Genomic DNA, 51,266 nt, shown 5'->3' with positions numbered 1-51,266 from the left:
AAACCAAATAGTCTGGTGGCGATGGCGAGAAGGTCACACCCGTTCCCATACCGAACACGGAAGTTAAGCTTCTCAGCGCCGATGGTAGTTGGGGGTTTCCCCCTGTGAGAGTAGGACGCCGCCGGGCTGTTTGAACAATTTAAATGGATTACTAATATTATCGACGCGGGGTGGAGCAGCCCGGTAGCTCGTCGGGCTCATAACCCGAAGGTCGCAGGTTCAAATCCTGCCCCCGCAATAATCCATCTTTTCTTTACATAATGGTCCCGTGGTGTAGCGGTTAACATGCCTGCCTGTCACGCAGGAGATCGCCGGTTCGATCCCGGTCGGGACCGCCATTTTTTTAGATTAATAGAATCATCAAACGAAACATGGTTTCGTTTTTTTTATTGTCTAAAAATGAAATTCGGCTGGTTTTTTTGCCCGTACTGCTTAAATCGTGTACACTACATATAGAATCGTCATCCTTAGGAGGCATCCTAAGGTTTTTTTATATTTAAGGATTGAAACATTCAGTTATATAAAGCAAAGGTGATAATAGATGGCCACTTATCAATTAATATCTGAACAGCCTGAGCAGACGAAGGATTTTGCCAAGAGGCTTGGGGGTTTATTAAAAGCCGGTGATGTGATTGCACTTGAAGGTGATTTAGGTGCGGGAAAGACTACTTTTACAAAAGGGCTTGCCGAAGGCCTGGGGATTACTCGCAATGTGAATAGTCCAACGTTCACAATCATTAAAGAGTACCAGGGAAGACTTCCACTGTATCATATGGATGTATATCGCGTGGAGGATGCGTTTGAAGATCTTGGATTTGAAGAATACTTTGAAGGTAATGGTGTGACTGTTGTTGAATGGGCTCATTTGATTGAAGCACAATTGCCTGAAGAAATCCTCCTTATCCAGCTTTATTTAGAGGATAATGGGGCAAGGAAGATCGTTGCTGAGCCAAAAGGCGAGCGGTATGAAGAATTGTGTAAGGAGATTTTTTAAATGAAAGTATTATCGATCGATACGTCCAATTATGTTCTGGGGATTGGCCTCTTGGATGGCGAAACCGTGATGGGCGAGTATATTTCTAATATAAAGAAGAATCATTCCGTCAGGGTCATGCCTGCGATTCAGACGCTGATGAATGAATGTGGCATCAAGCCTGGTGATTTATCTAAAATTGTTGTGGCAGAAGGTCCTGGATCATACACAGGTGTCCGCATTGGCGTGACGATTGCTAAAACATTGGCTTGGACACTGAAGATTCCTTTGTCTGGTGTATCGAGTCTTGAGGTCGCAGCTGCATCGGCAGGGCGTTATTTTAATGGATATGTTTCTCCTTTCTTTGATGCGAGGAGAGGGCAGATTTATACAGGGCTGTATAAGTTTGAGGATCAGATTTTACAGGCGGTAAAAGAAGACCAGCTTGTCATGTCTGTTGATTGGGTGCAAACGCTAAATGAAATGAATAGCAAAGTTTTATTCACAAGCAATGATTTGCATTTGCATGAAAAGGTCATAAGTGAAGGATTAGCTGACAAAGCTGTTTTTGCTGCAATCACAGAGCATAACCCAAGGCCAGCTGAATTAGCGTTATTGGGAAGGGATAAAGAAAGTGTTGACTTGCATACATTTGTCCCTAACTATATTCGAATGGCAGAAGCTGAGGCCAACTGGCTTAAATCGCAAGAGAATAATAAATAAGTGGGAAGATGAAATGAATAAGACAATAACTTTCCGTAAAATGACCGTAGAGGATCTTGATGATGTAATAGAAGTAGAAGTAAATTCCTTTGCGACACCATGGAGCAGAGAAGCCTTTTTCAATGAATTGACGAAGAATCAATTTGCCCAGTATCTCGTTGTTGAAGTCGACCAAAAGGTAGTTGGCTATTGTGGGGTTTGGATCATTGTCGATGAAGCGCATATAACGAACATCGCACTCTTGCCGGATTATCGGGGGATGAAGCTTGGTGAAGCGCTTATGGAGAGGGTAATAGAGCTTACACGTGAACTGGGAGCTTTAAGGGTTACTTTGGAGGTCCGTGTGAGCAACGAAAGGGCACAGAAGCTTTATCGCAAGTTCGGATTTGAAGCTGGTGCTTTACGGAAGCAATATTATACTGACAATATGGAAGATGCTTTAGTAATGTGGGTGAATTTATAATGACAACAAAAGACCAATTAATAATGGGAATTGAAACGAGCTGTGATGAAACGGCTGTTTCAATTGTTAAAAACGGCCGGAAGATACTTGCCAATGTGGTGGCTTCACAGATTGAGAGTCATAAAAGATTTGGCGGGGTAGTTCCAGAAATTGCTTCCAGGCATCATGTAGAACAAATTACAATCGTATTAGAAGAAGCTTTGGCGCAGGCAAATATTGAATTAAAAGATTTGGATGCCATCGCTGTAACGGAAGGTCCAGGACTTGTAGGTGCCTTATTGATCGGGGTAAATGCAGCCAAGGCGCTTGCTTTTGCTAATGATATCCCGCTTGTGGGCGTTCATCATATTGCTGGGCATATTTATGCTAACCGACTTGTAGCGGAGATGAAGTTCCCGCTGATCTCTCTTGTTGTATCAGGTGGCCATACAGAACTAGTCTATATGAAAGAGCATGGCCACTTTGAGGTAATAGGCGAGACACGTGATGACGCGGCAGGAGAAGCGTATGACAAGGTCGCGCGCACATTGCATCTCCCATATCCGGGTGGACCTCATATCGACAGGCTGGCACAGGAGGGACAAGCAACAATCGACTTGCCTCGTGCATGGCTCGAGGAAGGTTCATATGATTTTAGCTTCAGCGGATTGAAATCGGCTGTCATCAATGTTGTGCATAACGCACAGCAGCGAGGGGAAGAAATTGTCCCAGCCGAGCTGGCGGCGAGCTTCCAGGAGAGTGTTATTGATGTGCTTGTGACAAAAACGCTGAAGGCTGTTAAACAGTATGGCGTTAAGCAAGTACTGCTTGCAGGGGGTGTTGCAGCGAATAAAGGGCTTAGAGAGGCCTTATCCACAGCATTCGTTGATTTGGATGTTGATATTGTCATCCCACCGCTAGCTTTATGCACGGATAATGCCGCTATGATTGCAGCTGCAGGAAGTGTATTATATGAAAAAGGCGAGCGCGCAGATTTAACTTTAAACGGAAATCCCGGTCTAGAGATAACTATCCACAACGATAGTCGGAAGTAAAAAAGTAATTTTTAAATTGATCTGTGGATATGTTAGCGTTTTTAACATGATTCTGTGGATAGTGTGGATAAAAACAGCTTATTTTGTGGATAATGTGGAAAAGTCTATGGATAAGCTATAAAACAGTCTTTGGTATGTGAATAAGTTTGTGAACAAAAAGTCCCGGATTTAAACCGGGACTTTTTTTGTGGATTATTTTGAGTATAAAATAGGTTTTTGAGCTAAATTGTTTAGTTTTTTTAACTTTTAAGAATAAATTAGGATTTTGAGAGGGAATTTCTATTTAGAATTGAGAAGCTTAAAGAAGAATTTAGAGTTGAATTATTTTTTATAGCGAAAAAATGAATTTAATAGCGAAAAACATTTTTTTATAGCGAAAAATCAATTTTTATAGCGAAATCAGTACATTTAATAGCGAAAAATAAAATTTAATAGCGAACTGGAAATTTCATGCCCTTTTTTCCAGTTCGCTGATCCAAAAACCGGCATGATGCCCGGTCCAATGTCCAATCTAAGCCCACTCAGTCCACTCTTCCATCAATTCATCGAGTTTCTCTTTGGCTAATTCAATCTTGTTATTAATGTCGGCTACTTTTGCGTGGTCTTGGAAGACTTCCGGGTTACATAGCAGCTCCTCGTATTCTGCGACTTCGAGTTCCAGCTGTTCAATAGTTGCTTCGACTTCCTCCATGCGCCGCTTGCGCTGGCGTTCGAGCTTTTTGGCTTCTTTGTCCTGCTGGTACGAGTTTTTATCTTGCTTTGAGGAGTCTGTAACGCTCCCTGATGCTTTAGCTGCCTGTTCGGCCAGTGCCTTCAGCTCTTCCTGCTCGAGTTTCTTTTCCAGGTAATAATCATAATCCCCTAGATATTCCGTTGCTCCAGTGCGGTCAAGTTCAATCACCTTGGTGGCAATTCTGTTAATAAAGTAACGGTCATGGGAAACAAAAAGGATTGTGCCTGGATAATCAATCAATGCGTTTTCAAGGACTTCCTTGCTGTCCAAGTCTAAATGGTTGGTCGGCTCGTCTAAAATTAAGAAGTTGGATTGTTGCAGCATCAGCTTGGCAAGTGCCAGCCGCGCTTTTTCGCCGCCGCTCAGGGTTGAGACGATTTTGAGCACATCGTCTCCAGAGAATAGGAAATTCCCCAAAACGGTACGAATATCTTTTTCTGATTTCAGCGGATACTCATCCCATAGCTCATTCAATACTTTTTTGTTAGAGCTCAGTTCAGCTTGCTCCTGATCATAGTAACCAATCATTACATTAGAGCCATAATGGATGCTGCCAGCGATTGAAGGAAGCTTTTCAACAATCGTCTTCAGCAAGGTTGATTTGCCAACCCCATTAGGACCGACAAGGGCAGTACTGTCACCGCGTGAAAGATGAAAAGTGATATTCTCGGAAACCACATCCTCATGGTAGCCTACGGCGAGTGAGGATGCTTTCAGGACATCGTTGCCGCTCTGGCGCTCAATCTGGAAGCTGAAGGACGCGGATTTTTCATCACCAAGGGGCCTGTCCATCCGGTCAATCTTATCAAGCTGCTTTCTGCGGCTTTGGGCCCGCTTGGTCGTGGAAGCACGCGCAAGGTTCCTCTGAATGAAGTCCTGCAGCTTGGCGATTTCGTCCTGCTGCTTTTCAAACAGCTTCATGTCACGTTCATAGTTCTCGGCTTTTTGATCCAGATAGGAGCTGTAGTTGCCAGGGAACTTTGCCAGCTGATGACGGGAAATTTCATATACCTGGTTGACGACCTTATCAAGGAAGTAGCGATCATGGGAAACAATCAGGATCGCGCCTGCGTAGCCCTGCAAATACTGTTCAAGCCAGGAAAGTGTGTCAATGTCCAGGTGATTCGTTGGTTCGTCCAGGATTAAAATATCAGGACGTGTCAACAACAGTTTCGCCAAAGCAAGCCTTGTTTTCTGTCCACCGCTTAAAGTCGATATTTTTGTGGAATAATCAAAAGAATGAAAGTTCAGGCCGTGCAGGACGGAGCGGATGTCGGCTTCATATTGATAGCCGCCTTTGTCCTTGAATTCGACCTGGAGAAGGTCATATTCCTTCAATACCCTGTCGTATTCTGTCTGGTTTGTCAGTATATCAGGATCCGACATTTTTTCTTCAAGCCGGCGCAAGTCCCTTTCCATGCTTTGAAGATGGGCGAAAACGGCGAGCATTTCTTCCCAGATGCTTTTCTCAGACTCAAGTCCGGTATTCTGTGCCAGGTAGCCGATCGTCGTTCCCTTAGGGCGGATGATCTCTCCGCCGTCATGGGATTCGTAGCCTGCGATGATTTTAAGCAAGGTGGATTTGCCTGCACCATTCCGCCCGACTAGCGCAACTCGGTCGTTGGTCTGTATTTCAAACTTAATATTCGATAAAATAAGATCAGCAGCAAAATATTTTGATAGCTGATTAACTTGTAATAATATCATTATTTTTCACCTCAATAGCCTTAGGAATAGTGTAACGCATTACTATAGGCACGGCAATATATGCGGGCTTTCCAGCAGGTAAATGGATTGATAAGTTATTTGTGAAGATAGAAACAAAGTTCACACACAAATTTCACAAAATAGTGTATCATTTGGTTGAAAGGAGCTTGAACATGGCAGAATTTACGCATTTTAATGAAGAAGGCAGAGCGAAAATGGTTGATGTCAGCGACAAACCTGAGACGGTTCGCACGGCAATCGCCCATTCAAGCATAACTGTGAATGAAGATATATATGTAAGAATCACTGAAAACAAAATGAAAAAAGGGGATGTGCTGGCGGTAGCGCAGGTAGCCGGAATCATGGCAGCCAAAAAAACATCGGAAATTATCCCGATGTGCCATCCACTTCCATTAACAGGCATTGACCTTTCGTTCGATTGGGAGCAAAATGGAAATGACTATAGTTTAAATATCACGGCATCTGTGAAAACAAAAGGGAATACAGGTGTGGAAATGGAAGCGTTAACAGCAGCTTCAGCATGTGCGCTGACTGTTTATGATATGTGCAAGGCCGTGGACAAAGGCATGGTGATCGGCAAGACGTATTTAGTCGAAAAAACCGGCGGGAAAAACGGCGATTTTAAGAGAGAAGAGAAGCTGAAGTAGAAATTTGGACAGGGTGGAGGATGGAGAATGACGAACGAAACTATGAAGATTCCGCAGGCAACCGCAAAACGCTTGCCGCTGTATTACCGATTTTTATTGAACCTGCATTCTTCAGGAAAGCAAAGAGTGTCATCTGCAGAGTTAAGTGAAGCGGTAAAAGTTGATTCTGCGACAATTAGAAGGGATTTTTCTTACTTTGGGGCCTTGGGGAAAAAGGGGTATGGCTACAATGTGAATTATCTGCTGACATTTTTCCGGAAGACATTGGATCAGGATGAGCTGACAAAAGTGGCGCTGATTGGCGTCGGAAATCTCGGCACGGCTTTTTTGAATTATAATTTCTCGAAAAATAATAATACAAAAATCGAGATTGCTTTTGATGTTGATGCGGGAAAAGTAGGTACAGTAATGGGTGACGTGCCTGTGTATCACATGGATGAGCTGGACAAAAAGGTCGTTGAGGAAGGAATCCAGGTGGCGATCCTTACCGTACCATCTGCGGTAGCACAGCCTATCACCGACAGATTGGTTCAGGCGAATATTAAAGGAATCCTTAATTTTACACCTGCACGATTGAATGTGCCAAATTCCATCAGGATTCACCATATTGACCTGTCTGTAGAGCTACAGTCATTGATTTATTTCCTGAAGCATTATCCAACTGATACTGAAACGGAAGAAGCATAAGAAATAGCCCCTTCTTAATGAAGGGACTATTTTTTTTGAATTTGTTTTAGTTTGAAATGGAACAAGATCATTCGGATACCAGAACCAAAGTCAAATGTGGCAAGCGCAACGAGCAGATAGGAGAAAAATCCCCAGCCTGACTCGTTTACATTCTGGATGGCGAAATAGGTGAATAAGCTGCCTAGCAAGATGTAGACAATGCCTGAAAATATAGGCGATTGCTTCATAACTTAAAATTCCCCAATAAAGCTTTGAATTTTTTCTGCTTCTTTTATCATTCTCTCAATGTCTTCCCTGAATACGGATTGAAGCAGGACAACCATTGTATTCATCGTAACATGTGCAATAATCGGCACGATGATCCGCTTCGTTTTCACATATAGGAAAGCAAAGGTAAAGCCCATAGCGGAGTAAAGAATCACATGCTCAGGTTCAAAGTGCGCCAGCGCAAAAATTACGGAACTAATCAATGCCGCAAAAAAGAAGTTCATCTTTTTATGCAGACTGCCGAAAATGATTTTCCTGAAGACGATTTCTTCTAAAATTGGCCCGATGATCGAGCTGACAAGGATGACAATCGGGAAATTTTCAATCAGTTTAATTATTTCCTGTGTATTTTCAGAGCCCATTTCAATTCCGAGCATATTTTCAATGCTTGCAGCAACGGATTGAGCCATCAAGGCAAGAAATACACCGGCTGCTGCCCAGGCAGCTGAGCTTGCCGGGGTTGCCGCACCGCGCAAATCAGCCTGCAATTTGGACTCCTTCCTTAATATCAGCAGAACGATCAGAAGTGTTAGAGTGAAGCTGATCACAAGCCAGTATGGAATCGAGAGTGTTTCCATTTCCTTCAGGCTTTTCCCCATTGCTGCCCCAATGAAGGCTACGAGCGGAATGCCGATCAGGCTAGAAAGCTGCATGGCAATATAGGCAATAATGACGTACCAGTATTCCTTCTTCAATATGATAATCTCCTTTGATCAGATAGGCTCTATTTTATGAATATGCGTCACAATGATTAATGAATGCTATCTATCCATTTTACTAGTAAACATCTTAAAAGTTCAAATCGGAGGCTGCTTGGGTAAAAATTAGTGGTTAAGATTCCGCGTATGCAGCATACTCTTTAAGGTGGCTTTTTTTAGCCTGGCCCTAATAGAAATCTGCTGTCGAAGCAGAGAGGTTTTTTACGAGAAATGCCGGTTAATGTCACTATATTGGTGGCCAGAATTAAAGAAGCATTTTTATAAAAAAATTTGGACTTCATGCTTGCAAAAAAAATCCAGATTCATTAATATATAAATTGTGTTAGCACTCGATTGAGGAGAGTGCTAATAAAAAACTAATTACATATAATTTGAGGAGGTTGATTCACTTGATCAAGCCATTAGGTGATCGCATTATTATCGAGCTTGTTGAGTCTGAAGAAAAAACTGCAAGCGGTATCGTTTTACCCGACACAGCGAAAGAAAAACCTCAAGAAGGTAAAGTCGTAGCTGTTGGAACTGGCCGTGTCCTTGACAACGGAGAGCGCGTTGCTCTAGAACTTACAGTTGGCGACCGTATTATCTTCTCAAAATACGCAGGTACAGAAGTGAAGTACCAGGGAACTGAGTACCTGATCTTGCGTGAAAACGACATTCTAGCAGTAGTGGAATAATCACTGCGATCTTAAACGGAACGTTATAAAATAGTTAAAATTCGAGGAGGTTTTTTTACGATGGCAAAAGACATTAAGTTCAGTGAAGAAGCACGCCGTTCGATGCTTCGCGGAGTTGACGCTCTTGCAAACGCAGTAAAAGTTACTCTTGGACCAAAAGGACGCAACGTGGTACTTGAGAAGAAATTCGGTTCTCCACTAATCACAAACGATGGTGTGACAATCGCAAAAGAAATCGAGCTTGAAGATGCATTTGAAAACATGGGTGCTAAGCTTGTTGCTGAAGTAGCAAGCAAGACAAACGATGTTGCTGGTGACGGAACAACTACTGCAACTGTTCTTGCTCAAGCAATGATCCGTGAAGGTCTAAAGAACGTAACTGCCGGTGCTAACCCAATGGGTATCCGCAAAGGTATGGAAAAGGCTGTTGTAACAGCCGTTGAAGAATTAAAAGCGATCTCTAAGCCAATTGAAGGCAAAGCATCAATCGCTCAGGTAGCATCTATTTCTGCTGCTGACGAAGAAGTTGGCCAATTGATTGCTGAAGCGATGGAGCGCGTTGGCAACGACGGCGTTATCACAATCGAAGAATCTAAAGGCTTCACAACAGAATTGGACGTTGTAGAAGGTATGCAGTTCGACCGCGGATATGCATCTCCATACATGGTAACTGATTCTGACAAAATGGAAGCAATTCTTGAAAATCCATATATCCTGATTACTGATAAGAAGATTGCAAGCATCCAGGAAATCCTTCCTGTACTTGAGCAAGTTGTCCAGCAAGGCAAGCCATTATTGATGATTGCTGAAGATGTTGAAGGTGAAGCTCTTGCTACATTAGTAGTCAACAAGCTTCGCGGAACATTCAATGCAGTGGCTGTTAAGGCTCCTGGCTTCGGTGACCGCCGTAAAGCTATGCTTGAAGACATCGCTGCATTAACTGGCGGTGAAGTAATCACTGAAGAGCTTGGCCGTGACCTTAAATCTGCTACAATCACATCTTTAGGACGCGCTTCTAAAGTTGTTGTTACTAAAGAGAACACGACGATCGTTGAAGGTGCTGGAGACAGCGCTCAAATCGCTGGCCGTGTGAACCAGATCCGCGTTCAAATGGAAGAAACAACTTCTGAATTTGACCGTGAAAAATTACAAGAGCGCCTTGCTAAGCTAGCTGGCGGCGTTGCAGTCATCAAAGTTGGTGCTGCTACTGAAACTGAATTGAAAGAACGCAAGCTTCGCATTGAAGATGCATTGAACTCAACTCGCGCTGCAGTTGAAGAAGGTATCGTATCCGGTGGTGGAGTTGCACTTCTAAACGTATACAACAAAGTATCTGAAATCCAGGCTGAAGGCGACGAAGCAACAGGTGTGAACATCGTCCTTCGTGCAATGGAAGAACCAGTTCGCCAGATCGCTCACAACGCAGGCCTTGAAGGCTCTGTAATCGTTGAGCGCCTAAAGCGCGAAGAAGTCGGCACAGGCTTCAACGCTGCTACAGGCCAGTGGGTAAACATGATCGAAGCTGGTATCGTTGACCCAACTAAAGTTACTCGTTCTGCACTTCAAAACGCAGCATCCGTATCTGCTATGTTCTTGACTACTGAAGCAGTAGTTGCTGACCTACCAGAACCAGCTGGTTCAGGTATGCCTGACATGAGCGGTATGGGCGGCATGGGTGGAATGATGTAATAAATGCTAATAACCTTTATTTATAAAGGTTTATAGGCCCTGATGCTCTTTTGAGTGTCCAGAAAAGTGACCGATATAATTATCATAATAACTGGAAAGAGACCTTTCATAAGTTACTGAAACTTAAGAAAGGCCTCTTTTTTTATGTCTATCTTAAGCTTTGTATTTCTCCACATAAAACCATTTTTATCTATTTCTCACTTCTTTGGTGTCAGGTACATAGAAAAAATCATAAAAATTAAAATTAGTGCAGGAAAAGTAATATTGATGTAGAATATAGCAAAGACAGCAAGAGTAACTTCTAGAATATATAAAGTAATCCTAGGAGATATAAAAGTATGTATAAGTTTAATCTAAGACTAAATAATAAATTCACGCGTGAAATTCAAAGCATTTTATTACGTAACAATATAATCGTTCGTCATGTAGATAAGGTTTTGCGCGATTTAATCATTGTTGAAACACAACAAGAGATGAATTTTGCTCAGTTTGCTTTTGTTAGGTCTGTAAAAAAGACAAGAATAGGTAAGTTGTTAGATATTCCTAAAACTAATAAGTCTAACTTAATGAAAGCAATTCCTTCTCCTAATATTGATCTTAGTAGCCTGCGTGAAAGAGGTATTTACGGTTTAGGGAGTAAAATAGCTGTACTTGATTCAGGACATGATATTGAGAGTTGTGGAGAAGTTGAAATGGCCAAGAACTTTACATCTTACTCGAATTACTATGACACTTGTGGTCATGGTAGCCTTGTCATAACGTTAATAAAACAAATAATACCCGCAGCAATGATTTATTCCGGTAAGGTTTGTATAGAGGACGATTTTGTAGATGAAGAAGATGTTTTTAGAGCGTTAGATTGGATTAGGGAACTTCCTGATGTTAAGGTGATTAATCTATCTCTTGGAATGGATGCTAAGTGCCAAGGAGATTGTGATTTAGCAGAAAAAATAAATGCAATGACTGAACTTGGATATATTATTATAGCTGCAATGGGGAACAAAGAAAATAGTACAGCGCATTGCCCAGCATGTGCCGAAGGTGCTATTTCAGTTGGTGCATTAGATCAAAAAGGAATAAAAGTGGCATCGTTCAGTTCTGTAGGTCATATAAATTCTAATAAACCTGATTTAGTCGCACCTGGTCATGGAGTACAATCTTTTTTAGGACGTACTACCCCATATTTTGGAACTTCTTTTGCGGCCCCAGTTGTAACAGGAATTTTAGGTGCTACATATAATATGTTTAAACCTAGTGCAAATGTGAAACAATATATAATACAAAGCTGTGATAATTTAATTGACGAGCCTACTATAAAACAAGGTTACGGAAAGGTTAACCTTCCAAAATTATTGGAGGTAATAAAACATGAAAAAAATGAAGGTAAAGGTTAATGATTTAGGCAAAGTATATTTATTGGAGGATTTTGGGCAAATAACTTATGTGGACAAAATGGTAAAAGTAGTATTTATTTTATTAGAAGAGAAAAATATCGAAAATGTAAAAGAGTTACCCTTTGTCCTTAGGGTAACCGAGAGTAGGAATGGAACATTATTAGCTGTGTAGCACCCCCCTCCAAAAAGGAGTGGGGATTTTTATTTCCCCCTATTTTAAAGAGGATATTTTGCAGATTAGTCAATAAGATGTAATGAGAGGTCTTTCATTAGATTACAAAACCTATTAGAAGCCTCTTTCTTTATGTTTTTTGTCATATGGGCATAAATATCCATAGTAGTATTAATGTCACTATGTCCCAGCCTTTCTTGTATTTCCTTAATATGGACATTTGCTTCAATCAGTAAGGATGTGTGTGTGTGTCTAAATGAATGGGGCGTCACTTGCTTATTAATTGTTGTTTTCTTTAGAATTCGCTGCATTCTGATTGATAGATGTTTAATAGTCTTTGGGTATCCTTCATTATTGGCAAAAATAAAACCATTGTCATTATAAAAATGCTTTTTATCTTTCATAATCTTTGCTTGTTCTTTTTTATGTTTTTCGAGCAAGTTTACCACTAAAATGTCGATTGTTATGGTCCGAATTGAACCTAGAGTTTTAGGTGTAAGTAATTTGAATTTTGATTTGTTGTTAGTTGGGTTGTAGTATGTTTTAATAACCCTTAATGTATGATTTTCGAAATCGATATCAGACCATTTTAAAGCAATCATTTCACCTATCCTTAACCCTGTATATGCTAACATTGTAAAAGCTAATAAGTCACCTTCTAGGCCATCATTCTTTGTTACCGTAAGAAATTCTTCTAGCTCTTCTTTTTCAAGAAACTTATCGAATAATGAATCCCCTTTTTCGAGGTCAGAAACATTTATTTTTTTCTTGGGTAATTTGATTTCTTTGGTAGGTATTTCACTAATCAATTTAAGGGAAGATGCGTATTCAAAGACCATGTTTGCTGACGTATGGATACTTGAAATATAATTAGAACTAAATTGATTTGAAAGTTTATCGATTGTATCTTGATATGATTTCTTAGTGATCTTTTGGATGGGGATTTGCCCATACTCCTTAATTATATGTTTTAATGCAATACGTCTTGCTCTTAAGCTGCTCTCTTTTGCATCTTGGCTATAATGCCTTTCCCAGTCATTACAAACCTCTTCAAACAGCATTTTTGAAGGTTGGATATATTCGTTCTGGTGTATCTGCCTTTCAAATAAAGCTGCAGCAAGTTTTGCATCTTTTTGTGTAGAGAACCCTTCTTTACTTTTCCGTATATCTTTCCCTGTTATAGGATCGGTACCTACATAAACTCGATATCCCCAGCTAATCCCTTTTTTATTTTTTTTCTTGTATATTCGAGCCATTCCTTCACCTATTCAAAAAAAGTTTTTAGTAATGTTTTAATTTTTTCTTTATCTTGTATAGAGAGTACTCTGTCTTTGTAAAATAAATCTATATCTGATTCAATAAGTAAATGTAAGTCAATATGATCCTTATTTGAAATGGGACTAGAAGATTTGATGTTCTTTAAAGATTTTAGTTGTGCTCTTTGTTCATCTAATTCTTTTAAAGTGAAGCTATATTCTTTTATTTTCTCTGCTTTTTCCTGGAAGGATTCATCTGAAGGCTTATCTTCATTTTCTAAATAACCTGCTAAAAACATCAGGTCGGAATAACTAACCTTATAAAATCTTGCAAGTTTTTGTAGAACTTCTGGATTCGGCTTTCTTTGTTTTTTTGTTCTGGGATCATAACCTTTTTCTAATGTACTTAAGTAAGTATGGCTTATACCTGTTCCTTCTTGAACCTCTCTTAAGGAAAGATTTCCGCGTAAATCCTTTAAAAAATCACCAAGGTAATTCATTTTATCCCCCTTTTCATAAGAATCGATACCCTTATTGTACATCATGGTTGACAAAGAAGCCAAGTTCATTGTACATTAGTTTCAGATATTTGTAAATCATGGTTAACAAAAAGGAGGAGGATGGGCATATTTAAATTGTATACAATACTCTAATCGAAGAATGAATAAGGTTTACACCTTTTATTTTTTAAAAAATATGTAAACCATGAATTACTAATTGGGAGGGTAAGGTGGAATGTTAGATATTAAAGTTGATGAAAACACTATTAAAATGTTAGTTGAAAAGGCAATTAGTGATCGAGTAGATGAGATAGTAAAACAAAAGTATTTTCTTACCTATAATGAGTTATCCTCATATTTAAATATTAGCAAACCAATTATTGAGGAGAGGTTAATAAAAAGCGGCCTTCCCTATTACAGGGTAGGAAGTAAATATCTATTCAAAAGAGATGAAATAGATGATTTTTTAGATAATATGACCGCTATGATGACTACAACTAATAGAGATATAAAATTTTTCAATAAGTTAGTAGAAAGTACTACTGGAGAAAAAAAAGGGTCTTCTGCTGAGAAAAGAACTACATTTAGTAGCTTAGCACTTTAATGTATGGAGTATAAGCAGTTGGAGGTGTGATTATTGCAGGCTGCTATTTTACAAGATGAGAAAAAACTGAATTCTTTACTAGTGGAAACGAAAAATCAAGAAGATTTTGATTCAGAAGAAGGCATGAAAATCCCTAAACCATTTGTTATTGTGAATGGATCACTTTACAAAAGAGAGATAAAAAGAGAAGAAACTTTAAAAATGATTTCTCGTAAAGTGCCTACTATTACAAAGGAATTTCTAAATATTGAAAAACCACATGTAATGTATGAAATTGAATGGAATGAACGCAATAAAAAAGTTAAGGAAATTGTACCGGCATCTACAATAGCAATTAAGAAAGAATTATTAGAATTAAGCTTAAAAGGCTTTTCAGTTAATGAAAACAATGCTAAACCGCTAATTGAATACTTAGATCTCTTTTTAAACTGTAATGTAATAGAACAGTATGCTGCGGTTGAAAGATTGGGTTTGATAAAGAATCACTTTGTTCATCCCTTGTTAAGAAATGATATTGAAGTCGTAGCGGGGGATGAGGGAGACTACCAGCTTAAAGATGGATTCGAAATTAAAGGAACGAGCAATAGTTGGAAATTAGAAGTGTTCGAACGAATAAAAAAATATCCAAAGGCGGTTTTTTTTGTACTGGCTAGCTTTGCAAGTGTAATTATTAAAGACTTAGGTATTCAACCATTTATAGTTGATTTAAGTGGTGCTACGTCACAAGGTAAGACAACTACTTTAAAGGTAGCAGCTAGCGTTTGGGGTAATGATGGGTTAATAAATGAATGGAATGCGACTAAGGTGTCAATAGAACGTAAAGCTGCCTATTTAAATAGCTTTCCATTACTTATGGATGATACGAGAAAGGCAGATGAAAAAGTATTGAACATAATTATTTATCAATTTTCGGGAGGGAAGTCTAAGGGAAGAGGTAGTTTGAATGGAAATCAAAAAGAGTATACCTGGAACAATATTTTATTGAGTACAGGAGAGGTTTCATTAAACGAGTATGCTAAAAATCAGGGCGGTGTAGCAGCCAGGGTGATTCCGCTAGTAGACCAACCATTAAAAAGTAACCACGCAGATATTATGCAATTAGTGGAGGGAGTAAGAAATAATTATGGGGCAATCGGTATTGATTTTTTAATACTATGGTTGAAAGAAAAAAAAGAATTAATACCTGAATATCATAAGGTTAGAATGCACTTTATTAATAGAGCAAAAGGAAATGAAGTGCTAAATAGGTTGGCTGGCTATTATGCAGCGGTGTACTTTACGGGTAGTATATTAAAAACTAATCTTGGAATCGATGTGAACTTAGAAGAGCTATTATATTTATTTGAAGAAATAGCGCACGAAAATAAATCAATTGACATGCCAATGCAGTTTTTTGAAGAAATATTAACAGATTTAGATAGTAATAGAATAAGTATTTATTATGCAGGCTCTTACAAACCTAATGTGATGAATGCTATATATAGAAACAATACACTATATTTACATCCAAAGTACATTAAGGGCATGTTAGCGGTAGAAGATAGACAAATAAGAAGGGAATGGTTAAAACGCGGTTTATCCATTGGGAAATTAGAAAAGGGATCTTTGGTTGATTACAAAGCAATTAAACATGAGGGACAGACTTACCGAGTTGTTGAAGTAAATATGGATTATGTGAAGAAATTGGGATTCGATTTTAATGATGATAAATACGGAAGATAATAAAAAGCTAATTTATAAGTGGTTACAATGGTTACAAGTAGAATTAGAATTTGTAACCAGGTAAATATATTGATTAGCATAAGCTTGAAAAGGAGAGGTTACAAAGTTACATGAAAGTAAATACAGTCTTAATAAACATAATCAAAAAGATTTTTATAAAGATATAAAAATTAATCTTATGAAAATGTGTAACTTTGTAACCAATAATGAACAAACAGTTGATAAATCAAAGGGAATCTGAGTTACGTATATTTTTTAGTTTTGTATCTTTTGTAACATTTCATCGATTTAATTTTATGAAAGAACAATATACGAAGTGATTTATTTCTAATTAATTGAAGGTGTGAAAATGTTGATAATTAATTGATCACGAGGTCGGTAAGAAGACGGAGTGCCCATTTATACACTGACAGTTGTCAGTCAGTGCAATGGGTTTTTTCGTAAACGAAAAAGGGACGTTCAGCTTGCTGAATAACCTTCGGGAAAAGGAGGATAAAACAATGAGTGAATTTCCAAAACTACTAACGATATCAGATTTATCTACAAGATGGAAAATGCCACGACAAAGTATACACGATAGGATAAACTATAGAGATTTTCCTGAACCAGTAATGTTTGTATCGAACGGAAGAACTGCGATATTTTTAGAAAGAGATATCTTACTATTTGAGCAGAAAAACCCATGGATCACAACACCGGAAAAAAGAGAAAGACGACAACGTTTTATTTATTCTTTAATAAATAAGTAAACAGGTATGAACGAAATAGATTGGTTCAATATATTAAATGCTATGTACTTTGCATCCTCATAGTCTATTGAGTCCAAAAGAAATGCAGGGACTTTGCTTATGGTAAAGTCCTTGGATTGAATACAGCCAAGAGATTTCACCACCTTTGCCATCTTTTTTACCACTTTACGCCAAGGATTTTACCAGGCTACGCCAATGTATTTACCAATAGAAGTATGTCAATGGTATTGAAATAAAAAAGCCTAATCCTCCATATTCTTACCGAGGAAATAGGCGTAGGTTTTACACAATCGTACTAATTATGGAATTATTTTCAATTGAATAGTTTCGTTGTGTTATGCAGTAAGAGAGTTTATTTTTTCTCCTTTAAAATTATTCTATTTAATAATAATATCTCATTTAAGAATATCAGATTAGCGGACTTATATGTAAATTAAACCCAAACATCTCCTCCGGCTTCTAATTCCTTTATTCTATAAATTATTCTTTTTGCCATCAAATCTGCTCGTCTCTGTGTAATAGTTATAATGTTTTTAATACACTCTTCTATTTCTTCGTTTTTTCTAGGAATTGGATATGACAATTTTTGGTTTTTGAACAATGGTTTCCCCTTAATTCTTCCCTTTTCATAATCTATAACATAATAATCTTCAAGGAAATAATTTTTATAATTAACTTCAAACCATTCTTTCCATTCTTTTATTGTACATAATGAAACCTCATCTTCTTCCCCATTAACAAAATATTTTAAAGGCTGATTACTATCAATACACTGTTGAATTTTATCAATCATTAATGGTAGATAGTCTCGTACATCAGCCAAAATACCTTTTAATTGATTATAAGATTTTTTTCCTTTCTCATATTTTGAAGGGCAAGGCATAAAATTAGCAGCACTGTGGCATAATAAAGCAAATTTATTTATATATTGAATCTCTCTACTTTCATTTATAATTTTTATAAAATCTTGATTCAGCTTATCTTTTCTTGTTAAATATTCTTTGGGGTATGTTCGCTTATTTTCACCTTTGGAATATTTTGGATACGGTAACCTCGGAAGATTATCTGTAAATTTATAATGGTCCTTAAAGTCCTTACTCCCAGTGTTAACTATTGAACAAGCAAAAGTTATCCAAAAAGAATTAATAACATCATAGTAGTTTGAATTCCAGCCTAGCTTCTCATAGATCGCTTTAGCAACGGGCCTATCCTCCAAATCTTTGTTATTAGAGTCACTTGCAAAAAAATACATTATCCTATCAAAAGAATCACTAGGTTTGCCATAGAAAAGCTCTTCAATGAATTCTTTGTGATCTCGAAGTAAGACTGAGAGCCAATAATTATATGAGTGTTCCTCTTGAAAACGGAGAATCTCATTTTTTTCATTTATTCTTATTTGCATTATAAAATCGTCCTATTCATTTTAAATAATCAACCTTTTTTTATGAATATACCATAAAACATATTATTTAATATCCAAGATATTGGTACGCAGTCATGTAGTGGTAAACAGTCTGTCATTCTGTGGTAAATAATATGTCACGGGTGACATTTCAATGGCTGTAATCACTTGGATTCTTAATTATGTGTGTAATCACTTTTCCTTAAGCTCCTTGGAATTCTTTTTCTAAATAAACTTCACTGTCCTTTTATCTAATAAAAAATTTTCTGAAAGATACTTTCCTCAACACATTTTTTTCGATTATATCTCCTGCATTGAATAACATATACTAATTAAATAATGTTTATGTATAGAAACCTTTAATAAAAGTAGAGATTTTAAAGATTTGTACTTATTAATGCTAAATCTGTTTAGGGTTGTGTATTAAAATCATCAAATAATTCATGTTATAATATTATTACCAAAACCCTCCAATTTTAGAGCGCCTCTAATACATTGAGAATAATAGGAGTGGTGGTGAATTTATTTTCTATATCAAGTTATAAATCTGTTTTTCGTATCATGAAGGAGGATATCATGAATAAAGTAATTGATATGGATCTAATCCAAATGAAAGAGCTTTGGTTAAATCCAATGGTTAGAGAAGAGTTGGAAAAGATAAATAGATATAAAATGGCACTAAAATCATTTTATGAGGATCAATACCATGTTGGTGTAGATACAAACATACTCTTAGATTTTCCTATCATACTTTTCTTATATAAAAATATCTCAAAGCTTTTAATTAGTAGAAAAGTTTATGAAGAACTAGATCGGTTAAAACAATCTAACGATGAGGTAGGAAAAAAAGCAAGGTATGCCCTAAAAAAACTCGAGGATGCTCAGTTATCAGGGATAAAATTTAACCTTGTGTCTAGTGACTTTGCATATCTAAAAAGTATCAATCTACAGCCGGATACTCCAGATGATGTTATTATAGCTAGTTATCACAAAGAACATTTTATTAATAGTAAGAAGGTAGCTTTTCTTTCAAATGATAGAGGAGCAAGAATTATTGCGAGAAATACAGGAATGGAAGTAATTGATTTCAATGAACTATTACAAATTCCAACTGAATTAGAAGAAATAGCTCTTCTTGATTATGGTATGCTTAAAAAAAAATTTAACAAAACTATAAAAAAAGATACAGGGTTACCAATGGATTCTAATATTCATGAAGAAGTGATAGACATGGATTTCTTCTTACAATATTATAAGAATTTTAGATTTTCGAATCAGATTACATATAGAAAGACAATCCATGAAATTTTAAATTTAAATAAAGAGGATATTAAGAATAAAATTAAAGCAGAGCTGTTTGGGAAAAATCATATTGAAGGATATTATGGAAACTGGTTGAGAATTGATAAACAATTTCAAACAAGCTTTCAAAAAAAGAACATTAAATTAGATTACTCTTATGATGAGAGTTTTGTCTCAGCTTATGAAGGTATTATGAATATGAAGTATAATTTAGAAGCCCAAGGCGGCATCTCTGCTCTTGAAGAAGTTGAAAACAATCGTAAGTTCCTATTAGACGTCACTACCAATCATGGGTATGTTGCATTAGATTATCAAAGTACAGATAGCTTCTTTAATCATTTATGTGCATTTATTAATCAAGATAGAATTTTAATAAGTTCCTCTATCAAAGATAAAATGTCTCAAGAAGATGATAGGCGTCACGAAATGATATTCGAATATGGACCTAAGTATGCTGGGCATAATCCAAATGTTGTTGAGACTCAACCTAAGTTGGTCAAAAAAGGACTATTTTCAAAGCCAACATATGAAGAGTTAGTTGTGTCTTCGTACTTACCATATAAAAGAAATAATGTAATGATTTTAATAACAAATGATGAAAAATTCGAAAAAATCGGTCGTGATAAAGGGCTTAAAGTTATGAAGGTTAGTCCAGAATTAATGAGCTTCTTTGCATGGTCCGAGGATGAACTAAGAGCCATCCTTACAAGTGACTTATACGTGGAACCCACTCTATATGAAGAATTGAAAAGTAAGATTAATCCCTAAATAAGTATAAAGAATGGTAGATTCAGTTCGATGGTGGCAAGCAGAGTGAAATTTGGTTTTTGGGAAGGTTTTGTAGTTGGACAATTTCTTTTTGGTAAAAGAGAGAATGATAAACATCAAGGGTCTAACGGTGGATGTTGTAGTTTAATATTATTGACCTTAGGGATGGTTGGTAATTTACAGAGACTTCTATGAAAGATGGGAGTCTCTTTTATTTTCTAAAAAAAGTTATCAGTTTCCTAGTAAGATTAAGTCTAATGAAAAGTCCACCAATGACATTCTATTTACCACCTAATGACAAGAAATGTTCTAGCAAATTACAGGTTATATACCACTTATAACCGTCAAGTATTTTTGAACAATTTTCGCCCCCGAAAATTGTGCTTATGTGTTTGATTCTGTGAGTGGAATTACTTAATTGAATCACTTCCACTCTTTGGGTCCGGTCTAGTGATCGTTGATGACTTTAAGTACCTGACTATGGATCAGCGAGAGGTAAATCTGGTCTTTCAGCTGTGAACAGCCTTTATGAACCAGGTTTGATTCTTTTTAGCTGCCTTTGAGCCTTTGTTAACTTCTGTGTAACAATTGAACGAGCTCTCACATATTTAAGAAAGAGACCTTGAACCCTTTTTCAATGGCTTCCAAGCCTAATCCCAATATTCATAAGCCGCCAAGTATGCTATGACGGCTTATTATTTATGTGTAAAAGCTCATGTTAAACAATAGGAATCTCTTCAACTTGGGTTAACTTAAGAATTTTGACCAATTCAGGTTGATTTTCAAAAAATTTATTTTCAAAATCAAAATTAACAGGGCCATCAAAAGCTGCATAAATAATATCTTCTTTTCCTCTATAAAACCCCAACATCCTGAGGCCAAGTTCCTGGGATCTGGATTTTACAAAGCTTTGCACTATAGATTCAGGAAAATAGTTATTGATCAACTTGAAACGTGTATCATAATAAATATCATGATCTTTTCCGTTTATTAAATCAGAAAATAAAGCTGATTTTATTGAGTTCATTAATTCAGGTGTAGGATTTGTGTCAGTTTTGTTATTAGTTTGTGCATCTTCAACTTTATATAAAATTTCAATCAAGTTTGAAAATCCACTATCCATGGAAGACCGAGTGTCTTTAATATCTTGTTTTATAATGTTTATTTCTTCTGCGCTTTTACTAATTTTATGAAGAGTTTCAGTTACTATTATTGACTGCTGTGATGATTGCTCTCCTTTAACTATAGAATAAAAAATAGCTATTACGGATAAGAACAAAGAACTTAATCCCATAGCAAAAGTTATTTTATCGAGTAATTCCGTAGATGTATCAATTCTGATGGTCCAGCTTAATATTAACGCAAATAACAAAAACGCTATCCAATAGATATAGTCTTTCTTCTCAATTCTGTTTAAGAAGCCTTTTACACTTTCCATACTTATCCTCCGTTAATAATATCTTTAGTACCTTTTATTCTACTATAACTATCCATTTTTAAATTATCTAGGTACTAGTTATCCCGCTAATAAAATAATCAACATAGGATTTTTTAGTAAAAGATAAAATGTAGGCTGTGAATAGTTTGATATAATGATAAAAGAGTTATGTAAAGTATTGGAAGATGCATCTTGGGAAAGACATCATATAAATAATAGAGTAATAGGAGTAGGTAGGTATGGATTTAGGTTTTTTTGAAGGCTTTAAAATGGGGTTAGACTTACTATGGTCTATGTTAACTGCCGAACCTTTATTAACACTAGGGATAATAGTATTTTTTGGTGGTCTCCTAATAATTTCGTTAATAGTAAATGTTCTTAGAGAACAAAAGCTCAGGAAGTCAGGTATTTTAGAAGTTGATAAGATGTCAGGAAGGAAGTTTGAAGAATATCTTCAGGCTTTGTTAAAAACAAAAGGCTATTATGTGCAATTAACACCAGCAAGTGGAGACTATGGTGCGGACCTTATTTTATCAACAAAAGATATGAAAATTATTGTACAAGCTAAAAGGTATAAGAAAAATGTTGGAGTAAAAGCTGTACAAGAAATAGCATCAGCTAAAAGCCATTACAAAGCGGATGAGTGCTGGGTGGTTACCAATAGTTTTTTTACTGAACAAGCTAGAAAACTAGCAAGCTCAAATCAAGTTAGGTTGGTTGATCGTAAACAATTGATGGATTGGATGCTAAAGGATAACAAAGGCGTATTGTAGGTCAAGTTATTTTTAATGGGGTGAATCCAATGGGTAGCAAAAAACTTACCATTCAGGAAATGCAATTACTTGCGTTTTCACGTGGAGGAAAGTGTTTATCAAAAATATATGTAAAAAGCCGAACCAAACTGAAATGGGAATGTGCAGAAGGTCATAGATGGGAGGCTACTCCAGCAAAAGTTAAGTTCGGTCAATGGTGTCCTAGTTGTGGTGGTAATAAAAAGAAGACAATATTTGATATGCAAAAACTTGCGGAGTCTCATGGTGGTAAGTGTTTATCCGAAAGATATCAAAGTAATCATAAACCATTAATATGGAAATGCGATAAGGGCCATATATTTGAAACATCTTATGTAGGAATTCAATCGGCAATTGCTAAAGGTGGATTTTGCACAAAATGTGGGGTCTTAAGAAGTGCAGAAAAAAAGAAGTTAACGATTGAAGAAATGAGAGAATTAGCAGCCATTAAAGGTGGTACCTGTATATCAGATAAATATGTAAATGCTCACCACAAACTAACTTGGAAATGTGTAAATGAACATATATTTGATATGAAAGCAAATGTTGTAAAAAATGGCCATTGGTGCCCACATTGCCACTTTTATCTTAATGAAAATAAGTGTCGATATATTCTGGAAAAACTTACTGGGGAAAGATTTAAGAGTACGAAGAAAGTTTTAAATGGATTAGAATTAGATGGCTATAATAGTGAGTTGAATGTAGGCTTTGAGTACAATGGGATTCAACATTATGAATACATAGAGTTTTTTCATAGAACATATGATCAATTCTTAAAAAGACAAAAATATGATGAACAGAAACGCCTTTTTTGCAATGAAAAAGGAATTAAATTAATTGTCATACCCTATACAATAACAGATGATACTGAACTAGTAACCTTCATTTATAATAGACTAATTGACTTTGGTATTAGTCCAAATATTGAAGTAAAAAATTTTCACTTTAAAAGGTTTTATCGAAAATCACCCATGATAAAAGAACTTTCTGATATTGCTACAGTGAGAAATGGAAAATTACTTTCTAATCGATATCATAACAATAAAACAAAGTTAGAATGGGAATGTGAGTATGGACACCATTGGGAAATGCGCCCCAATGATGTTAAGAACGGACAATGGTGTCCAACTTGTAACGGAAATCCTAAACTATCGATAAAGGAAATGGATCAGATCGCTAAAGAGAGAAATGGAGTTTGTCTTTCGGTAGCTTATATTAATAATAAGCATAAATTAAGATGGAGATGTGCCAAGGGCCATGAGTGGAATGCTGCTCCTGATATGGTGAAACAAGGTACTTGGTGTGAGAAATGTTCTAAAAAAGAAAGTGGGAAAAACCGTAGACTAAAAATAGAAGAAATGCACTCTATTGCTAAGGAACGGAGGGGTAGGTGCCTTTCAAAAGAGTATGAAAATAATAGGACTCGATTATTGTGGGAATGTTCTAGTGGCCATACTTGGATGGCCAATGCAAACAACATTAAAAGCGGAACGTGGTGTCCGCGCTGTAAAAATAAAAATGCCAAGACAACAAGTAAATCAGAACAGTTAAGTTTGTTTTAGTAGAGGAATCTATAGGGGGAAATTTTAGTGGGAGTTAAATTTATACCGGAAAGTATAGAAAATGAAATTAGGGACTTATTGACTTTTTGTAATAATTACAAGATTGAGTATGATTTTGAACATGGGTATGTATTTGATGAGGAATATGATTACACGGAGGAAGATGAAGACGAGGATATAATTATTAATAGTGAAATTGACTTTAATTTATATCTACCACTTTCGGATTATGAAGAAAGTACATTTACATTAGAGGAAGTCCTTGAAATGGCAAGAGAAGCAAAAAACTGCATAAGGGTAGATGAAGAAGGATTTGTCGGTAAAAAAATAGCTTTAGTACGAATTGATAGTTATCATAGAGAAGTTTTGACAAGAATAAATGATGAAAATCCTCATGTTACTGCTCTTACTGAAATAATCGATGACCAAGAATATATGTTAAATATTGTTGAAGGGATAACAAGTTATGGCCTAGCTTTAACAATAGAGAATAAATATAACAAATATACCCCGCCAGTTGATTATGATGATATGTTTATTGAAATCCGTGCAGAAAGTGATTTGAACCATAATATAATCAATAGCCTTGTACAAGCCTATATGTTTGAGATTAAATCTTCATTAAAGGTTGAAATTCATAAATCTCCACGCCCATATTATGATCCTTGGGAAGTTGATGAAATTGATATCTCATCAACTCCTCTAAAATTAAGGCCTTTGTTAAGAGGTAAGGGGATAAGTGAATTATTAGATTTATATAATTCAACTTTATCCACCCAAAATGCTGAGATATTATTACTAACCTATGTAAAAGTAATAGAGTATGTTTCGCAAAGTGTTATCCAGAAAGATCTTATTGCAACTACACTAACCAAATTGTCTAGTCGAAGAGCGCTATCACCAGATGCTACATATATTCTAGAATTGAATAAGATATTCGATAACCACAGAAACAATAAAAAAGACCATCAGGCAATAAAACTCACAATTGAAACTTGTTGCGATATTCATGAGATTGTTCCCTCTGCTCCCGAATTTTTAAAAGTAACAAATCGACTTACAGTAGATAGTAACCAAGATGTTAAACAAAAGGCAATAGAAGAAGTGGCTTCTGCAATTAGTCAGACGAGAAATATGTTTGCCCATGCAAAAACTAATTATGATCATAAGGGATTGGAATGTCCAGTTGACCAACTATATGAATTTGCTGAATGTGTAGATATTCTAGCACAACAAATAATCAGATGGTTTGCTAGAGAACATGAGGATAATAGGGTGGTTTAATTTAAGGTAATCTTTGAGCCGGAAATTCTTAGAGGGAGGTATTTGTGAAAAAATGGGGCATTATGCTACATTGTCTGTAAATAGCTTTGCGCTTTATTCATCTAAAAGCTTTGTACATCCCGAACTCATGACTTTGTTTAGGGAATCAGATAAACAAATACAAAACTGGATAGACGAAGATAATGAAGAATTTGTTTCCTATAGATATATTAATTCAGTAAAAAATATCAAGTTGCGTTTAGATATTATGGGATTTAACTTAAACAATTCTCATAATGATTTTATAACGAATAATGACTATGAGTATTATGTACCCGTTTTTGAAGTACAAAAAATAGATGATCAATTGCTTTTGGGGTATACATTTGATAGCTGGCTAAAAGCAATGGAAAGGATTATTTTTAATAAGCTCAGTATTTATGAATTAAAAGATAAATTTTGTAATTATAAAAAGAACAATAGCCCTATCGAAACCTATATTTTGAATGAGCATTTTGATGGTGAATCATTTTTTGGTTTTGAATCATCAGATATAAGGTTTGTAATTAGAAGTCTATTGGAATTATTCAGCGACCAGGATAAATTTATTTTAGATTATACTGATCTTATAGATGGTGGATATTGTGATGAAACTGATGAGCTTAGTCAGGAATCAATAGATTTATTATCTAAATCTTCCTTAGCTAATCAGAAGACCATTATAATAACAGAAGGATCTTCGGACATAGCAATAATCAAAAGAACGATGAAGGTATTGTATCCGGATGTTTTAGATTATTATTCCTTTATGGATTTTAGTACCCCAAAAGCATCGGGTAGTGCATCATCACTTGTAAATTACCTAAAAGGATTTATCGGTTCAGGTATTAATAACAAAGTTATTGGTCTTTTTGATAACGACACTGCTGCAATTGATGCAGTAAAAAATCTAAAAAATATTAAGATACCCTCAAATATAAAAATCTTGCATTACCCAGAGTTAGATTTAGCAAACCACTATCCTACATTAGGACCCACCGGAACTATAAAAACAAATGTCAATGGTTTAGCAGGTAGTATCGAATTATATTTGGGGACAGATATTTTAATGGATAATCAAAATAATTTTACGCCTATCCAGTGGAAAGGGTACAATTCATCATTGAATCAGTATCAAGGAGAAATTGTTGATAAGGAACATTTACTAAAGAAATATTATGATTTACTAGATGATATAGAAAAAGGTAAAATACCTAATTTAGAAATACATGATTGGTCAGGAATGGAGAAAATCTTTGATATGATATTTAAGGCATTTGATTAAGTGTAATGAATATATAATAGCTCGTCGCTTTTATTTGCTTATTTTTTGTCCTTCTTTAAATACTTCTACACCGCATAGTAATCAAAATTGCATTTTGAAGATGACAAAAAGATAAAAAACGGTAATTTTGCACAAGATTTAGGGTTTTAAATTTGCAGAGAATCTAAACAATGATTTATTATCTTTTTGAATCAACGGGGAGGAACCAGTTACTTATAGCAGGACTGGGCAGGATATTTATGAAGGATCTGGAAAGATAGTCTTGGATTATTTCATTAACTTTCTAAGTGATTTATCAACAATAAAAGCCTCACAAGATTCCTTAAATGTTAGTCTGTAGGGCTTTTTTATTCATTGGTAAATGTGTTAGCGTAACCTGGTAAATTCCGTGGCGAACAGGGGTAAAAAAGATGGCAAGGGTGGTGGAATCTCTTGGCTGTAATCAGGTATAGGGGTAAATGAAAAGGGTTATGTTATTAGTAGGCTTTTGAAGATATCACATAAGTGAAAGAGGAGAACAGATGTTTATAGGTATGAATGATATTCATAAAAAATATCTGAAGGGAAAGCTAATTCTCGATAATCAATACAGATATGATTTTGTGAATATTGAAACCTCAGGAATTCTTACGATTGAATCTAAAGTTGCAATAGCACCATATTTTTTTGTATTTACCACATACCAGAATCATCCGTTTACTATCTCCCTTAATATACTACCTAACTCGTGTCTTGATCCTATTCAAATTACTTACCATAAACAATGTTATTTTCATTATATTTCTACCGCAGCAGTACATATAGAACCATATAAGGTCAATAATAATTTGACTATATATAAAAAAGCTAGTGAGGTATTCGTAACCTTGTCTAATCGAAAATATTGGAATGTTATCAAAGGTGAAGAAGAGTTAATATCAGAAATGAGTTATCTACTGTTTTTTAAGTCTATATTTACTAATGAGAAAATAATATTAGCAGAAAGATTTCTTTTACAGTTGAATATAATAAAGAAGATTCTTAATTTTAATGATATAAGTTGCTGTGATTACAATTGTCTAATGGAAAAATTAGATAACATTTTATCAGAAGATAAATATATCCCTATTTGAATAGACATTAAAGAAATACTCCCCGATAAAAATAAGTGCAATTGCAATTAAAATTATTGATGCGAAACCGTTGAAACCTAGAGCGTTTTTTTTAGTTAAAAAATCTGTACATTAAGACAGTGTTTTAAAAAACTTCCTTAGATACCCCATATCAGTTTTAATCATCCTTTTATATTTTATAAGAAGTATTAACCAGTTCAAGAAAACTATTATTCAATAGGTATATTATACCGCTTATGTTTTTTCTGGGCACTTCAACATGAGTAGGATTTGTTTAGTTCTTAATCCCTTTACCAGAATGGTTGATACATTAGTAATTTTAGGCTAGATACATTCTATTTTTAGTGACCGATTAGTGTCCGGAAATAATTAGAATCAGTGATTTTTATTTAAGTAAATTTGAAGAAACATTGGATTTTCAGCATTATTAAGTTGCATTTTTTTGTGTTGATAAGGTTATTAAATGGGCGGAATGATGTAATAGCTGTTGAATCCCTTGGTATATAAGGGGTTTGAAAGTGATTTGCAACATAATGCAAATTTAAAGAGGCTTTCTCATTAGTTGAAAAACTTTTGGGAAGCTTCTTTTTTCATTTCTTGCGTTTTATGGAGATAGACATTTTTTGTCATTTGGTCATCTGTATGACCAAGGAAGTGGATCTCTGCTGAGACAGAGATTATGGCAAGAAACAAAAATATGAGTGTATTAAGCTTTACGGCTGTTCAATCATGATATAAGCTCCTAGCGGAAGTGAGTTTTAAATGAAAGCAGTTTAAACCGCTAAACAAAGAAGAAAGACCAGATTCCCCAAAAGCAGAATCTGGTCTTATATTTTTCCTGCAAAAAATCCATTATAATTTTGCCATTAAACGTTTTTTGATTATTTCATAATCGTCCCTTGTAATACCAGGAGCAAATTCTTCAGGTAATTCTTCTAAGTCTGGAATCGGTCCGCCTTCAGGAGTACCTATTTTCACTTCAAGCGGTTGCCCATTTTCCGGATTTGTTCCTTTCCAAATCATTCCGATATCCCTGTATTCTGTTTCGCTCCATGTGAATAGCACATTGCTTAAGCCTTTTTCTATGAACGGTCTTGCATAATCAAATTTAGAGTTATCAAGATTTGGAACTGGAAGCATTTTCGTCAAGTCTACCCCTGTAGCAATTTCGATTGCTTTCGCATAGGCGAGGATATGTGTTCCTCCACGAACAAGTAAATACCCAATCATGGTTCTAGCAACTGGGTTATCAGTCATCTCATAAACTCTCATTTTATGTGTACGTGCACCAATCTCTAGAAAAAAGTTATGTGTTAAATCTAAAACCAGATTACCACTATTAAAAACATTATCACCAGTCCAAGGTCTTCCCATTGAATCACCTGGTATAGCCGTTTGAGCTGTAGAAATAAAATGGTGGGTGTTTCTTGCATCCTTCCCATTTTGAAGTGGAGTGATATCCGGATCCCCAGGGAAAGTATTACCTACCGATAACAAATTAATCGTATTAGAAACAAGTTCTACATGACCAAATTCTTCTGCTGTAATGCTTGCCACTAACTCATAGAATGGCTTTAGCTTTTTTTTATTTCTGAAGTTAAAAGACTGAAACATATAGTTATTTAAGGTAGACATCTCCCCAAACTTGCCACCCAGGAGCTCTTGTACTGCTGCTGCAGCATTCATGTCGCCGTGTGCGGGTATAGGAAGTTCAATTGCCAATTTATTTATTCTTTTAAACATTATCTCCCCTCCACTTCTTTTTTTGTTAACCAGGAAAGACCCAAATAATTTGCTGGGTACGAATAAAAAAGGGAGTTCCGTTAGATTCGACAACAATGTGATCTGGCAATACATTTTTCAAGGAGCCACGAACGCTACCTCTTATGGTTTGAACAGTAACCATATTACCAACAATGGTTGCTAATGTCTGATAAACATAGGGATCATAGAAGCTTAACAGGTCGTTGTTTGTCATTTATATCCTCCTATATTAAAGTCATTCTTACCGAGTATATGATTCTCGATATCAAAAAAGACTGACAAACAACTGTTCAATTTGATTCTTTTTGTTAAATACTATTCTGAAAATAATAAACGGTAATAGCACTTTCTTGGCAATACGAAACTAGACCTAGCAAAATCAAATTTATAAAATGGACCTAGGCATGACTAGGAATTGTGGAGTATGTGACAGTCTATTACAGACTGTCTGTTTGAAATGCTAACATTTTGCTAACACAATCAAATGAAAAATGGTAAATATCCGTTAAAGATGTTACAACTACAATATGCTGAAACCTTGATATACAACATTTTTAGCACACATCGTTAAAGATATTACACACTCTCACCTTACGGGCGGAATGATGTAATTCCGCAAAATGCACTTATAAAAGGATCTGTCCCTTTTGGGATGGGTCCTTTTTGTATATAAAAAAGGCAATTACTTAAGGACGGAGCTATATGCCCGCTCAAATGATATGGAGAGTAGTTCGGATACCATTGATTTTAGAAATAGGAAATACTAACGGATCTATCCCTTTGGGGATGGGTCCTTTTTGTTTTGTTCAATAAGGCATGAGGATGGAGGACATTTTTATTAATGAAAGCTCGTTAGAATCTTTGATATTATAAATCCTTTTGTTGATTTTAAAAAATTAGGTTTTTAAAGTGTTGACAAACAACGTTTACGGTTGTAAACTAAAAACATGAATTGATTACAACTGTAAACGATTTAATAGAGGTGCTGTTATATGACAAATGAAGAAAAGTTTGAAATAACCGATTCTGAATGGGAAGTCATGAGAGTGGTCTGGACGCGCACGAAGGCAACCAGCAAAGAAATCATTAATGTGCTGCAGGATAAGAAAGACTGGAAGCCGGCGACTACCAAAACATTCATTGGCCGCCTCGTCAAAAAAGGTGCGCTGAACACAGAGACCGTAGGGAACAAGTTTATTTACACAGCTGCTGTCACTGAGGAAGAAAGCCTAAAATCGCTGAAAGCTGGATTATTTAATCACATCTGCAATACGGCGGTGGGAAAAACAATTGCTGATCTGATAAAAGAAGCGACGCTGAGCCATGACGATATTGCGATGATCGAGGAAATTTTAAAGTCGAAGAAAAAAGATGCTGTAGACGTAATTGTCTGCAATTGCGTTCCAGGCCAGTGCCATTGCAAAGAAAATCATAATATGAATTGTCATTAAAGGAGTGTTTATAGATGGAAAAGATCGTATTAAAGGTAAACGGAATGACTTGCGGCCATTGTGCAGGGAAGGTGGAAAAGGCTTTGAAGTCGCTTCAGGGCGTAGAGGTAGCTAAAGTTGATTTGAAAAAGGAAACTGCAAAAGTGAAATATGATGAATCAATACAGACAATAGATGGTTTGAATGAAGCAGTTCGTGAAGCTGGTTATGAATCAGAATCAACACATAAAAGGTGGCTGATATGATATGACTGAGAAAACCTTGACGATTGAAGGGATGACCTGCGCATCCTGTGCACAGTCTGTTGAAAAAGCGACGAAAAAACTTCCAGGCATGCAGGAAGCAAGCGTGAACCTGGCCACTGAAAAATTAAAAGTCAATTTTGATGAAAATATTTTATCGATAAAGGAAATCCAGGATGCAGTCGAGGAAGCAGGCTACAAGCCGATCACCGATGCTGTTAAAAAGAACTTCATCATTACCGGCATGACCTGTGCTTCCTGTGTACAATCCGTTGAGAAGGCGACAAGGAAGTTAGATGGTGTCATTGAATCGAACGTAAATATGGCCACTGAAAAAATGGTGATTCAATATGATTCAACCATGGTGACGGTTGCAGACATCAAGAATGCAGTTGCAGATGCCGGCTATGAAGCTCAGGAAGACGTCGAAGCCGGGAATTCTGTTGATGAAGACAGGGAAAAGAAGGAACTGCATATCAAGGAAATGTGGCGGCGTTTCTGGATTTCCGGTGTATTTACTATTCCTTTGCTGCTCGTTTCGATGGGGCATATGCTAGGGATGCCGCTTCCGGAAATGATTGACCCGATGCATAATCCGGCTGCATTTGCGATAGTCCAGCTGATCTTGACGATTCCAGTTATGTATTTAGGAAAGCCGTTTTTCACAGTTGGCTTCAAGACATTGGTCAAACGCCACCCTAACATGGATTCACTGGTCGCGCTGGGAACAAGCGCAGCATTTCTCTATAGCCTGTTCGCAACCATCATGATCACATTAGGAAATTATGAATATGCGGGCAAGTTATACTATGAATCAGCGGCAGTTATATTAACGTTGATTACGTTAGGAAAATATTTCGAAGCTCTGTCGAAGGGGAAAACGTCTGAAGCAATCAAAAAGCTGATGGGGCTTGCTCCTAAGACAGCGACAATTTTAAAAGACGGAGAAGAAGCAGCAATCTCTGTTGACGAGGTGCAAGTTGGTGACATTGTCATCGTAAAACCAGGCGAAAAGATGCCTGTCGATGGCGTTGTTGTTGAAGGAACAACTTCTGTAGACGAAGCGATGCTGACTGGGGAAAGCATCCCGGTAGAAAAAACAGTTGGCTCTAAAATCATCGGAGCCAGCATCAATAAAAACGGCACGATCCGCTACGAAGCTACCAAAGTCGGAAAGGATACAGCACTGTCCCAAATCATTAAGCTGGTAGAGGATGCCCAGGGATCCAAAGCTCCGATCGCGAAAATGGCGGATATCATTTCAGGCTACTTTGTGCCAATCGTCATCGTGTTAGCCGTTCTTACCGGCTTTGCCTGGTACTTTGCAGGGCAATCGGGTCTGTTCGCCTTCACAATTGCGATTTCAATTCTTGTCATTGCCTGCCCGTGTGCGCTTGGATTGGCAACCCCGACAGCGATCATGGTCGGTACAGGTAAAGGCGCAGAGAATGGCGTACTGATCAAGAGCGGCGGAGCCCTTGAGACAACGCATAAAGTCGATACGATTGTATTTGATAAAACAGGTACCATCACTGAAGGAAAACCGAAAGTAACGGATATTGTCACTGCGAACGGAATCTCTGAGGAGGAACTGTTAATTCTTGCTGCTTCTGCTGAAAAAGGTTCTGAGCATCCGCTGGGTGAAGCGATTGTCAGAGATGCCGAAGAGAAAGGGCACAAATTGTTAAAAACTGAAACCTTTAACGCAATCGTCGGACACGGAATTGAAGTTGCAATTGAAGGCAAAAACCTGCTGCTGGGAAACCGTAAATTAATGGATGACCGTGGAGTCGAACTTGAAGGCTTGGCAGAAACATCTGATAATCTGGCAAACGAAGGCAAAACGCCAATGTATATCACGATTGATGGGAAAATTGCCGGCATTATCGGGGTAGCAGACACTGTAAAAGAAACTAGTCTCAAAGCGATTGAAAAGCTCCATAAAATGGGCATTGAAGTCGCCATGATCACGGGCGACAACAAGCGCACAGCTGAAGCAATCGCCAAGCAAGTAGGCATTGACCGCGTATTAAGCGAAGTTTTACCGGAAGACAAAGCAAATAAAGTCAAGAAGCTGCAGGATGAAGGTAAAACGGTAGCGATGGTAGGAGACGGCATCAATGACGCTCCAGCCCTTGCACAGGCCGACATTGGAATCGCGATTGGCTCCGGCACAGACGTTGCCATGGAATCTGCAGACATCGTCCTGATGAGAAGCGACCTCATGGACGTACCAACTGCAGTTCAATTAAGTAAAGCAACAATCCGCAACGTAAAGCAAAACCTCTTCTGGGCTTTTGCTTATAACGTAATAGGAATTCCGATTGCGATGGGCGTCCTGTACTTGTTCGGCGGACCATTGCTTAATCCAATGATTGCAGGTGCGGCCATGAGTTTAAGCTCTGTTTCTGTATTGCTAAATGCTTTAAGGCTGAAGGGTTTTAAACCTTCGAAAATCTAAAATTTTGGACCTGTCCTTTGGGATGGGTCCTTTTTAGTCTAAGGGAAGACCTCCAAGTATGTGATGCGGAATACAATGCCATTACTATAGGGTGGGTCAAAGTGGCTGCAAGCGATATGGAGTGTATCGAGAAATATCAGCACCAGGATTTATTTGGGCGATATGACTCTTGCAAAAAAGGTTGAAAGCCTTCATATTTAAAGGACAGGAGGTGCGATATGCGAAACGATATACAACCGAATGAACGGGCTTTTTCTACCAAGGAAGTGGCTGAAGAAGTGGGAATTGCAACTCCCACAGTTCGAAAGTACGGCCAAATACTAGAGCGCAATGGATATGAGTTTATGAAAGATGGCGATAGACGCATCTTTGTTGAATCTGATATTAGAGCGCTTATAGCGCTGCGCGATACGGACAAGCCACTGGATGATACAGCCAAAGACCTGGTGGATCAGCAAAAAGAAAGAATAGAAGGAACTAATGGAACAGAGATAGCGACCAGCGATACATATGGAAATTTGCCGCAGGACCCTGATCAATTAAAAGAGGTCTTAATGTTTTTAGCTAATGAACTGGCAGCGACACGTGAAATGAATGTCCAGCTGACAAACGATATGTCCCAGCTTAAAACGAAGGTATCCCAGCTCCAGCAGGACCATCATATTATTAGTTCAAGTATTGGGAATTCAGCGCAAAGAACGAATGCTAAAATCGAAAGATTAACTGAACAACAAAACACTCATTATGAAAACTTGCTGGAACAAGAAAAGCAAAGAAGTGAGCTCTTGCAAAAAGAATTGCAAAAAATGCAGGACGAACTGAAAAAAGAATGGGTTTCACAAAATGAGTTTAATAAACGTTTAGAAGAAGAGATTGAAAAACAAAATAAAAAACCGGGATGGCTTTTCTCCTTGTTCAAAAAATAACGGGGACAGGTACAGATAATTTTCCAAAATATTAAGCGATATACATAAGGGTGAAATGGAAGTCAGTTCAGTATTAAATACTAAAAGTTTGATTAACTTTGTATTATGCGGCGTATCGCCCGGCGATATAAACTTATTTAATGAACAGACGAGCACCATCTTACATATCGCTCAACGATACACCAATCAATTTATAGGCATGAAACCTTTTTATCCAGAATCGCCATCGCTAATAGCGTCAGGCGATATGGAAGGGCATTGAGACGATATAATCAAATACCTAACAACGAAAGAAATGATTAGCGGGGCAAATGCGGCTTAGCTAATCTCCTTTTGTTCTGCCTTTTCCCAACTCCTCATTTTTTCAACATTTAACATTTCCCGAGAAATATCGACAAAATCCATTTAGAAATCGACATCCTAATCGATACTTTGATTTTTATTAGATTTTGAGAACACTAAATAGCTATTTTATTAATATAAAAAAACACCCCGTAAAGCAGCCGTCTTTCAAAGGCTCTGCTCCATGGGGTGTTTGTTAATAACGATATTCTATAAAGCTCTTTTCTTAATGCGTCCCACAAGCGGCACAACAATAAGACCAGCTATGACAACCTGCATAATGTTGCCCGGGATAGATCCGAATGGCTGGACCCAGTTTCCGTAAAGGACGACTTCGGCGAAATAATAGCCTACGACTTTAATAAGAGTGGCAACGACCACAGCCACTGAGAAGACCATCACTTTTTTGCCAGGCATCTTTTCGGCTAGAAGTCCGGCTACATAACCCATTGCACCGACGATTACAAAGGTGAATGGAGCCCACAATGCCCATCCGGAAAGGATATCAAACAAGCCCATACCGAAGGCGCCAGCAATCGCACCTGTTTTCCTGCCGAACACGAATGCTGCGATAAAGAGAGGAACATTCCCCAAGTGGATCAGGCCACCGTTCCCCATAATCGGGAGCCTTATGTTAATGAACATTGTGGCTACAACTGTCAAAGCGATGAAAAGCGCATTGATGACTAAAGTTCTCGTTTTAGTCGATTCTTTTGCTGTGAATACTGCATTCATAGATAGATAAACCTCTTTCTATTTTTAATATTATGATACTTCTTATTTAGTATTTAATAAATATGTATTTGCTATATTTACAATGGTATTATAAGTAACTTTTTAAAGAATCAGTAATTTTGGTGATAAATCCCTAAATTCTGCTATTGTCCAAGTTGGTTGCTCGTGTTAATATCAGAATATTAAAAATAATATAAAAGATTTAACTTAAGGGGGATAGTCTGATTTTCCATTCAACAAGACGATACATAACGATTTTCGTGAATTTGGGGAGGATGAAGGATGAAGAAGAGGTTGGCGGTATTAATAAGTGGCGCGATGCTGCTGCTTGCTGCGTGCGGCGGCAGTGACCAGGCGAGCGGAGAGAAAAAAGAGAAGACGGTGAAAATCGGGATTACCCAGATTGTCGAGCACCCATCACTTGATGCAGCAAGAGAGGGCTTTATTGCCGCTCTTAAGGATGCTGGCTATGAGGAAGGAAAGAACCTGAAGCTGGATTATCAGAATGCCCAGGGTGACATGAACAATAATGCGTCGATTGCGCAGAAGCTGGTTTCGGACAAGAATGACCTGATTTTAGCGATTGCGACACCGAGCGCCCAGGCAGCTGTCCAGGCAACAAAGGATATTCCAATCTTGTTCACTGCGATTACGGACCCGGTTGGGGCTGAACTTGTCCAGAGTCTTGAAAAGCCGGGGAGCAATGCTACTGGAACATCAGATACACACCCTGATGCGATCGAGAAAACAATCGCTGCGATTAAAACCTTTATTCCTGATGCCAAGAAGGTCGGTATTATATATAACAATGGGGAACCAAACTCTGTCGTGAATGTTAAAAATGCGAAGGAAGCGCTTGAGGCTGCTGGACTGGAAGCAGTTGAAACAACGATTTCCACGAGTTCTGAAGTGAAGCAGGCAGCAGAATCCATGGTAGGCCGTGTTGATGTTCTGTATATTCCAAAAGACAACACGGTTGTTGCGGCTCTAGAGTCGGTTATAACAGTGGCCAATGATAAAGATATTCCAACTTTTGTGGGGGAAGGTGATTCTGTAAAACGCGGTACTTTTGCGTCATACGGATTCGACTATCATGACCTTGGCTACACGACCGGTAAAATGGCTGTAGAAATTCTCAAAGGCAAGAAGCCAAGTGACATGCCTGTGGGCTTCCCGGAAAACCTTGAACTGATCGTCAACAAAAAAGCAGCGAAGGAGGAAGGAATCACCTTAACCGATGAGATGCTGAAGGACGCAAAGATAGTAGGAGAATAACAGGAGTAACCTGCTGATTTTTTGGCAGGTTATTCTTTTGGATTTTTAAAGATAATACTATTTTCTCAATCTAAATGAACCTATTTACCCTGCATACTATTCAAGAGATTTAATACCTTTTAAAGATGGCTAATAATGGGGGGATGGGTTTGCGGAGGAGTAAGAGAATAATGTCTTTATTATTTGTTTTATTGCTGATGGTGCCTGCTGCGGCAAGGGCGGGTGATTTGGGCGGTGGTTCTTCCGGGGTTCCGGGTACGTGGTATTCAGGGGCTGATCCGGCATATATTGATCCGGGAAAGTCACCGATTGTCTTCATTCATGGGTATAACAGTTCGGCATCTGTGTGGTGGGAAGGCAATGATATGTATGAAACCGCGCTTGCGAATGGCTACCAAACTGCATTTATTGACTTGTACCCGGAAAGGGATATGTGGGACAACGGGGCAATGCTGGCTGGAAAGCTGAAGGTAATCTATGAGTATTTCGGAAATAAGAAGCTGGTGGTCGTTGGCCACAGTAAAGGCGGGGTGGATACGCAGACCGCACTCGTCCATTATGGTGCGCATCAGTATGTATCAAATGTCATCACTCTGTCATCACCACATCATGGGACACAGCTGTCAGATCTTGCCCATAGCAGCTCGGCTTGGTGGCTGGCAGCGCTCCTTGGCAACAATAATGATGCGACGCGTTCGCTCCAGACAGGAAATATGAGTTATTTCCGCAGCATTACGGATTCTCATGCAAATGCCAAGTTGAATCGCTACTATACACTTGGCGGAACCAAATGGGGTTCGTTCGGCAGTGCCCTTTATTGGGGAGGTCTGTATTTAAGCAGCTATGGAGCGAATGACGGAGTGGTAACTGTCGCAAACTCTCGTGTCCCTGGAGGAACGATTGTCCGGGAAGCATCATGGAACCATACAATGATCCGCGAAGGCTCCTATACATTTTCAGTTTTCAAGCCATACACAATGGCAGCACAGCAATCTGTCGCCGCAATATCATCTAGTTTTGCCACCGTAACAGAACCAGAAACAAATCAAATTGTCAGAGGCGGTAAAGGTGAAAAAGCAATAAAGGATAGCTTTGTTGTTGAAGACGGAGCCGATGGGTTTAAGCTGGCATTCCTGAGCGACCGGCAATTGCCATCACTTAAGCTTAAAGGGCCTGATGGTAAAGAGTATGATGTGCAAAAAACGGAACAGGATACAGGTGAGTTTTTCAAAGGTGCCTGGGTACACCAGTTCGAGATTGGCCAGCCTCAGGCCGGGAAGTGGACGGTGACAGGCCCGGCGGCAGCCTATTTATATATTGTCGGCATCGATAGCCCAATAGGAGCGGAGCTGAAAAAGGAAAAAAACAAGAATCTTAAAGCATCCTATAAAACAAAGTGGGTCAAATTCAGCTTGGATTCCCATAAAAAACTCAAGGAAGCAGGCAAAGGGTCTAAAGCAGGACTTGTGTCCGATGGAGATTTTACCGATGCAGGAGTCTACAACCTGACGACGGAAGTGTCTGGCTTAGGCGTCAATGGAAAACCTTTTGAACGAACAATCATTGAATCGATCTATGTGGATGAAACAGGGAAGATTCATAGATAATGATGAAGGCGGCTGCAAATTTTATTCTCAGCCGCCTTTTTTTTAGCGTTAGTAACGCCGCTATAGTAACGTTAAACGGACTTGATGATCGCAAAGCTGTCCCAAGTTCTATTGAGACGCGTAAATGAATCATTGAGCGAAATATTCCTGCTGCTGGGCACCAAACTAAAAACGGGACCAATTGAACTGAATTTCCTATTCATAAGTCTAATTTACTAATTTTTACATAGACTGTTGAGTGGCTGGATTCCTTACCGATATAGAAGGTAAGCAGATATGTACATCAGGAGGAGAAGGCAATGCACGTATTGGATTTGGTTGCTAGAATTAACAACAGTGTCGAGGAGCTCGACTTTGCTGCTGCGAGAATGTATATGGAAGAGAACATTGAGATTCTGAACAAGAATCGGAATTATTTAAAGACGAATGCCAGGGACTTGCTTGAGTTTTTAACGAAAAGAATGGAAGCCGGGCAGCAGCCGCTGACGAGAAAAGACATGGCTGTCATCAATGCGGTGAATAGCTATGCCTCTAATTTTGATTTAAGAGGTTTGAAGGTTGTCATCAAGGACCACTCACTATTGTTTTTACGAAGTGATATTGAGGCGTATTTGAATTCGGATGCACGCATTATTTTAGAAGGCATGGGCGCTATTCCGAAAGCAGGCTAGCTCCTTTTTACGGCGGTACTCAAATAGATTAATAGTCCGCCAATCAGCAATGCGGCAACATAAAAAAGTTCTAGACCAAGGTCTGCGCCAGCTGGAACAGCACGTTCGGTGGTTACACCGAAAATAATCATGCCAATCATGATTCCAATCCCAGAAAATAAGAGGGTCCATCTAAGGAATTTGTTCAATATACTCACTCCTTTTCTTTTCTTCTATATTACCATAAAATTACAAATAAATAACAAGCGGTGTCCAGAAGGAGACCGTATTTTTTATGGGCTGAAACCTTTCCAGTTAAATAACGTCTATCTCAAAGCGGAAATATTTTCATACAGAATATTACAGGGTTTTTACAGAAAATAGCGAATATAACGTATATTAGCGTAAAAATACCTAATTTAATAGATAAATAGAAAAAGAGTTTAGGGGAGGAAAATTCCATGAGGAACCAAATGAATCCAACTGTAGAGAGAATTTTAGAAAATATTGATAAGGTCATGACCGGTAAGCGGAATGTTGCCGAATTGAGCTTGATCGCATTGCTGGCCGGCGGGCATGTGCTTCTTGAGGACGTGCCGGGTGTGGGTAAGACGATGATGGTCCGGGCGCTTGCGAAGTCTGTCAGCGCCCAGTTCAGGAGAATACAGTTTACACCGGATTTGTTGCCTTCCGATGTTACAGGAGTATCGATTTACAATCCAAAGGAAATGCAATTCGAGTTCAGGCCGGGCCCGATCATGGGCAATATCATTCTTGCCGATGAAATCAACCGGACATCGCCAAAGACACAGTCTGCCCTTCTGGAAGGAATGGAAGAGCAAAGCGTTACAGTCGATGGCGTGACACACATCCTTGAAAAGCCGTTTTTCGTAATGGCGACACAAAACCCGATTGATTATGAAGGAACGTATCCGCTGCCAGAGGCGCAGCTTGACCGTTTCTTGTTAAAAATGAAGATGGGCTATCCTGCTCTCGATGAAGAGATGGAAGTGCTGAACCGTGCCCAGCGAAACCTGCCAATCGAAGACCTGCAGCCGGTTGTTACCCTGGAGGATCTTCGCGAATTGCAGCGGGATATAAAAGAAGTATACGTTGATGACACAATCAAACGCTACATAGTTGAGCTTGCCAGCCGGACTCGTGGTCATGCAAGCGTATATCTGGGAGCGAGCCCGCGTGGTTCGATCGCCCTGATGAAGGCAGCCCAGGCATATGCATTTATTTTCGGCAGGGATTATGTCCTTCCGGATGATGTTCAGTATCTGGCTCCATATGTATTCGCCCATCGGATTATTTTGAAATCTGAGGCCAGATTTGAAGGGATCACAGCTGAGGATGTCGTGAACAGAGTGTTGGCGAGAGTGCCAGTGCCGGTGCAAAGGCTTGTGAAGTAATATGAGAACATATTTCCAAAAGTTCAAAGAAATTTGGAAGCTCATCGTTTTACTATTTTTAATTTTAGTAACGTTCTCTTATGCGATGTTCCAGGGCGGCTTTGTCAGCTGGTTCCTGTTCTACAGCTTTGTGCCGTTTGCGCTGTATGCGTTGGGCCTTGCCTTCTATTCAATTAAAGAAATAAAGGCTGAAAGGGTTTATACGAAACAGGAGTACAATGCGGGTGAAAAGTTTAAAGCAAGTATCATGCTTGAGCGGAATTTTCCATTCCCGCTTTTCTATGCGATTACTGAAGAACAGGCTGGAGAGGCGTTGGCTGGGAACAGTGATTTGCAAAAGGCGAAAACGATGCTATTTCCCGGCTTTAACCGGGTGTTCAGTTTTGACTATACGATTGAAAACCTGCCGCGCGGCGAGCACCTTTTGTCCGGCATCAAATTGAAAACTGGCGACCCTCTCGGCTTGATAGAAAAAGAAAAGGTGCTGCCAGCTGAAAACAAGATCCTCGTTTACCCGGCATACCAGGAGATGGTCTATCGTCCGGTTGCCCATCACTTCGATCAGGGGATGACCGCTTCGAAGGAACGGGTACAGCGTGATACATCGATGGCGATCGGTGTCCGCGAGTATCAGCCGGGTGACCGTTTTTCATGGATTAACTGGAAGGCGACCGCAAGACGCAATGATATAATGACCAAGGAATTTGAACAAAGGCAGTCACATGATGTGACACTCTTGATGGATTGTGCTCCTGATGGCCGCTTTGAAGTAGTCGTCTCTTTTACAGCTTCAGTCATCAGGGCGATTTTGCGGAAAGGTGCCCAGGTCGGCTTGCTGACTTCAAGTTATGAAAGGACAGCATTTCCGGTCCGCGGCGGAGATATCCAGCAGCAGCAGCTTCTTTACCATCTCGCTAAAATCCAGGATGACAGTCCGGTCTCCTTTGACAGGGTGCTCGAGGCTGAAACCTTCTTAGCGCAACAGAACAACTCAATCATGCTGATTACCGCTCAATTGACAAAAGAACTAATTGAAAAAGCAGCTTTTTATAATCAAAGAAATGGGTCGGTAAGCATTTTCCTGATCAAGAATGAGCAGGAATCGCCTACTAAGGCTGAGCTCACTTTAAGGTCATCGGCAAATGCCAGAGGAATCAGGCTTGTCATGGTGCATGAGGGTCAATTTTCAGAAGCCTTCTCGGAGGTGAACAGACGATGACGATGGATAAACCTAAAAAAGATGGCACCTTCTTTTTATTGTATATATTCAGCTTTTTGTTACTGTGGGAGTGGCTCCGTCCATTAAAGGAGCTGACTGACACCGGTCACTTAAGTGTCTTTCTGGCCTTCGTCTTTATCTCGCTGATGATGTCGTTTTTCAGCATGCCTGTCCTGCCGGCTGCTTTGATCAAAACGATCATTATCCTATATTCGGTTCACTTCATGTATTATGAAGGGACTTTTTTCAGCTCTGAATGGTTCGGGCAGCTGATCAATGAAATGACCGCGAATGCAGGATTCCTGCTCGATTCCCAGTGGACAGAGCTTTCGAATGTGTTCCGGACGCTGCTTTTCTTTGTCCTGCTGTGGCTGATGGCTTATTTGATCCAATATTGGCTGATTAACCGCAAACAGATTTTTGTGTTTTTCTTCATGACGATGATTTATATTACAGTTCTTGATACGTTCACGCCTTATGAAGCAGACGCAGCGATTGTCAGGACAGTCATTGCCGGCTTTGCAGTGTTGGGAATGCTGGCGTATTACCGGATTGCTGACAAGGAGGTCATGAAAAAAAATCTGGACAGCGCAAAAAAATGGATGGTGCCGCTTGTCGTCATGATCGCCTTTAGTGTTGGGATTGGCTATGCTGCTCCAAAGGCAGACCCGATTTGGCCAGACCCGGTTCCTTTTATAAAGTCTTATAATGAAGAATCCGGTGGCGGCGGCGTTAAAAGAGTAGGATATGGAAATGATGATTCATCTCTTGGCGGGCCATTTGTCGGCGACGACCGGGTCGTGTTTGCTGCAGAAGCAGACGGACGCCATTACTGGCGAATTGAGACAAAGGACGTCTATACGGGGAAGGGCTGGGTGGCAGAACCGGGAACAACAATGCCAGTGGAATTTTTACCGAAACAAACCATACCGATGCAGCCATTCGAAGCTGGCGTCAAAACAGAACAGCGAACGAGCAGGGTGTTCCCTCAAATAGGTTACCCGCACATTGTTTACCCTTTAGGAGTAAAACAAGTCGATGCGCCGGTGGGTAATACATCTCTTGAATTCAGTCTTGATCCATCAACGGAGAAAATCCTGTCGGTAGCTAATGGGACTGCAGGCTCAATTGGTCCATATTCGGTCACGTTTGATTATCCTGTATACAGTGTCGAAAAACTGAAAGCTGCCGGTCCTGAAGGTCTGCCGGCTGATAATTCTGCAAACACCCAATTCACCTCGAAATATACTCAGCTGCCAGAAGGACTGCCAGAACGGGTTGTAGACCTGGCTGAAGAAATTACAAAAGATGATAAAACGTGGATTGATAAGGCAAGAGCTATTGAGAGATATTTCCGCTCAAATAATTTTGTGTACGACCAGAACAGGGTGGCCGTACCTGAAGAGGATCAGGATTACGTTGACCAGTTCTTGTTTGAGACGCAACGAGGCTACTGTGACAATTTCTCGACTTCAATGGTCGTCATGATGCGTTCCGTTGGGATCCCTGCCCGCTGGGTAAAAGGCTACACAGAAGGCGAATATAAAGATACGCTGGAAGATGGCCGCAGAGTTTATGAGGTCACAAATAACAATGCCCACTCATGGGTCGAAGGTTATTTCCCTGGGGTAGGCTGGGTTCCTTTCGAGCCGACACAAGGCTTCTCAAACAATGTCCAATTTGAATATGACACTAAAAACAACACTGACACACAGACAGAGGAAGACGATAAAGAGGATACTGCACCTGAAGCTCCAAAGAAGCCAGAAACTCCGGAAGAGCAGGCAAAAGTCGACCAGTCGAAGATAACTTTTTCGGATGGCCTGAAAAAAGCGGGTGCCTTCCTGCAGGAAAACCTCAAGAAAATAATCCTGAGCCTGCTTGTGTTAGCTGGGTTTTCAGCTATTATGTATAAACTGCGGGCTAAATGGCTGCCGAGCTTTTACATCCTTCTATATAAGTACAAAAAACAAAACAAGTACTTGGAGAAAGCATATATCGCCCTCCTGAAGCAGTTGAATCGCTATGGCCTCAAGCGAGAAAACGGACAGACGCTGAGAGATTACGCTAATTACGTGGATCAATTTTTCTCAACGAAAGAAATGAGAAGGCTCACGACCAAATATGAAGAGTATCTCTATCGGGGCGATATGGATGAGAAAATGTGGGAGGAAGCGAAAAAGTACTGGGAATTCATGATCCGTAAAGCTGGTGCTTGACCGCTAAAATATTATACTGGTACAATGTTTGAAACTATATAGAATAATCCTTCATATATCCTCGATAATAAGGTTCGAAAGTATCTACCAAATCACCGGAAATGATTTGACTATGAAGGCAGGTTCTTTTCGTTCGTCCAGGGCTGGAATTCTGCTTTCCTTTTATTTGAGGGGGGAGAATTCTGGCTTTTTTTATTAGGCTCTTTTTCGTAGAGTTTTTTGTATTTGCGACTGCCATTTTGATGAATTCGTCGTTAAAATAGTACGGATTCATTTGAAATTAGGGAAGACTTTTTATATGCAGCCAAACATTTTACGAAAACAGCCTATTACTATTAATGAGGTGACATGATGAAAACCGAACTGCAAGACCAGGAAATAATTGTTGTATTAGATTTTGGCAGCCAGTATAACCAATTAATCACAAGACGCATCAGGGAATTCGGCGTATACAGTGAGCTTCATCCGCACACAATCACTGCAGCGGAGATCAAGCAAATGAATCCTAAAGGAATTATCTTCTCTGGCGGCCCGAACAGTGTTTATGATGAAGGGGCTTTCCGCTGCGACGAAGAGATTTTTGAATTGGGTGTGCCGATTCTTGGAATCTGCTACGGAATGCAGCTGATGACGATGCATTTCGGCGGAAAGGTCGAGAAGGCGAAAAACCGTGAGTATGGGAAAGCATTGCTGACGCTACATAACCAAAATGCCTTATTCGGAGGAACGCCAGAAGAGCAGGTGGTCTGGATGAGCCATGGAGACCTGGTGACATTGTCACCGCCGGGCTTTTCGGTTGACGGAATCAACCCATCCTGCCCGATTGCGGCGATGAGTGATGAGAGCCGCAAGCTTTATGCGGTCCAGTTCCATCCTGAAGTGCGTCATTCTATTTATGGAAATGACCTTTTGAAAAACTTTGTCTTCAAGGTATGTGAATGTAAAGGCGACTGGTCGATGGAAAACTTCATTGAGATCGAAATGGAGAAGATTCGCCAGCTGGTAGGAAATAAGAAGGTTCTTTGTGCACTTAGCGGCGGGGTAGATTCCTCAGTTGTTGCCGTTTTGATTCATAAAGCAATCGGCGATCAGCTGACATGTATTTTCGTGGATCACGGTTTATTGCGGAAAGATGAAGCAGAAGGCGTCATGAAAACATTTGCTGAAGGCTTCAACATGAATGTCATCAAAGTCGATGCAAAGGACCGATTCCTCAGCAAGCTAGAGGGTGTATCTGATCCTGAGCAAAAGCGTAAAATCATCGGAAATGAATTCATTTATGTGTTTGATGACGAAGCGGTAAAATTGGAAGGCATTGAGTTTCTGGCTCAGGGTACTTTGTACACCGATATTATCGAAAGCGGCACGGCAACGGCACAGACAATAAAGTCGCATCACAATGTCGGCGGCCTGCCAGAAGATATGCAGTTCAAGTTGATCGAGCCACTAAATACATTATTCAAGGATGAAGTAAGGGCGCTTGGCAGCGAGCTTGGTATTTCGGATGAAGTCGTCTGGCGTCAGCCGTTCCCGGGACCTGGTCTGGGAATTCGCGTTCTTGGCGCGATTTCTGAAGAAAAGCTTGAGATTGTTCGGGAATCAGACGCGATCCTGCGCGATGAAATCAAAAAGGCGGGACTTGACCGCGACATCTGGCAATACTTTACCGTCCTGCCAGACATTCGCAGCGTTGGTGTAATGGGAGATGCCCGGACATACGATTATACAATCGGTATCCGCGCTGTTACTTCTATTGATGGAATGACATCCGACTGGGCCCGGATTCCCTGGGATGTTCTCGAAGTCATTTCAACAAGGATCGTTAACGAAGTGGACCATGTGAATAGAGTTGTATATGACATTACAAGTAAACCGCCTGCAACGATTGAATGGGAGTAAAATACGAACGATTTAAAAACGAACATGAAAAATGTTCGTTTTTTTATTGACGAGGGCAAAAAGTCCTGTTAGAATAAAACTGAACTTAATAATTTGTCATAATTCGTCGTATAATCTTGGGGATATGGCCCAAAAGTTTCTACCGAGCTACCGTAAATGGCTTGACTACGAGGTATATAAACCAGGACTATTTTTGCGTTCATTTCTTATTCCGTCCTGTGTTCTGTTTATTGCCTGCAGTCAACGCCCCGGTATCCGTGGCGTTTTCTTTTTGGCCTTATTTCCTGAATTCATTTCAGGGGGAAAGAAAAAATGAAGAAATACTTTGAGTTTGAAAAGCTTGGCACGAACTACCGCCGCGAATTCATGGGCGGAATGACAACGTTCCTTGCGATGGCTTACATTTTGATCGTTAACCCGATTACACTTACACTTGCAGACGTCAAAGACCTGCCCGATGCATTAAGAATGGATTACGGTGCGGTGTTTGTTGCAACTGCGCTTGCAGCTGCTCTGGGCTCAATCATCATGGGTCTTCTCGGTAAATATCCAATCGCCCTGGCGCCAGGTATGGGCTTGAACGCATTCTTTGCTTACACTGTCGTATTAAGTCACGGTGCACCATGGCAGCACGCCCTTGCAGCAGTCTTCATTTCCAGCGTGTTCTTCCTATTGCTTACAATCTCAGGGTGGCGGGAAAAAATCATCAATGCCATTCCGGTTGAGCTCAAGCACGCAGTTGGAGCAGGTATCGGACTATTCATTACCTTTATCGGTCTGAAAAATGCAGGAATCATTGTTGATAATCCAGCGACACTTGTTGGCCTGGGTGACTTGACGAACGGTAATACCTTGCTTGCCCTTTTCGGATTATTGATCACGATCATCATGATGACAAGAGGAATTCACGGTGCTGTATTTTTCGGTATAATCCTAACGGTCATCGCCGGAATGATCTTTAATCTTATTGATACACCAGATCGAGTAGTTGGAGCAGTGCCAAGCATGGCGCCGACGTTTGGAGCAGTTTTCACGGCTTTCGGTGATCCATCCTTCTATACAGCAACTATGCTTGGAATTATCCTGACATTCTTATTTGTAGATTTCTTTGATAATGCAGGTACACTTGTAGCGGTAGCAAATCAGGCTGGCTTGATGAAAGACAATAAGCTTCCACGCGCTGGCCGCGCATTGTTTGCCGATTCAATCGCATCACTTGTTGGCTCTATTTTCGGGACATCGACAACAACATCCTATATTGAGTCATCCGCAGGGGTGGCTTCAGGTGCGCGAAGTGGATTTGCTTCCCTTGTGACTGCAGGATTTTTCTTGCTAGCATTGTTCTTCTTCCCGGTATTATCCGTTGTAACCGCGCCCGTAACAGCACCTGCACTGATTATTGTTGGTGTATTAATGGTTTCTTCTCTTGGGAATATTCAATGGAATCGCTTCGAAATCGCTGTTCCCTCATTCCTGACGATCATTGCCATGCCGCTTTCATACAGCATCGCGACAGGTATCGCAGCAGGCTTTATCTTTTATCCAATAACAATGCTGGTAAAAGGCCGTAGAAAAGACATCCATCCGATTATGTACTTGTTCTTCGTTATCTTCGTACTTTACTTTGTATTTTTAACAGAATAGCAGATAAGGTCCAGCGACTTGCTGGACCTTTTTCTATTCCCAAAATTGAACAGAGTGTAATTTGTGTTTACAGATTGACTTCTATTTTGACCTTATATACGATATTCCCATAGAACAACCTGAAAACGGGAGGCATCATGGATAAAATCGAAGTGAAAAAAGGATTGAACAATAATGTCATGATTGCTGACCATCCTAAATTCGGGGAAGTCATCCTGATTGGCAAAGGCATTGGCTTCAACAGGAAACAGGGAGATTTAATAGAAGAAGGACAGGCTGAAAAAATGTTTGTCCTGAAGGATGAAAAAGAACAGGCAAACTACATCAAGCTCCTGCCATTTGTAGAGAATGACCTGCATGAAGCCATCATTTCTTCTATTGAGTTGATCAAAAAGAGGACAGACAGCCAGTTGAACGAGCACATCCATGTTGCCTTGACTGACCACCTGATGTTCGCGGCCAGCCGGATGGCAACGGGCCTTGAGTTCAAGAATCCATTTTTAGTTGAAACAAAGACGCTCTACCCGACTGAATTTGAAATCGCTAAAGACGTGGTACAGCTATTCAAAGATAAATCAGGCATCGAGCTTCCTGATGGGGAAACAGGCTTCATCGCCTTGCATATCCACAGCGCTGTTATGAACCGGAACCTTTCTGATGTTAACAGGCACTCGCAGCTTGTGACAAAATTGGTACAAATGATTGAGGAGAATCTGGATATTGTAATCGATAAAGAGGGCATAGATTATACTAGGCTCGTGCGCCACATGCGTTTTACGATCGAAAGAGTCAATAGCGGCGAGAAAGTCGATGAACCAGAAAAATTTGCAACTCTCTTGAAAGAAGAATACCCAGTGTGCTACAATCTTTCATGGAAACTCATTAAAGTGATGCAGCAGACCTTGAAAAAACAAGTATGCGATGCTGAAGCCGTCTATCTGACGATGCATTTGCAGAGGCTTCAGAAAAAAGTTAAATAGGTTATTATTTTTTACGTGTTACTGATTCGATCAGGCATGAGTAAAGAATGTAATTGAAACGAAGTTTTATGGGTAATATATCCGTATGCTTCTTTCGGTTCATCTTTCTCATGCCTTTTTTATTTGTTTTTTTAATGTTTGTAACCGCTTTAGGAGTAAAAATTTACAGGAGGTAATTTCTATGTTTAAGAAAGCTTTTGGTGTTCTGCAAAAAGTAGGGAAAGCGTTGATGCTTCCAGTTGCACTATTGCCAGCTGCAGGTATCCTGCTTGCTCTTGGTGCTGCGCTCAGAAACCCTGCTTTACTGGAGCTTGCTCCATTTTTAGATAATAGCGGCGTCGATATGGTAGCTGCTGTTATGCAAAAAGCCGGGGACGTCGTCTTCGGTAACCTGCCGCTCTTGTTCGCGGTTGGTGTCGCTGTTGGTTTGGCTGGCGGAGAAGGAGTAGCCGGTCTGGCAGCAATTATCGGTTACCTGATCATGAATGTGACAATGGGTACTGTTTTAGGTATTACTCCGGAAGATGTCAACGGACTGAACTACGCAAATATTCTTGGTGTCCCTACCCTTCAGACAGGGGTGTTCGGGGGTATCATCGTTGGTATCATTGCGGCAGCTCTTTACAACAAATTTTACGAAATTGAATTGCCTTCTTACCTTGGGTTCTTTGCAGGTAAGCGATTCGTGCCAATCATTACTGCAGGTACAGCGATCCTGCTTGGTTTAGCAATGCTTGTCATTTGGCCTCCAATCCAAACTGGCTTGAATGCTTTCTCACAAAACATGGTTCACGCAAACTTAACTCTATCAGCATTTATCTTTGGTGTAGTTGAACGTTCATTAATTCCATTTGGCTTGCACCACATCTTCTACTCACCATTCTGGTACGAGTTTGGTCAATATACTACATTGGCAGGAGATGTTGTCCGCGGTGACCAGCGTATCTTCATGGCGCAAATCGCAGATAATGTCCAGGATCTTGAGGCAGGTACATTCATGACTGGTAAATTCCCATTCATGATGTTCGGTCTTCCTGCTGCAGCTTTGGCTATTTATCACGAAGCACGTCCTGAAAGAAAAGTGGTTGTCGGCGGTTTGATGGTATCAGCTGCTTTGACATCATTCTTAACAGGTATCACAGAACCACTTGAATTCTCATTCTTATTCGTTGCTCCTGTATTGTTCGGGGTTCACGCGATTTTCGCTGGCTTATCTTTTATGACAATGCATTTATTAGATGTAAAAATCGGGATGACATTCTCAGGTGGTCTAATCGACTACATTCTGTTTGGATTGATTAACCCGCAGACTAATGCTTGGTTAGTAATCCCGGTTGGTTTAGTATTCGCGGTGATCTACTACTTCGGTTTCCGTTTCGCGATCCGCAAATTCAACCTGATGACTCCTGGCCGTGAAGCGGTTGAAGAAGATCAGGAAGAAGGCAGTGCGAAAGGCAATGCCGGCGACCTTCCGTACCAAGTGCTCGAGGCTATGGGTGGACAGGAAAACATCGCACACCTTGATGCATGTATCACTCGCCTTCGTGTATCGGTAAATGACATTAAGAATGTCGATAAAGATCGTTTGAAGAAACTTGGAGCTGCTGGTGTACTTGAAGTCGGCAACAACATCCAGGCAATCTTTGGACCTCGTTCAGAAACAATCAAGGGACAAATGAAAGATATCATGAGCGGCAAGAGACCTCGTCCGGTTGAAACCAACCAGGCTGAAGAGGTTGAACAGCAAATTGAAGAAGTAAATCCAGAAGCTTTGCAAACTCATCATGACCACGATGCAAGTGCAGATGTGTTCGTTTCTCCTATTAAAGGTGAAATCAAACCAATCACTGAAGTGCCAGACCAAGTGTTCTCAGGTAAAATGATGGGTGACGGCTTTGCGATCGTTCCATCAGAAGGAACAATCGTTTCTCCGGTTGATGGAAAAATCATCAACCTATTCCCAACGAAACATGCGATTGGAATCCTGTCTAATACTGGACGCGAAATCCTGATCCACGTTGGTATCGATACGGTTAACCTGAAGGGGCAAGGCTTCGAAACGCTTGTTTCTGAAAATGATACTGTGACTAAAGGGCAGCCATTATTGAAGGTTGATCTTGATTACATCAAGGAACACGCAACTTCAATCATGACCCCGATCGTCTTCACGAACCTAGCAGCTGGCGAAAGCATCGTCATCAATAAGCAAGGCAATGTAGATGTAAAGGAAGAGAACATCATTAAGATCTCAAAGTAAAATAGTAAATAGGCCAGTCCCTCGTTTAAGGGACTGGCCTATTTATTTGTTAACACTTATATAGGAAAAACTAGCGCAAACCACTGTTACATGATTGATAACTCACTTGCTAACTTCCATTTTTTACAATGTTTAAAGGTGTTGACTCTGGGAATGGGCAGTGATAATATATAGAAACAGTCGCGAACAGGTTAACAACATTTTAATTATGAAAAAGAAATTGAAAAAAGTTGTTGACATTCGATACTGTAACGTGATAAATTATTAAAGTCGCTTCTGAGCGGCGCACACAAATTGCTCTTTGAAAACTAAACAAACAAGCGTCAACAAACAATATTTTATAGTGACTTCTATTAAATAGATGATCACTAGCCAACGTTTTAACTTTATGAGCTAACTCATAACTCTTTATTGGAGAGTTTGATCCTGGCTCAGGACGAACGCTGGCGGCGTGCCTAATACATGCAAGTCGAGCGGATCTTCA

The 51,266-nt window shown here is 39.2% G+C and carries 42 protein-coding genes, 2 tRNA genes, 2 rRNA genes, 2 pseudogenes and 2 riboswitches; of the genes and pseudogenes, 37 read left to right on the top strand and 11 right to left on the bottom strand.

Going from position 1 to position 51,266, the window contains the following annotated elements:
- Window positions 1-11 precede the first annotated feature (11 nt).
- The 7 genes from rrf to tsaD all read left to right on the top strand — a co-directional run bounded on the left by rrf (window position 12) and on the right by tsaD (window position 3,193).
- A 5S ribosomal RNA gene (gene rrf, locus M3204_RS22330) occupies window positions 12-127 on the top strand.
- Between the two features lie 37 nt (window positions 128-164).
- Window positions 165-238: transfer RNA gene (locus tag M3204_RS22325), tRNA-Met, on the top strand.
- Window positions 239-262: 24 nt separating this feature from the next.
- A tRNA-Asp gene (locus tag M3204_RS22320) sits at window positions 263-338 on the top strand.
- Window positions 339-541: 203 nt separating this feature from the next.
- Window positions 542-994 (top strand): tRNA (adenosine(37)-N6)-threonylcarbamoyltransferase complex ATPase subunit type 1 TsaE, encoded by a 453-nt coding sequence (gene tsaE, locus M3204_RS22315; protein ID WP_251488311.1) that lies wholly within the window; start codon window positions 542-544, stop codon window positions 992-994.
- A complete protein-coding gene (tsaB, locus tag M3204_RS22310; RefSeq protein WP_251488298.1) occupies window positions 995-1,696 on the top strand; it encodes a tRNA (adenosine(37)-N6)-threonylcarbamoyltransferase complex dimerization subunit type 1 TsaB in 702 nt (233 codons plus the stop codon).
- 13 nt (window positions 1,697-1,709) lie between these two features.
- Window positions 1,710-2,159, top strand: coding sequence for a ribosomal protein S18-alanine N-acetyltransferase (gene rimI / locus M3204_RS22305; RefSeq protein WP_251488294.1), 450 nt, complete (start codon window positions 1,710-1,712; stop codon window positions 2,157-2,159).
- Window positions 2,159-3,193, top strand: a complete 1,035-nt coding sequence (gene tsaD, locus M3204_RS22300) for a tRNA (adenosine(37)-N6)-threonylcarbamoyltransferase complex transferase subunit TsaD (RefSeq protein ID WP_251488291.1) — start codon at window positions 2,159-2,161, stop codon at window positions 3,191-3,193. Before rimI ends, tsaD begins: the two co-directional genes overlap by 1 nt.
- Before the next feature lie 511 nt (window positions 3,194-3,704).
- Here tsaD and abc-f read toward each other — a convergent pair.
- Window positions 3,705-5,633, bottom strand: coding sequence for a ribosomal protection-like ABC-F family protein (abc-f, locus tag M3204_RS22295; protein WP_251488277.1), 1,929 nt, complete (start codon window positions 5,631-5,633; stop codon window positions 3,705-3,707).
- A 173-nt stretch (window positions 5,634-5,806) separates the two neighbouring features.
- On the opposite strand from abc-f, the gene moaC reads away from it, so the two are divergent.
- Window positions 5,807-6,301, top strand: coding sequence for a cyclic pyranopterin monophosphate synthase MoaC (moaC, locus tag M3204_RS22290; protein WP_251488262.1), 495 nt, complete (start codon window positions 5,807-5,809; stop codon window positions 6,299-6,301).
- A gap of 27 nt (window positions 6,302-6,328) precedes the next feature.
- Window positions 6,329-6,988 carry a redox-sensing transcriptional repressor Rex gene (locus M3204_RS22285; protein WP_251488258.1) on the top strand — a complete coding sequence of 220 codons (660 nt, stop codon included), beginning with the start codon at window positions 6,329-6,331 and terminating at the stop codon, window positions 6,986-6,988.
- A gap of 26 nt (window positions 6,989-7,014) precedes the next feature.
- On the opposite strand, the gene M3204_RS22280 is transcribed toward M3204_RS22285, so the two are convergent.
- Both M3204_RS22280 and M3204_RS22275 read right to left on the bottom strand, forming a co-directional pair.
- Window positions 7,015-7,215, bottom strand: coding sequence for a YdiK family protein (locus tag M3204_RS22280; RefSeq protein ID WP_251488255.1), 201 nt, complete (start codon window positions 7,213-7,215; stop codon window positions 7,015-7,017).
- Between the two features lie 3 nt (window positions 7,216-7,218).
- Window positions 7,219-7,950, bottom strand: a complete 732-nt coding sequence (locus tag M3204_RS22275; RefSeq protein ID WP_251488252.1) for a CPBP family intramembrane glutamic endopeptidase — start codon at window positions 7,948-7,950, stop codon at window positions 7,219-7,221.
- A 413-nt stretch (window positions 7,951-8,363) separates the two neighbouring features.
- Here M3204_RS22275 and groES point away from each other — a divergent pair, with 413 nt between their 5' ends.
- From groES to M3204_RS22255, 4 genes are all read left to right on the top strand, one after another.
- Window positions 8,364-8,648, top strand: coding sequence for a co-chaperone GroES (gene groES / locus M3204_RS22270; protein ID WP_251488249.1), 285 nt, complete (start codon window positions 8,364-8,366; stop codon window positions 8,646-8,648).
- A gap of 60 nt (window positions 8,649-8,708) precedes the next feature.
- Window positions 8,709-10,337 (top strand): chaperonin GroEL, encoded by a 1,629-nt coding sequence (gene groL, locus M3204_RS22265; RefSeq protein WP_251488234.1) that lies wholly within the window; start codon window positions 8,709-8,711, stop codon window positions 10,335-10,337.
- 338 nt (window positions 10,338-10,675) lie between these two features.
- Window positions 10,676-11,731, top strand: coding sequence for a S8 family peptidase (locus M3204_RS22260; protein ID WP_251488231.1), 1,056 nt, complete (start codon window positions 10,676-10,678; stop codon window positions 11,729-11,731).
- Window positions 11,706-11,903 (top strand): DUF2129 domain-containing protein, encoded by a 198-nt coding sequence (locus M3204_RS22255; protein WP_251488227.1) that lies wholly within the window; start codon window positions 11,706-11,708, stop codon window positions 11,901-11,903. The genes M3204_RS22260 and M3204_RS22255 overlap by 26 nt, the downstream gene beginning before the upstream one ends.
- A gap of 65 nt (window positions 11,904-11,968) precedes the next feature.
- Here the strand turns inward: M3204_RS22255 and M3204_RS22250 are convergent, their stop codons facing one another.
- Both M3204_RS22250 and M3204_RS22245 read right to left on the bottom strand, forming a co-directional pair.
- Window positions 11,969-13,159, bottom strand: a complete 1,191-nt coding sequence (locus M3204_RS22250) for a tyrosine-type recombinase/integrase (RefSeq protein ID WP_251488223.1) — start codon at window positions 13,157-13,159, stop codon at window positions 11,969-11,971.
- Window positions 13,160-13,167: 8 nt separating this feature from the next.
- Window positions 13,168-13,659 (bottom strand): helix-turn-helix domain-containing protein, encoded by a 492-nt coding sequence (locus tag M3204_RS22245; protein ID WP_251488221.1) that lies wholly within the window; start codon window positions 13,657-13,659, stop codon window positions 13,168-13,170.
- Window positions 13,660-13,894: 235 nt separating this feature from the next.
- On the opposite strand from M3204_RS22245, the pseudogene M3204_RS22240 reads away from it, so the two are divergent.
- The 3 genes and pseudogenes from M3204_RS22240 to M3204_RS22230 form a co-directional block, all read left to right on the top strand.
- Window positions 13,895-14,197: pseudogene (locus M3204_RS22240) on the top strand (excisionase family DNA-binding protein); the annotation flags it as partial.
- Between the two features lie 195 nt (window positions 14,198-14,392).
- Window positions 14,393-15,985: pseudogene (locus M3204_RS22235) on the top strand (DUF927 domain-containing protein); the annotation flags it as partial.
- A gap of 500 nt (window positions 15,986-16,485) precedes the next feature.
- Window positions 16,486-16,734: a hypothetical protein gene (locus M3204_RS22230; protein ID WP_251488214.1), complete on the top strand. Its 249-nt coding sequence runs from the start codon at window positions 16,486-16,488 to the stop codon at window positions 16,732-16,734.
- A gap of 433 nt (window positions 16,735-17,167) precedes the next feature.
- On the opposite strand, the gene M3204_RS22225 is transcribed toward M3204_RS22230, so the two are convergent.
- Window positions 17,168-18,136: a hypothetical protein gene (locus tag M3204_RS22225; protein ID WP_251488211.1), complete on the bottom strand. Its 969-nt coding sequence runs from the start codon at window positions 18,134-18,136 to the stop codon at window positions 17,168-17,170.
- 576 nt (window positions 18,137-18,712) lie between these two features.
- Between M3204_RS22225 and M3204_RS22220 the strand changes: the two genes are divergently transcribed.
- Window positions 18,713-20,206 carry a PIN domain-containing protein gene (locus M3204_RS22220; protein WP_251488208.1) on the top strand — a complete coding sequence of 498 codons (1,494 nt, stop codon included), beginning with the start codon at window positions 18,713-18,715 and terminating at the stop codon, window positions 20,204-20,206.
- Between the two features lie 718 nt (window positions 20,207-20,924).
- On the opposite strand, the gene M3204_RS22215 is transcribed toward M3204_RS22220, so the two are convergent.
- On the bottom strand, window positions 20,925-21,644 hold the full coding sequence (locus M3204_RS22215; RefSeq protein ID WP_251488205.1) for a hypothetical protein: 720 nt from the start codon (window positions 21,642-21,644) through the stop codon (window positions 20,925-20,927).
- Window positions 21,645-21,883: 239 nt separating this feature from the next.
- Here M3204_RS22215 and M3204_RS22210 point away from each other — a divergent pair, with 239 nt between their 5' ends.
- From M3204_RS22210 to M3204_RS22190, 5 genes are all read left to right on the top strand, one after another.
- A complete protein-coding gene (locus tag M3204_RS22210) occupies window positions 21,884-22,417 on the top strand; it encodes a restriction endonuclease (RefSeq protein ID WP_251488202.1) in 534 nt (177 codons plus the stop codon).
- Window positions 22,418-22,446: 29 nt separating this feature from the next.
- Window positions 22,447-23,997, top strand: coding sequence for a hypothetical protein (locus tag M3204_RS22205; protein WP_251488199.1), 1,551 nt, complete (start codon window positions 22,447-22,449; stop codon window positions 23,995-23,997).
- 27 nt (window positions 23,998-24,024) lie between these two features.
- Window positions 24,025-25,281 (top strand): hypothetical protein, encoded by a 1,257-nt coding sequence (locus M3204_RS22200; protein WP_251488196.1) that lies wholly within the window; start codon window positions 24,025-24,027, stop codon window positions 25,279-25,281.
- Window positions 25,282-25,333: 52 nt separating this feature from the next.
- A complete protein-coding gene (locus M3204_RS22195) occupies window positions 25,334-26,584 on the top strand; it encodes a HEPN/Toprim-associated domain-containing protein (protein ID WP_251488192.1) in 1,251 nt (416 codons plus the stop codon).
- Window positions 26,585-27,105: 521 nt separating this feature from the next.
- Window positions 27,106-27,696: a hypothetical protein gene (locus M3204_RS22190; protein WP_251488189.1), complete on the top strand. Its 591-nt coding sequence runs from the start codon at window positions 27,106-27,108 to the stop codon at window positions 27,694-27,696.
- Window positions 27,697-28,548: 852 nt separating this feature from the next.
- Here the strand turns inward: M3204_RS22190 and M3204_RS22185 are convergent.
- Window positions 28,549-29,439: a manganese catalase family protein gene (locus tag M3204_RS22185; RefSeq protein ID WP_251488185.1), complete on the bottom strand. Its 891-nt coding sequence runs from the start codon at window positions 29,437-29,439 to the stop codon at window positions 28,549-28,551.
- Between the two features lie 25 nt (window positions 29,440-29,464).
- The gene (locus tag M3204_RS22180; protein ID WP_041967799.1) at window positions 29,465-29,674 is read right to left on the bottom strand and encodes a YuzF family protein; all 210 of its coding nucleotides are present in this window, start codon (window positions 29,672-29,674) and stop codon (window positions 29,465-29,467) included.
- Between the two features lie 778 nt (window positions 29,675-30,452).
- On the opposite strand from M3204_RS22180, the gene M3204_RS22175 reads away from it, so the two are divergent.
- From M3204_RS22175 to M3204_RS22160, 4 genes are all read left to right on the top strand, one after another.
- Window positions 30,453-30,911 carry a CopY/TcrY family copper transport repressor gene (locus tag M3204_RS22175; protein WP_251488183.1) on the top strand — a complete coding sequence of 153 codons (459 nt, stop codon included), beginning with the start codon at window positions 30,453-30,455 and terminating at the stop codon, window positions 30,909-30,911.
- Between the two features lie 14 nt (window positions 30,912-30,925).
- Window positions 30,926-31,156, top strand: a complete 231-nt coding sequence (locus M3204_RS22170) for a heavy-metal-associated domain-containing protein (RefSeq protein ID WP_251488180.1) — start codon at window positions 30,926-30,928, stop codon at window positions 31,154-31,156.
- A gap of 1 nt (window position 31,157) precedes the next feature.
- Window positions 31,158-33,614, top strand: coding sequence for a heavy metal translocating P-type ATPase (locus M3204_RS22165; protein WP_251488176.1), 2,457 nt, complete (start codon window positions 31,158-31,160; stop codon window positions 33,612-33,614).
- A 218-nt stretch (window positions 33,615-33,832) separates the two neighbouring features.
- Complete coding sequence (locus tag M3204_RS22160) at window positions 33,833-34,540, top strand: hypothetical protein (RefSeq protein WP_251488173.1); 708 nt, start codon at window positions 33,833-33,835, stop codon at window positions 34,538-34,540.
- Between the two features lie 552 nt (window positions 34,541-35,092).
- Here the strand turns inward: M3204_RS22160 and M3204_RS22155 are convergent.
- Window positions 35,093-35,617 carry an ECF transporter S component gene (locus M3204_RS22155; protein WP_251488171.1) on the bottom strand — a complete coding sequence of 175 codons (525 nt, stop codon included), beginning with the start codon at window positions 35,615-35,617 and terminating at the stop codon, window positions 35,093-35,095.
- Window positions 35,618-35,899: 282 nt separating this feature from the next.
- Between M3204_RS22155 and M3204_RS22150 the strand changes: the two genes are divergently transcribed.
- From M3204_RS22150 to M3204_RS22140, 3 genes are all read left to right on the top strand, one after another.
- Complete coding sequence (locus tag M3204_RS22150) at window positions 35,900-36,892, top strand: ABC transporter substrate-binding protein (RefSeq protein WP_251488168.1); 993 nt, start codon at window positions 35,900-35,902, stop codon at window positions 36,890-36,892.
- 170 nt (window positions 36,893-37,062) lie between these two features.
- On the top strand, window positions 37,063-38,499 hold the full coding sequence (locus M3204_RS22145) for an esterase/lipase family protein (protein ID WP_251488166.1): 1,437 nt from the start codon (window positions 37,063-37,065) through the stop codon (window positions 38,497-38,499).
- 299 nt (window positions 38,500-38,798) lie between these two features.
- Window positions 38,799-39,170, top strand: a complete 372-nt coding sequence (locus M3204_RS22140) for a hypothetical protein (protein WP_251488163.1) — start codon at window positions 38,799-38,801, stop codon at window positions 39,168-39,170.
- On the opposite strand, the gene M3204_RS22135 is transcribed toward M3204_RS22140, so the two are convergent.
- Window positions 39,167-39,358 carry a hypothetical protein gene (locus tag M3204_RS22135; protein ID WP_251488160.1) on the bottom strand — a complete coding sequence of 64 codons (192 nt, stop codon included), beginning with the start codon at window positions 39,356-39,358 and terminating at the stop codon, window positions 39,167-39,169. The genes M3204_RS22140 and M3204_RS22135 overlap by 4 nt on opposite strands.
- Before the next feature lie 252 nt (window positions 39,359-39,610).
- Here M3204_RS22135 and M3204_RS22130 point away from each other — a divergent pair, with 252 nt between their 5' ends.
- The 8 genes from M3204_RS22130 to M3204_RS22095 all read left to right on the top strand — a co-directional run.
- Window positions 39,611-40,564 carry an AAA family ATPase gene (locus M3204_RS22130; RefSeq protein WP_251488156.1) on the top strand — a complete coding sequence of 318 codons (954 nt, stop codon included), beginning with the start codon at window positions 39,611-39,613 and terminating at the stop codon, window positions 40,562-40,564.
- 1 nt (window position 40,565) lies between these two features.
- Complete coding sequence (locus tag M3204_RS22125) at window positions 40,566-41,783, top strand: DUF58 domain-containing protein (protein WP_251488153.1); 1,218 nt, start codon at window positions 40,566-40,568, stop codon at window positions 41,781-41,783.
- On the top strand, window positions 41,780-44,002 hold the full coding sequence (locus M3204_RS22120; RefSeq protein ID WP_251488149.1) for a transglutaminase TgpA family protein: 2,223 nt from the start codon (window positions 41,780-41,782) through the stop codon (window positions 44,000-44,002). Before M3204_RS22125 ends, M3204_RS22120 begins: the two co-directional genes overlap by 4 nt.
- Window positions 44,003-44,033: 31 nt before the next feature.
- Window positions 44,034-44,135: riboswitch (purine riboswitch) on the top strand.
- Between the two features lie 215 nt (window positions 44,136-44,350).
- Window positions 44,351-45,901 carry a glutamine-hydrolyzing GMP synthase gene (gene guaA / locus M3204_RS22115; protein ID WP_251488146.1) on the top strand — a complete coding sequence of 517 codons (1,551 nt, stop codon included), beginning with the start codon at window positions 44,351-44,353 and terminating at the stop codon, window positions 45,899-45,901.
- A gap of 86 nt (window positions 45,902-45,987) precedes the next feature.
- Window positions 45,988-46,089: riboswitch (purine riboswitch) on the top strand.
- 124 nt (window positions 46,090-46,213) lie between these two features.
- Window positions 46,214-47,545: an NCS2 family permease gene (locus M3204_RS22110; protein WP_251488143.1), complete on the top strand. Its 1,332-nt coding sequence runs from the start codon at window positions 46,214-46,216 to the stop codon at window positions 47,543-47,545.
- Between the two features lie 137 nt (window positions 47,546-47,682).
- The gene (gene glcT, locus M3204_RS22105; protein ID WP_251488140.1) at window positions 47,683-48,525 is read left to right on the top strand and encodes a glucose PTS transporter transcription antiterminator GlcT; all 843 of its coding nucleotides are present in this window, start codon (window positions 47,683-47,685) and stop codon (window positions 48,523-48,525) included.
- Window positions 48,526-48,706: 181 nt separating this feature from the next.
- On the top strand, window positions 48,707-50,782 hold the full coding sequence (ptsG, locus tag M3204_RS22100; RefSeq protein WP_251488137.1) for a glucose-specific PTS transporter subunit IIBC: 2,076 nt from the start codon (window positions 48,707-48,709) through the stop codon (window positions 50,780-50,782).
- A 408-nt stretch (window positions 50,783-51,190) separates the two neighbouring features.
- Window positions 51,191-51,266: ribosomal RNA gene (locus M3204_RS22095) — 16S ribosomal RNA — on the top strand; the annotation flags it as partial.

Source organism: Mesobacillus subterraneus (genome assembly GCF_023715485.1).
Classification (GTDB): domain Bacteria; phylum Bacillota; class Bacilli; order Bacillales; family Cytobacillaceae; genus Mesobacillus; species Mesobacillus subterraneus_B.
Note: the sequence above shows the minus strand (reverse complement) of the source record. Positions and strands in the feature narration are given on the sequence as shown.

What these genes read in the sequence shown, in the direction of transcription:
- tsaE (WP_251488311.1), top strand. Translation starts at nt 542, where the DNA reads ATGGCCACTTATCAATTAATATCTGAACAGCCTGAGCAGACGAAGGAT.
- tsaB (WP_251488298.1), top strand. Translation starts at nt 995, where the DNA reads ATGAAAGTATTATCGATCGATACGTCCAATTATGTTCTGGGGATTGGC.
- rimI (WP_251488294.1), top strand. Translation starts at nt 1,710, where the DNA reads ATGAATAAGACAATAACTTTCCGTAAAATGACCGTAGAGGATCTTGAT.
- tsaD (WP_251488291.1), top strand. Translation starts at nt 2,159, where the DNA reads ATGACAACAAAAGACCAATTAATAATGGGAATTGAAACGAGCTGTGAT.
- abc-f (WP_251488277.1), bottom strand. Translation starts at nt 5,633, where the DNA reads ATGATATTATTACAAGTTAATCAGCTATCAAAATATTTTGCTGCTGAT.
- moaC (WP_251488262.1), top strand. Translation starts at nt 5,807, where the DNA reads ATGGCAGAATTTACGCATTTTAATGAAGAAGGCAGAGCGAAAATGGTT.
- M3204_RS22285 (WP_251488258.1), top strand. Translation starts at nt 6,329, where the DNA reads ATGACGAACGAAACTATGAAGATTCCGCAGGCAACCGCAAAACGCTTG.
- M3204_RS22280 (WP_251488255.1), bottom strand. Translation starts at nt 7,215, where the DNA reads ATGAAGCAATCGCCTATATTTTCAGGCATTGTCTACATCTTGCTAGGC.
- groL (WP_251488234.1), top strand. Translation starts at nt 8,709, where the DNA reads ATGGCAAAAGACATTAAGTTCAGTGAAGAAGCACGCCGTTCGATGCTT.
- M3204_RS22260 (WP_251488231.1), top strand. Translation starts at nt 10,676, where the DNA reads ATGTATAAGTTTAATCTAAGACTAAATAATAAATTCACGCGTGAAATT.
- M3204_RS22255 (WP_251488227.1), top strand. Translation starts at nt 11,706, where the DNA reads ATGAAAAAAATGAAGGTAAAGGTTAATGATTTAGGCAAAGTATATTTA.
- M3204_RS22250 (WP_251488223.1), bottom strand. Translation starts at nt 13,159, where the DNA reads ATGGCTCGAATATACAAGAAAAAAAATAAAAAAGGGATTAGCTGGGGA.
- M3204_RS22245 (WP_251488221.1), bottom strand. Translation starts at nt 13,659, where the DNA reads ATGAATTACCTTGGTGATTTTTTAAAGGATTTACGCGGAAATCTTTCC.
- M3204_RS22230 (WP_251488214.1), top strand. Translation starts at nt 16,486, where the DNA reads ATGAGTGAATTTCCAAAACTACTAACGATATCAGATTTATCTACAAGA.
- M3204_RS22225 (WP_251488211.1), bottom strand. Translation starts at nt 18,136, where the DNA reads ATGCAAATAAGAATAAATGAAAAAAATGAGATTCTCCGTTTTCAAGAG.
- M3204_RS22220 (WP_251488208.1), top strand. Translation starts at nt 18,713, where the DNA reads ATGAATAAAGTAATTGATATGGATCTAATCCAAATGAAAGAGCTTTGG.
- M3204_RS22215 (WP_251488205.1), bottom strand. Translation starts at nt 21,644, where the DNA reads ATGGAAAGTGTAAAAGGCTTCTTAAACAGAATTGAGAAGAAAGACTAT.
- M3204_RS22210 (WP_251488202.1), top strand. Translation starts at nt 21,884, where the DNA reads ATGGATTTAGGTTTTTTTGAAGGCTTTAAAATGGGGTTAGACTTACTA.
- M3204_RS22205 (WP_251488199.1), top strand. Translation starts at nt 22,447, where the DNA reads ATGGGTAGCAAAAAACTTACCATTCAGGAAATGCAATTACTTGCGTTT.
- M3204_RS22195 (WP_251488192.1), top strand. Translation starts at nt 25,334, where the DNA reads ATGGGGCATTATGCTACATTGTCTGTAAATAGCTTTGCGCTTTATTCA.
- M3204_RS22190 (WP_251488189.1), top strand. Translation starts at nt 27,106, where the DNA reads ATGTTTATAGGTATGAATGATATTCATAAAAAATATCTGAAGGGAAAG.
- M3204_RS22185 (WP_251488185.1), bottom strand. Translation starts at nt 29,439, where the DNA reads ATGTTTAAAAGAATAAATAAATTGGCAATTGAACTTCCTATACCCGCA.
- M3204_RS22180 (WP_041967799.1), bottom strand. Translation starts at nt 29,674, where the DNA reads ATGACAAACAACGACCTGTTAAGCTTCTATGATCCCTATGTTTATCAG.
- M3204_RS22175 (WP_251488183.1), top strand. Translation starts at nt 30,453, where the DNA reads ATGACAAATGAAGAAAAGTTTGAAATAACCGATTCTGAATGGGAAGTC.
- M3204_RS22170 (WP_251488180.1), top strand. Translation starts at nt 30,926, where the DNA reads ATGGAAAAGATCGTATTAAAGGTAAACGGAATGACTTGCGGCCATTGT.
- M3204_RS22165 (WP_251488176.1), top strand. Translation starts at nt 31,158, where the DNA reads ATGACTGAGAAAACCTTGACGATTGAAGGGATGACCTGCGCATCCTGT.
- M3204_RS22160 (WP_251488173.1), top strand. Translation starts at nt 33,833, where the DNA reads ATGCGAAACGATATACAACCGAATGAACGGGCTTTTTCTACCAAGGAA.
- M3204_RS22155 (WP_251488171.1), bottom strand. Translation starts at nt 35,617, where the DNA reads ATGAATGCAGTATTCACAGCAAAAGAATCGACTAAAACGAGAACTTTA.
- M3204_RS22150 (WP_251488168.1), top strand. Translation starts at nt 35,900, where the DNA reads ATGAAGAAGAGGTTGGCGGTATTAATAAGTGGCGCGATGCTGCTGCTT.
- M3204_RS22145 (WP_251488166.1), top strand. Translation starts at nt 37,063, where the DNA reads ATGTCTTTATTATTTGTTTTATTGCTGATGGTGCCTGCTGCGGCAAGG.
- M3204_RS22140 (WP_251488163.1), top strand. Translation starts at nt 38,799, where the DNA reads ATGCACGTATTGGATTTGGTTGCTAGAATTAACAACAGTGTCGAGGAG.
- M3204_RS22130 (WP_251488156.1), top strand. Translation starts at nt 39,611, where the DNA reads ATGAGGAACCAAATGAATCCAACTGTAGAGAGAATTTTAGAAAATATT.
- M3204_RS22125 (WP_251488153.1), top strand. Translation starts at nt 40,566, where the DNA reads ATGAGAACATATTTCCAAAAGTTCAAAGAAATTTGGAAGCTCATCGTT.
- M3204_RS22120 (WP_251488149.1), top strand. Translation starts at nt 41,780, where the DNA reads ATGACGATGGATAAACCTAAAAAAGATGGCACCTTCTTTTTATTGTAT.
- guaA (WP_251488146.1), top strand. Translation starts at nt 44,351, where the DNA reads ATGATGAAAACCGAACTGCAAGACCAGGAAATAATTGTTGTATTAGAT.
- M3204_RS22110 (WP_251488143.1), top strand. Translation starts at nt 46,214, where the DNA reads ATGAAGAAATACTTTGAGTTTGAAAAGCTTGGCACGAACTACCGCCGC.
- glcT (WP_251488140.1), top strand. Translation starts at nt 47,683, where the DNA reads ATGGATAAAATCGAAGTGAAAAAAGGATTGAACAATAATGTCATGATT.
- ptsG (WP_251488137.1), top strand. Translation starts at nt 48,707, where the DNA reads ATGTTTAAGAAAGCTTTTGGTGTTCTGCAAAAAGTAGGGAAAGCGTTG.